The sequence below is a fragment of the Stenotrophomonas sp. GL_111 genome, from assembly GCF_057835245.1.
The window spans coordinates 699,599-756,271 of sequence record NZ_CM174421.1; the positions used below are offsets into that span (position 1 = coordinate 699,599).

At 67.4% G+C, this 56,673-nt stretch carries 50 protein-coding genes, 1 other RNA gene, 1 pseudogene and 1 riboswitch (2 of these 53 only partly in view); of the genes and pseudogenes, 36 read left to right on the forward strand and 16 right to left on the reverse strand.

What is annotated here, in order from left to right:
* The 9 genes in view from AC3IPM_RS03085 to AC3IPM_RS03125 are tightly spaced (at most 26 nt apart) and all read left to right on the forward strand, a layout consistent with a single transcriptional unit that may run on beyond the window.
* Positions 1-1,553: the 3' portion of a glycosyl transferase family protein gene (locus tag AC3IPM_RS03085; protein ID WP_489302476.1), read on the forward strand. Its footprint begins 592 nt before the window's first position; only the last 1,553 of its 2,145 coding nucleotides appear in the window; its start codon lies beyond the left edge, outside the window; the stop codon is at positions 1,551-1,553.
* The gene (locus tag AC3IPM_RS03090) at positions 1,550-4,381 is read left to right on the forward strand and encodes an NfrA family protein (protein WP_489302477.1); all 2,832 of its coding nucleotides are present in this window, start codon (positions 1,550-1,552) and stop codon (positions 4,379-4,381) included. Before AC3IPM_RS03085 ends, AC3IPM_RS03090 begins: the two co-directional genes overlap by 4 nt.
* A gap of 19 nt (positions 4,382-4,400) precedes the next feature.
* Complete coding sequence (locus tag AC3IPM_RS03095; RefSeq protein ID WP_489302478.1) at positions 4,401-5,426, forward strand: alginate O-acetyltransferase AlgX-related protein; 1,026 nt, start codon at positions 4,401-4,403, stop codon at positions 5,424-5,426.
* A 4-nt stretch (positions 5,427-5,430) separates the two neighbouring features.
* Complete coding sequence (locus tag AC3IPM_RS03100) at positions 5,431-6,555, forward strand: alginate O-acetyltransferase AlgX-related protein (RefSeq protein ID WP_489302479.1); 1,125 nt, start codon at positions 5,431-5,433, stop codon at positions 6,553-6,555.
* 13 nt (positions 6,556-6,568) lie between these two features.
* Positions 6,569-8,149: an MBOAT family O-acyltransferase gene (locus tag AC3IPM_RS03105; protein ID WP_489302480.1), complete on the forward strand. Its 1,581-nt coding sequence runs from the start codon at positions 6,569-6,571 to the stop codon at positions 8,147-8,149.
* 14 nt (positions 8,150-8,163) lie between these two features.
* A complete protein-coding gene (locus AC3IPM_RS03110; RefSeq protein WP_489302481.1) occupies positions 8,164-8,394 on the forward strand; it encodes an acyl carrier protein in 231 nt (76 codons plus the stop codon).
* Between the two features lie 26 nt (positions 8,395-8,420).
* Positions 8,421-9,896, forward strand: a complete 1,476-nt coding sequence (locus AC3IPM_RS03115; RefSeq protein ID WP_489302482.1) for an AMP-binding protein — start codon at positions 8,421-8,423, stop codon at positions 9,894-9,896.
* The gene (locus AC3IPM_RS03120) at positions 9,893-10,579 is read left to right on the forward strand and encodes an alginate O-acetyltransferase AlgF (RefSeq protein WP_489302483.1); all 687 of its coding nucleotides are present in this window, start codon (positions 9,893-9,895) and stop codon (positions 10,577-10,579) included. Before AC3IPM_RS03115 ends, AC3IPM_RS03120 begins: the two co-directional genes overlap by 4 nt.
* Positions 10,580-10,582: 3 nt before the next feature.
* A complete protein-coding gene (locus tag AC3IPM_RS03125) occupies positions 10,583-11,716 on the forward strand; it encodes an acyl-CoA dehydrogenase family protein (protein WP_489302484.1) in 1,134 nt (377 codons plus the stop codon).
* A 12-nt stretch (positions 11,717-11,728) separates the two neighbouring features.
* Here AC3IPM_RS03125 and AC3IPM_RS03130 read toward each other — a convergent pair whose 3' ends face one another.
* The 3 genes from AC3IPM_RS03130 to ettA form a co-directional block, all read right to left on the reverse strand.
* On the reverse strand, positions 11,729-12,727 hold the full coding sequence (locus tag AC3IPM_RS03130) for a DUF4434 domain-containing protein (protein ID WP_489302485.1): 999 nt from the start codon (positions 12,725-12,727) through the stop codon (positions 11,729-11,731).
* 55 nt (positions 12,728-12,782) lie between these two features.
* The gene (locus AC3IPM_RS03135) at positions 12,783-14,099 is read right to left on the reverse strand and encodes an NCS2 family permease (protein ID WP_489302486.1); all 1,317 of its coding nucleotides are present in this window, start codon (positions 14,097-14,099) and stop codon (positions 12,783-12,785) included.
* A 421-nt stretch (positions 14,100-14,520) separates the two neighbouring features.
* A complete protein-coding gene (ettA, locus tag AC3IPM_RS03140; RefSeq protein ID WP_489302487.1) occupies positions 14,521-16,185 on the reverse strand; it encodes an energy-dependent translational throttle protein EttA in 1,665 nt (554 codons plus the stop codon).
* 237 nt (positions 16,186-16,422) lie between these two features.
* Between ettA and AC3IPM_RS03145 the strand changes: the two genes are divergently transcribed.
* The 7 genes from AC3IPM_RS03145 (at position 16,423) to ribD (ending at position 21,527) form a co-directional block, all read left to right on the forward strand.
* Positions 16,423-16,881 carry an RcnB family protein gene (locus AC3IPM_RS03145; protein ID WP_489302488.1) on the forward strand — a complete coding sequence of 153 codons (459 nt, stop codon included), beginning with the start codon at positions 16,423-16,425 and terminating at the stop codon, positions 16,879-16,881.
* Positions 16,882-17,054: 173 nt separating this feature from the next.
* Positions 17,055-18,308: a serine hydroxymethyltransferase gene (glyA, locus tag AC3IPM_RS03150; protein ID WP_489302489.1), complete on the forward strand. Its 1,254-nt coding sequence runs from the start codon at positions 17,055-17,057 to the stop codon at positions 18,306-18,308.
* A gap of 1 nt (position 18,309) precedes the next feature.
* Positions 18,310-18,768: a hypothetical protein gene (locus tag AC3IPM_RS03155; RefSeq protein ID WP_489302490.1), complete on the forward strand. Its 459-nt coding sequence runs from the start codon at positions 18,310-18,312 to the stop codon at positions 18,766-18,768.
* A 20-nt stretch (positions 18,769-18,788) separates the two neighbouring features.
* The gene (locus tag AC3IPM_RS03160; protein ID WP_489302492.1) at positions 18,789-19,220 is read left to right on the forward strand and encodes a hypothetical protein; all 432 of its coding nucleotides are present in this window, start codon (positions 18,789-18,791) and stop codon (positions 19,218-19,220) included.
* 111 nt (positions 19,221-19,331) lie between these two features.
* Entirely contained in the window at positions 19,332-19,808 is a 477-nt protein-coding gene (locus AC3IPM_RS03165; RefSeq protein ID WP_489302493.1) for a hypothetical protein, read from the forward strand.
* Positions 19,809-19,899: 91 nt separating this feature from the next.
* Positions 19,900-20,421 (forward strand): transcriptional regulator NrdR, encoded by a 522-nt coding sequence (nrdR, locus tag AC3IPM_RS03170; RefSeq protein WP_489302495.1) that lies wholly within the window; start codon positions 19,900-19,902, stop codon positions 20,419-20,421.
* Between the two features lie 23 nt (positions 20,422-20,444).
* Positions 20,445-21,527 (forward strand): bifunctional diaminohydroxyphosphoribosylaminopyrimidine deaminase/5-amino-6-(5-phosphoribosylamino)uracil reductase RibD, encoded by a 1,083-nt coding sequence (gene ribD, locus AC3IPM_RS03175; RefSeq protein ID WP_489302496.1) that lies wholly within the window; start codon positions 20,445-20,447, stop codon positions 21,525-21,527.
* Positions 21,528-21,563: 36 nt separating this feature from the next.
* Here the strand turns inward: ribD and AC3IPM_RS03180 are convergent, their stop codons facing one another.
* From AC3IPM_RS03180 to AC3IPM_RS03195, 4 genes are all read right to left on the reverse strand, one after another.
* The gene (locus tag AC3IPM_RS03180; protein WP_489302497.1) at positions 21,564-22,490 is read right to left on the reverse strand and encodes a hypothetical protein; all 927 of its coding nucleotides are present in this window, start codon (positions 22,488-22,490) and stop codon (positions 21,564-21,566) included.
* Between the two features lie 109 nt (positions 22,491-22,599).
* Positions 22,600-23,655 (reverse strand): hypothetical protein, encoded by a 1,056-nt coding sequence (locus tag AC3IPM_RS03185; protein ID WP_489302498.1) that lies wholly within the window; start codon positions 23,653-23,655, stop codon positions 22,600-22,602.
* Positions 23,642-24,529 carry a hypothetical protein gene (locus tag AC3IPM_RS03190; RefSeq protein ID WP_489302499.1) on the reverse strand — a complete coding sequence of 296 codons (888 nt, stop codon included), beginning with the start codon at positions 24,527-24,529 and terminating at the stop codon, positions 23,642-23,644. Before AC3IPM_RS03190 ends, AC3IPM_RS03185 begins: the two co-directional genes overlap by 14 nt.
* A gap of 458 nt (positions 24,530-24,987) precedes the next feature.
* Positions 24,988-25,626, reverse strand: a complete 639-nt coding sequence (locus tag AC3IPM_RS03195; RefSeq protein ID WP_489302500.1) for an outer membrane beta-barrel protein — start codon at positions 25,624-25,626, stop codon at positions 24,988-24,990.
* 157 nt (positions 25,627-25,783) lie between these two features.
* Positions 25,784-25,928: riboswitch (FMN riboswitch) on the forward strand.
* Between the two features lie 77 nt (positions 25,929-26,005).
* On the opposite strand from AC3IPM_RS03195, the gene AC3IPM_RS03200 reads away from it, so the two are divergent.
* The 5 genes from AC3IPM_RS03200 to thiL all read left to right on the forward strand — a co-directional run bounded on the left by AC3IPM_RS03200 (position 26,006) and on the right by thiL (position 29,855).
* Positions 26,006-26,641, forward strand: a complete 636-nt coding sequence (locus tag AC3IPM_RS03200; RefSeq protein WP_489302502.1) for a riboflavin synthase — start codon at positions 26,006-26,008, stop codon at positions 26,639-26,641.
* Complete coding sequence (gene ribB, locus AC3IPM_RS03205) at positions 26,638-27,735, forward strand: 3,4-dihydroxy-2-butanone-4-phosphate synthase (RefSeq protein WP_489302503.1); 1,098 nt, start codon at positions 26,638-26,640, stop codon at positions 27,733-27,735. Before AC3IPM_RS03200 ends, ribB begins: the two co-directional genes overlap by 4 nt.
* Positions 27,736-27,872: 137 nt before the next feature.
* Positions 27,873-28,340, forward strand: a complete 468-nt coding sequence (gene ribH / locus AC3IPM_RS03210) for a 6,7-dimethyl-8-ribityllumazine synthase (RefSeq protein ID WP_489302504.1) — start codon at positions 27,873-27,875, stop codon at positions 28,338-28,340.
* Positions 28,337-28,816, forward strand: a complete 480-nt coding sequence (gene nusB / locus AC3IPM_RS03215; protein ID WP_489302505.1) for a transcription antitermination factor NusB — start codon at positions 28,337-28,339, stop codon at positions 28,814-28,816. Before ribH ends, nusB begins: the two co-directional genes overlap by 4 nt.
* A gap of 73 nt (positions 28,817-28,889) precedes the next feature.
* A complete protein-coding gene (gene thiL, locus AC3IPM_RS03220; protein WP_489302506.1) occupies positions 28,890-29,855 on the forward strand; it encodes a thiamine-phosphate kinase in 966 nt (321 codons plus the stop codon).
* A gap of 159 nt (positions 29,856-30,014) precedes the next feature.
* Here thiL and AC3IPM_RS03225 read toward each other — a convergent pair whose 3' ends face one another.
* The 7 genes from AC3IPM_RS03225 to AC3IPM_RS03255 all read right to left on the reverse strand — a co-directional run bounded on the left by AC3IPM_RS03225 (position 30,015) and on the right by AC3IPM_RS03255 (position 39,411).
* Positions 30,015-31,763, reverse strand: a complete 1,749-nt coding sequence (locus AC3IPM_RS03225; protein WP_489302507.1) for an autotransporter family protein — start codon at positions 31,761-31,763, stop codon at positions 30,015-30,017.
* 245 nt (positions 31,764-32,008) lie between these two features.
* Positions 32,009-32,425 (reverse strand): hypothetical protein, encoded by a 417-nt coding sequence (locus AC3IPM_RS03230; RefSeq protein ID WP_489302508.1) that lies wholly within the window; start codon positions 32,423-32,425, stop codon positions 32,009-32,011.
* Positions 32,426-32,707: 282 nt separating this feature from the next.
* The gene (locus tag AC3IPM_RS03235) at positions 32,708-35,119 is read right to left on the reverse strand and encodes an autotransporter family protein (protein WP_489302509.1); all 2,412 of its coding nucleotides are present in this window, start codon (positions 35,117-35,119) and stop codon (positions 32,708-32,710) included.
* Positions 35,120-35,394: 275 nt separating this feature from the next.
* Positions 35,395-36,780, reverse strand: a complete 1,386-nt coding sequence (locus AC3IPM_RS03240) for an FAD-binding oxidoreductase (protein ID WP_489302510.1) — start codon at positions 36,778-36,780, stop codon at positions 35,395-35,397.
* Positions 36,780-37,319: a metal-dependent hydrolase gene (locus AC3IPM_RS03245; RefSeq protein ID WP_489302511.1), complete on the reverse strand. Its 540-nt coding sequence runs from the start codon at positions 37,317-37,319 to the stop codon at positions 36,780-36,782. The genes AC3IPM_RS03240 and AC3IPM_RS03245 overlap by 1 nt, the downstream gene beginning before the upstream one ends.
* Complete coding sequence (locus AC3IPM_RS03250; RefSeq protein ID WP_489302512.1) at positions 37,319-37,687, reverse strand: YraN family protein; 369 nt, start codon at positions 37,685-37,687, stop codon at positions 37,319-37,321. Before AC3IPM_RS03250 ends, AC3IPM_RS03245 begins: the two co-directional genes overlap by 1 nt.
* 2 nt (positions 37,688-37,689) lie before the next feature.
* On the reverse strand, positions 37,690-39,411 hold the full coding sequence (locus AC3IPM_RS03255; protein ID WP_489302513.1) for a penicillin-binding protein activator: 1,722 nt from the start codon (positions 39,409-39,411) through the stop codon (positions 37,690-37,692).
* A gap of 80 nt (positions 39,412-39,491) precedes the next feature.
* Between AC3IPM_RS03255 and rsmI the strand changes: the two genes are divergently transcribed.
* Together rsmI and rnpB are read left to right on the forward strand one after the other, a co-directional pair.
* Positions 39,492-40,313, forward strand: a complete 822-nt coding sequence (gene rsmI, locus AC3IPM_RS03260) for a 16S rRNA (cytidine(1402)-2'-O)-methyltransferase (RefSeq protein WP_489302514.1) — start codon at positions 39,492-39,494, stop codon at positions 40,311-40,313.
* 106 nt (positions 40,314-40,419) lie between these two features.
* Positions 40,420-40,770, forward strand: an RNA gene (rnpB, locus tag AC3IPM_RS03265) — RNase P RNA component class A.
* Positions 40,771-40,952: 182 nt separating this feature from the next.
* On the opposite strand, the gene AC3IPM_RS03270 is transcribed toward rnpB, so the two are convergent.
* On the reverse strand, positions 40,953-41,456 hold the full coding sequence (locus tag AC3IPM_RS03270) for a DM13 domain-containing protein (RefSeq protein WP_489302515.1): 504 nt from the start codon (positions 41,454-41,456) through the stop codon (positions 40,953-40,955).
* A 132-nt stretch (positions 41,457-41,588) separates the two neighbouring features.
* Positions 41,589-42,356, reverse strand: a complete 768-nt coding sequence (locus AC3IPM_RS03275) for an NRDE family protein (protein WP_489302517.1) — start codon at positions 42,354-42,356, stop codon at positions 41,589-41,591.
* 324 nt (positions 42,357-42,680) lie between these two features.
* Here AC3IPM_RS03275 and AC3IPM_RS03280 point away from each other — a divergent pair, with 324 nt between their 5' ends.
* From AC3IPM_RS03280 to ftsA, 13 genes and pseudogenes are all read left to right on the forward strand, one after another.
* Positions 42,681-43,127: a division/cell wall cluster transcriptional repressor MraZ gene (locus tag AC3IPM_RS03280; protein ID WP_489302518.1), complete on the forward strand. Its 447-nt coding sequence runs from the start codon at positions 42,681-42,683 to the stop codon at positions 43,125-43,127.
* 14 nt (positions 43,128-43,141) lie between these two features.
* Positions 43,142-44,107 (forward strand): 16S rRNA (cytosine(1402)-N(4))-methyltransferase RsmH, encoded by a 966-nt coding sequence (gene rsmH, locus AC3IPM_RS03285; RefSeq protein WP_489302519.1) that lies wholly within the window; start codon positions 43,142-43,144, stop codon positions 44,105-44,107.
* Entirely contained in the window at positions 44,107-44,370 is a 264-nt protein-coding gene (gene ftsL, locus AC3IPM_RS03290) for a cell division protein FtsL (protein ID WP_489302520.1), read from the forward strand. Before rsmH ends, ftsL begins: the two co-directional genes overlap by 1 nt.
* Positions 44,367-46,214, forward strand: coding sequence for a peptidoglycan D,D-transpeptidase FtsI family protein (locus AC3IPM_RS03295; RefSeq protein WP_489302521.1), 1,848 nt, complete (start codon positions 44,367-44,369; stop codon positions 46,212-46,214). Before ftsL ends, AC3IPM_RS03295 begins: the two co-directional genes overlap by 4 nt.
* Complete coding sequence (locus AC3IPM_RS03300) at positions 46,211-47,698, forward strand: UDP-N-acetylmuramoyl-L-alanyl-D-glutamate--2,6-diaminopimelate ligase (RefSeq protein ID WP_489302522.1); 1,488 nt, start codon at positions 46,211-46,213, stop codon at positions 47,696-47,698. Before AC3IPM_RS03295 ends, AC3IPM_RS03300 begins: the two co-directional genes overlap by 4 nt.
* Positions 47,695-49,089, forward strand: coding sequence for a UDP-N-acetylmuramoyl-tripeptide--D-alanyl-D-alanine ligase (locus AC3IPM_RS03305; RefSeq protein ID WP_489302523.1), 1,395 nt, complete (start codon positions 47,695-47,697; stop codon positions 49,087-49,089). The genes AC3IPM_RS03300 and AC3IPM_RS03305 overlap by 4 nt, the downstream gene beginning before the upstream one ends.
* Positions 49,079-50,164 (forward strand): phospho-N-acetylmuramoyl-pentapeptide-transferase, encoded by a 1,086-nt coding sequence (mraY, locus tag AC3IPM_RS03310; protein ID WP_489302524.1) that lies wholly within the window; start codon positions 49,079-49,081, stop codon positions 50,162-50,164. Before AC3IPM_RS03305 ends, mraY begins: the two co-directional genes overlap by 11 nt.
* Positions 50,164-51,495 carry a putative lipid II flippase FtsW gene (gene ftsW, locus AC3IPM_RS03315; RefSeq protein WP_489302525.1) on the forward strand — a complete coding sequence of 444 codons (1,332 nt, stop codon included), beginning with the start codon at positions 50,164-50,166 and terminating at the stop codon, positions 51,493-51,495. The genes mraY and ftsW overlap by 1 nt, the downstream gene beginning before the upstream one ends.
* Positions 51,492-52,583, forward strand: a complete 1,092-nt coding sequence (murG, locus tag AC3IPM_RS03320) for an undecaprenyldiphospho-muramoylpentapeptide beta-N-acetylglucosaminyltransferase (RefSeq protein WP_489302527.1) — start codon at positions 51,492-51,494, stop codon at positions 52,581-52,583. Before ftsW ends, murG begins: the two co-directional genes overlap by 4 nt.
* 31 nt (positions 52,584-52,614) lie before the next feature.
* Complete coding sequence (gene murC, locus AC3IPM_RS03325) at positions 52,615-54,051, forward strand: UDP-N-acetylmuramate--L-alanine ligase (protein ID WP_489302528.1); 1,437 nt, start codon at positions 52,615-52,617, stop codon at positions 54,049-54,051.
* Complete coding sequence (locus tag AC3IPM_RS03330) at positions 54,048-55,025, forward strand: D-alanine--D-alanine ligase (RefSeq protein ID WP_489302529.1); 978 nt, start codon at positions 54,048-54,050, stop codon at positions 55,023-55,025. Before murC ends, AC3IPM_RS03330 begins: the two co-directional genes overlap by 4 nt.
* Positions 55,022-55,699: pseudogene (locus AC3IPM_RS03335) on the forward strand (cell division protein FtsQ/DivIB); the annotation flags it as partial. The gene AC3IPM_RS03330 and the pseudogene AC3IPM_RS03335, both read left to right, overlap by 4 nt.
* A 62-nt stretch (positions 55,700-55,761) precedes the next feature.
* Positions 55,762-56,673: the 5' portion of a cell division protein FtsA gene (gene ftsA / locus AC3IPM_RS03340; protein WP_017355446.1), read on the forward strand. Its footprint extends 324 nt past the window's final position; 912 of the gene's 1,236 nt are visible here — the first part of the coding sequence; the start codon lies at positions 55,762-55,764; its stop codon lies off the right edge, out of view.

Genomic DNA, 56,673 nt, shown 5'->3' on the forward strand with positions numbered 1-56,673 from the left:
TGCCGGTGACCTCGCTGGACCGCGAGTGGTACGAGTTGATCGCCGGCGTGTACATGGACGAATTTGCCGAATGGCATGCCAAGGATCTAGTGGTGCGCGAGAGCGTGTCCGGCATGGTGCCTTCGGCCGGCGTGGGCACCTGTTTCTCGCGCAAGGCGCTGCTGGCGTTGAGCGAAGCCACCGCCAACCAACCATTCAACACCGACAGCCTCACCGAAGACTACGACGTGGGCGCGCGCCTGGCGGCGATGGGCATGCATTCGATCTTCGCGCGCTTCCCGGTGCAGTTCCGTGTGCGCCGGCCGTCGTGGTTCGGCTGGGGGCCGGTACGCGAAAGCACCCAGTCGATGGCGTTGTGCGTGCGCGAGTACTTCCCCGACAACTTCCGGGCGTCCTACCGGCAGAAGGCGCGCTGGGTGCTGGGCATCGGCCTGCAGAGCTGGGAAACGCTGGGCTGGCGTGGCTCGTTGGCCACCAAGTACCTGCTGGCGCGTGACCGCAAGGGCATCGTCACCTCGTTCATCAGCATCATCGCCTACCTGATCTTCGTGCAGCTGCTGCTGTTCTGGCTGCTCAAGGTCACCGGGGTGTGGACTACCCAGTTCCCGACCATCTTCCAGGCCGGTACCTGGCAGATGAACGTCGCCCTGATCACCACCGCCGCACTGGCCACGCGCGTGGTGCAGCGCTTCTATTTCGTCAACCGCCTGTACGGCTGGGAACACGCGTTGATGTCGATCCCGCGCATGGTGGTCGGCAACATGATCAACTTCATGGCCACCGCCCGCGCGTGGCGTATGTTCCTGCTGTACCTGCTGTTCGGCCAGCGCATGGTGTGGGACAAGACCATGCACGACTTCCCCACGACCTCGCAGCTGGTGCAGACCCGCAAGCGCCTGGGCGAACTGCTGACCACCTGGCAGGCGGTCGAACCGGAGCGGCTGAAAGAAGCGCTGCAGCAACAACAGGGCGGCCGCCAGCAACCGCTCGGTCGGATCCTGGTCGCGCAGGGGTGGCTGGATGATGAAACCCTGGCCGAGGCCATCGCCTTCCAGGGCGACCTGCCGCGCGCGGTGATCGATGTGGACTACCTGCAGGCCGGGCAGTTCCCGCTGTCGGTGGAAGCCTGTGTGCAGTGGCGCCTGTTGCCGCTGCCGTCGAGCACGCCCAGCGAGTTGTCGGTGGCTGTGTCCAACCCGCTGTCCGACGCCGAACAGGCGCAGCTGCTGCACGACGTCCATGCCACCACGCTGACCCAGTTCATCGCCCGCGAAAGTGAAATCAATGCGGGCCTGCGCCTGATCAGCGGCGAGACCTACCGCATCGATGCGGTGCCGCTGCTGGGCGACCTGCTGGTGGAAATGCGCTTGATTGCACGCGACCAGTTCGAACGCGTGCTCGATGACTACAAGCCGCAGCGCGACGGCCGCATCGGCGATTACCTGGTCAAACACGGCGTGGCCACCGAAGCGGCCATCGCCGAAGCCGTGCGCGAGCAGCATCGGCGTTCCGGCCAACCCCAATACAGCGACAGTGGAGAGCTGAAGGCATGAGAACCACATTGCTTTCCAGCATGATCGCGCTGGGCCTGCTCGGGTTGGGCAGCGCCACGGTGCACGCCCAACCGGCACCGTTGCCGCTCTCCGGCAATGCGTATCGCATCGCCGAGCAGGCCTTTGCCGCCTACGACCGCGCCGACTACGCGCAGGCCTACCGGCAGGCGAGCGAAGCGGCACGGCTGCGCCCGGACGTGGCGCGTCTGCGCCTGTTGCAGATCTACGCATTGCAGAAGCTGGGCCGCCAGGATGAAGCGCGTGCGCAGGCGCGTCGGGCGATCGCCGACGGCGTGCAGGATCCGGCGTTGGCCGGGCTCGCCGCCGCCGCGCCGGCTACCGCCGCCGGTGGCGCACCCACTCCGCGTGGCAGTGCGCGCCCGGCGGCTCGCCCGAGCGCGGCCGAACTGGCCTATCAGCGCGCCTTCCCGCTGGCCACCGACGCGTACGCGGCCTACAACGCCGACCGCATGGACGAGGCCGCCAGCAAGGCCGAGCAGGCCTTCCGCCAGCAGCCCCAGCAGGGCGCATGGGCAATCCTGTGGGTGGCGGCGCTGGAAGCGCGCGGCGACCTCGACGGTGCCTTGCAGGCGGCCACCACCGCACTGGATCTGGGCGCCCCGAACCGCGCCGACCTGATGGCCCGACAGCTGCGCATCAAGCGCGAACAGGCGGTACTGCCCGCGCAGGCCGGCTACCAGGCGCTGATCGCGTTGCGCCCGGAAGATGCCATTGCACCGGCGCGCCAGGCCGTTGCGCTGGCGCCGGAAGTGGCCAGCCATCGGCTGCTGCTGATGAGCGCGCTGATGCTGGCCGAGCGCCTGCCCGAAGCGGTGGACGCCGCCTCCGAGGCGATTGCCCAGGACAGCGAAGACACCAATGCACTGGTCATGCGCGGCTACCTGCGCCAGCGCCTGGGCCGCACCGCCGAGGCCAATGCCGATTTCGACAGCGTGCTCGCCCAGGATTGGCTGGACGCCCAACAGCAGCGCAACGTGCGGCTGCTGGCGGTGGACGCGGCGCTGGCCAGTGGTGACCGCACCCGTGCCGAGCATCTGCTCGCACCGCTGCAGAGCGCATCGCTGGCCGACGAGGATGCCGACACGCGCAAGGCGATCACCGATGCGGTGGCCTTGCGCAGCCGCGCGCTGCGCAGTGCCAAGCCGGGCCAGCTGCTGACCCAGACCTCGTATCCCGCGCCGATCCAGCAGTGCCGCGACACCCCGTACGGCACCCAGTGCGAGATGACCCCGTCGGACCTGCAGGGCGAAGGCGGCGCGGCGCAACGCGCGTATGCCGCCTACGGCCGCATGGATTACCCGCAGGCGATCAGCGAAGCGCGCCAGGCCGTGCAGGCCGCACCGGACAGCGTGCCGCTGCAGCGGCTGTTGACCACTGCGCTGGCCGCCGGTGACCGCAGCCAGCAGGCCGAAGCGCGCCAGCGCCTGGACACCGCGTTGGCCGCCACGCCCAACGATGCCGGCCTGCTGATGCAGCGCGGCTACCTCAACCAGCGCGTCGGCGCGCCGGATCGGGCGCTGACCGATTTCCAGGCCGCCGAAGCCACCGGCCAGGCACCGCCGACCGTGGTGCTCGACCAGGCCTATGCCCATGCCGCGCAGGGCCAGCATCCCGAAGCGGTGACCCTGCTGCGCGGCGCCATCGACAGCGCCGATCTGGGCAAGCTGCCGCTGGACACCGCGCAGCGTTACAACACGCGCAGTTCGATCGCCAATTTCTCGCGCGAGTGGGGCGTCACCCTCTCGGCCGGTTACCGCGGTGCTCGCCAGGCCGCCACCAACCTGGGCGGTGCGGCGATCAGCACCCCCGGCGATTCGGTGTTCGGCACGCTCGAAGCCTTCTGGCGCCCGCAGGCGCTCAACAACCAGCACGGCACGCTGGAAGCATATGCGCGCCTGGCTAACACCCTGTACGACGAAGGCGGCACCTTCGAGTCGCTGCTCGCCGTGGACCCCTGCACCGGCGAAGCCACCCAGGATGCGCGCGACCGTGCCGAACGCCTGAGCCGTTCGCGCTCGGTGGCGGGTTGGCCGTCCACGGTCGGTTCGTTCGGCGTGCGCTATGCGTTCGGCCAGACCGGCCTGAGTGCCGGCATCGAGCGTCGCCAGTTCCTCGGCACCGCCACCCGCCGCGGCGGCGTGTATCCGGATTCGGCGGCGACCCGCTGCCGCATCCAGACCGAGTCCGACCGCCCGCAGCAGGTCAACACGCTGGCGCGCTATCGGCTCGACAGCAGTGCTGGCGGCTGGATGACCTACCTCACCTACGGCTTCTACCACGGCACCGGCGTGCGCACCGACGTCAACCAGTGGTGGACGCTGAGCGGCTACGCCCAGGCCGGTTACAGCTGGGACGACAACCGCGCGCACTTCACCGTGGACGCGCTCGATGCCAACGGCGATCCGAACCGGCGCCTGGCCGATTCCGATGGCCGCCTGCGTCGCCAGCAGGCCTTCGCCGCTGCCGAACTGCGCGCCGGCCGCAGCTACCGGTTCGGCGCCGACCAGACCCGCTGGATGCTAACGCCCTACCTGGTGCTGGGCGCGGACTGGATCGACCAGCGCTCGCGGGTGAGCGGCATCGACTATCCGCTGATTGGCACGCAGTCCTTCGCCCTGTCCGACACCGACCGCAGCTGGTCGCTCGGTGCCGGCCCGGGCATCGGCGTGCGCTACTGGTTCCGCGAGGATCACTACAACGCGGCACGCTCCTATGTGGATCTGGCCGTGCAGTACCGCTTCGCCATCGGCGGCGGGGACACCCAGCGCGCCAAGGGCCTGTTCGCCACCGCCACCGTGTACTACTGACATTGGAAAGGAACCCCGGATGATCCACGCACACCGCCCGCGCCGTCTGTCGCGCTTCCGCCTGCCGCTGCTGGCCGCACTCGCTGCCGTGGCCTGCAGTGCGCCTGCACTGGCTCAGGTACCGGCCGCCGCCGCGGCCCGCCAGGACGACTCGGCCATCGTGCTGGTCGGCAAGGACGGCTGGCTGTTTCCCGCCTGGGGCAGCCTCAGTGCGGTGGACACCAAGGCCGTGGATGCGTCCTCGCAGTTGATCGCCGACGCCAAGGCCAAGCTCGCCGCACGCGGGGTCAAGCTGGAACTGCTGGTGCTGCCCGACAAGGTGATCTTCTATGAAGACCGCCTGCCGGAAGGCAAGGTGGTGAGCGCCTCGGTGGAAAAACGCTACGACACCATCCTCGGTTCGCTGCGTACCACCGGGGTGGAGGCATTGGATGCACGCAAGGTGCTGGCCGACCTGCGCGCGACCGGTGCCGACGTGTTCTACCGCAGCGATCAGCACTGGACCCAGGTGGCGGCCGATGCCACCGCCGATGCGCTGGCCGCGCGGATCAAGCGCGAGGTGCCAAACCTGGCGGGTGAGCCGGGCAGTGGCATGCCGCTGGGCAAGGAAACACGCGAGCGCCGCTACGGTGACCTGGCCGAGCTGTTCCTTCCGCCGGAGCAGCGCGCCAGCATCGGCCGCGAAACCTTCGTGGTCCGCCGCGCCGCGGAAAACCAGTCCCTGCTCGACACCGGCAAGGCGCCGGTGCACGTCACCGGGCACAGCATGGTGCAGGCGTACTTCGGCTTCCCGCAGAAACTCTCCAACGCCATCGACCGCCCGGTCACGGTGAACTGGAAGGCCGGCAACGTCGGCCCGTGGATCGTGCTGCTGGAATACCTGGAATCGGCCGACTTCCGCGACAACCCGCCGCAGGTGCTGGTCTGGCAGATGTTCGAGCCGGTCTACGGCTTCGGCCCGCAGGCACAGGGCCAGTGGGACAACGCCTCGATCATGACCCCGCAGCAATGGCAGGCACGCCTGGCCAAGGCGCTGGGGCAGTAACCCGATGAGTGCACGTCCTGGCGCACCCGCGCCCCTGCCACCGGCTGCGCCGGCCCGTGCGCATGTGCCCACCACCGTGGCCGTGCTGCTGTTGCTGGTGATCGGGCTGGTATCCGGTGGCTGGATGCTGTGGCGTGCCGAACTGCCGGCCGCCGCGCTGGCGCCGGCGCGTTGGGCCGACGGCGAAGCCGGCCGCGCGATCAACGCCGCCCTGAAACTGCCGGTGCAGGCGCAGGCCGACACGGTCAGCGCGGCGCTGCGCTATCGCCTGTTCGGCGACACCGGTGCGCAGGTTGCGCTGGGCTGCCCGGACTGGTTGTTCTACCGCGATGGCCTGCGTCCCCCGCCCGGTGCCGGTGAGGCGGTGTTCGGCCAGCGCGCGCGTCTGATGCAGCACTGGTCGGCGCAGTTGAAGGCGCAGGGCGTGCAGCTGCTGGTGGTGGTGGTGCCGGACAAATCGCGGATCGAGCAGGCACACACCTGCGACCTGCGTCATTCGGCCGCGATGCGCGCGCGCCTGGGCCAATGGCAGCAGGCACTGGCGGCGGCCGGCGTGGCCTCCACCGATCTGTTGCCGGTGCTGCGTGACCAACCCGCGCCGATGTTCTTCCGCACCGATGTACACATGAATCGACTCGGTGCGCAGCGTGCCGCCGATGCGGTGGCCGCCTCGGCGCTGCCGTTGCTGGGCGGGCGCGGAACGCAAGACTTCGAGGTGGGCCCGCTTGGCGCGCCCAAGCCGCGCATGGGCGATCTGATCATCCTGGCCGGGCTGGAACATGCACCGCCGGCGTGGCGGCCGGCGCTGGACCGTGAGCCGGAGCAGGTGATCGCGCCGCTGCGCAGCGGTGGCCTGCTTGACGAGACCCCGCCGGTGGAAGTGCTGCTGCTGGGCAGCTCCAATGGCCGCCGCAGCCTGTTCGCCGAACGCCTGGGTGATGCACTCGGGCGCGAGGTCTGGAACCAGAGCCTGGATGGCGGCCAGTTCTCCGGTGCGCTGCTCGCCACCTGGCCGCAACGCACGCAATGGCCACCCAGCCTGAAACTCGTGGTCTGGGAGTTTTCCGAGATGGCCCTGTCGCTGCCGTTGACCGACGGCGAACAGGCCACGCTGGCCGAGATCGACTGAGCACCTACCGACGATGCTTTTCAATTCCTTCCTGTTCCTGCTGATCTTCCTGCCCATCGCACTCGGCGTGCATTACGCGCTGGGCGCGCTGCAACCGCGGCTGGCCGCGCTGTGGCTGTGCGTGGCCTCCATCGTGTTCTACGGCTGGTGGAACCCGCAGTTCGTGGTGCTGCTGGCCGGCTCCATCGTGTTCAACTACCTGGTCAGCCTGGTCATCCTGTCGCTGGCCAAACGGCCCAAGCTGCAGCTGCTGGCCACCGCGTTGGGTGTGGCGGCGGACCTGTTGCTGCTGGTGCACTACAAGTACTTCGCGGCGATGGTGAATTTCGTCGGTGAGATGGGCTTCAACGTCGGCCCGATGGATGCGCTGATCCTGCCGCTGGGCATCTCCTTCTTCACCTTCACCCAGATCGGCTACCTGCTCGATTGCCGCGCCGGGGTGGTCAATGACCGCAGCCCGCTCAGTTACGTGCTGTTCGTGACCTTCTTCCCGCACCTGATTGCCGGCCCGATCCTCCACCACAAGGAGATGATGCCGCAGTTCAGCAAGCGCGAAACCTACCGTTTCCACGCCGACAACCTGTCCATCGGCGGCATGCTGTTCGTGATCGGCCTGGCCAAGAAAGTGCTGCTGGCCGACACCATTGCGCCGTACGCCGACGCCGGTTTCGCCGAGACCGGCCAGGTCCAGTTCTGGGGCGCGTGGGCCACCGCGCTGAGCTACGCGCTGCAGTTGTACTTCGATTTCTCCGGGTACTCGGACATGGCGCTGGGCCTGGCGCGCATGTTCGGCATCCGCTTCCCGCTCAACTTCAACTCGCCCTACAAGGCGACCAGCGTGATCGACTTCTGGGCGCGCTGGCACATGACGCTCACCCGCTACATCACCGCCTACCTGTACTACCCGGTGGCGATGGCGGTCACCCGCTGGCGCACCCGCCATGGCCGCGCGACCGGGCCGGCCGCGGTGGGCTCGGCCGGTGGCTTCCTATCGATGATCGTGCTGCCCACGGTGTGGGCGATGGGCTTGGCCGGGATCTGGCACGGTGCCGGCCTGCAGTTCCTGATCTTCGGCCTGCTGCATGCCGGCTACCTCGCGATCAACCATGCGTGGCGCGTGTTCGTCGGCGGGCGCAAGCCGGTGGCGCTGCGCAAGGTCAACCGGCTGCAGCATGTCGGCTACCTGCTGTTGACCTTCGTGGCGGTGCTGTTCGCCCAGGCCTTCTTCCGCGCCGATGGCGTGGCCGATGCCTGGCAGCTGGTGCAGGGCATGGCCGGCGTGCGGGGCTGGGAAAGCCTGGAGAGCCTGGGCCATGTCGCCGGCTTGGGGCTGGCCGATGGCTGGCGCCTGCTGGTGGGGCACCACATCCAGCTGGCCTATATCCTCGTGCTGCTGGCCATCGTCTGGCTGGCCCCCAACGCGCACCAGATCATGGGCGTGTACTCGCCCGCGCTGTCCAAGCCGAGCCCGGCGCCGCGCGCGTGGATGCGCTGGCAGCCGAACTGGCAGTGGCTGCTGGTGATGCTGCTGATGCTGGGGCTGAGCCTGCTGAGCCTGCACAAAGAATCGCGTTTCCTCTACTTCCAGTTCTGAACAAGGTGACAAGCATGGATACCCAAGCGCTGCAGACCCAGTTGATCGATATCGTCGAAGCGGTGATCGGCACCCGCGTACAGGCCGACGAATACCTGGAGTCGTTGTTCGACTCGATGTCCAAGGTGCAGTTGATGGTGGAGGTCAAGGATCGCCTCGGCGTGACCCTGCCGGTCGATGAGATCGATGCCCTGGTCGAATCGGTGCAGGTGCTGGCCGAGTACGTCGCCGCGCACCAGCGCTGACCCACCCCCGCCGCGGAGCCGAGCACATGCGATTCGATTTTGACCACTGCCGTTTCATCGAGCTGGAGCAGGCCGCGCACGCGCCTGCCCTGCACGATGCCGACGGCGTGCTGGACTGGGCCGGCCTGCACCGCGCGACCCAGGCGTGGATCGCGCGTGCGCAGGCCGCCGGCGTGCAGCCGGGGCATGCGCTGGTGATCTCCGGGCACAAACAGGCCGCCTTCGTGGTGGCCATGCTCGGCTGCCTGCAGCTGGGCGTGACCTATGTGCCGGTGGATACCATCAACCCACCGGCCCGGCTGCAGCGCATCACCACCCTGGTGCATGCCAGCGCGGTGTATGACGCGGCGGCGGATGGCTTCAGCGCCGGTGCCGAGGCGCCGCGAGCGCTGACGGTGCCGGGGCTGGCCTACATCATGTTCACTTCGGGCAGCACCGGCGATCCGAAGGGCGTGCAGATCGGGCGCGACAGCGTCGCGCTGTTCACCGGCTGGATCCGCGAGTGCCTGGCGTTGGGCGAGGCCCCGGCGTTCCTCAACCAGATGCTTTTCAGTTTCGACTTCTCGCTGTTCGACCTGTGCGGCGCGCTCGGCCTGGGCGGCTGCTGCGTGCTGTGCCCGCGCGAGGTGATCGCCGACAGCAACCGCTTCGTCGAACACCTGCGCCAGTCCGATGTGGCGGTATGGGCCTCCACGCCTTCGTTCGTGCGCCAGCAGATGCTCAACCCGCGCTTCAACGCCGAGCACCTGCCGAGCCTGCGTGTGTTCGTGTTCGGCGCCGAGTCGTTGACCCCGCGCGTAGCCGAAGAGCTCTGGGCGCGCTTCCCGCAGGCGCGCATCATCAATTCCTACGGCCCGACCGAAGCAACCTGTTCCACCACCTGGGTGGAAATCGATGCGGAGCTGCGCGCCGCAGCGCCGAACCCGTTCCCGATCGGCGTGGCCAAGCCCTATGCCGAGGTGTTCCTCGACGACGGTGAAATCTGCATGGCCGGCGACCACGTCATGCGTGGTTACCTGGACCGTCCCGACCTCGATGTGGGCGTGCTGTTCGAGCATCACGGCAAGCGTGCGTATCGCAGTGGTGACCTGGGCGATCTCGACGCACAGGGCCGGGTCTATTTCCGCGGCCGCAAGGACGACCAGATCAAGCTCAACGGCTACCGCATCGAACTGGCCGAAGTGGATGCGTCGCTGTCCACCCTGGACGGCGTGGTCGCCGGTGCGGCGGTGGTGCTGCGCAGGCCCGATGGCAGCCTGGTGCGGATGATCGGCTTCGTCGAACTGTCGCAGCCGGGGCAGGGCAGCGTGCAACCGTTGCCGGCGTCGCTGCAGGACTGGAAAGAACAACTCGGCCGGCGCGTGCCGCCGTACATGATCCCCTCCGAACTGATCGCCGTGGATGCGTTGCCCACCGGCACCAGCAACAAGGTCGATCGCAAACAACTGGAGCAGCGCTATGCCTTGGCGCGCACGCTCCGCAGCCAGGAAACCCCGCGATGAAAACTCCTTTGATTCCCGTGGCCGCGCTGCTGCTGGCGCTCTCGCCGCTGGCCGCGAGCGCCCAGCAGGCTGCACCGGAAGGCCGCCTGGCGCAGCTGTACGCGGCCCGCCCGCCGGCCGGCTCGGCCTTCGTGCGCGTGCTCAATCCCGGCGCCAAGGCGCTCAAGGTTGCCGTTGCCAACGGCAGCGAGCAGAGCATCGGCCCGGCGGCGCGCGCCACCCGCTATGCGATCGTGGAAGGCGGCAAGCCGTTCGCGGTGCGCGTGGCCGGCACGCCGCGCAACCAGGCGCAGGTAGCGGCCGGCAGCTTCACCACCCTGGTGCTGGACCCGGCAGCACCGACCAAGCCGCTGGCCGTGCTCGCCGATGGCGGTGGCAGCAGCGATGCGTTGAAGGCCGAGATCCGTTTCTACAACCTGGCCGGCAGCTGTGCCCAGGGCCGCCTGGCCATGGCCGATAAGGGCCCGGTGGTGTTCCCGGCCGTGGCCGCCGGCAGCAGCAGCGCGCGCGCGATCAACCCGGTCAAGGCGCGCCTGGTCGCCGATTGCGGGGGCAAGGCCAGCGCGCTGCTGGCGCTGCCCACGCTGCAGCCCGGCGACCACTACAGCCTGTTCCTGACCGGCAGCGCCGCTGCACCGGTGCTGCAGGGCCAGCTCAGCAGCACCGACCCGGTGGGTCGCTGAGACATGCTGGAGCGCACCGTCTTCCGCGATGACCACCACCTGTTCCGCGAACAGGTGCGGCGTTTCATCGACAGCCAGATCGCACCGCACTACGCACAGTGGGAGCGCGATGGCATCACCCCGCGGTCGCTGTGGCGCGCCGCCGGCGCGGCCGGCCTGCTCAACTGCCAGCTGCCCGAGCCCTACGGTCTGGGTGGCGACTACGGGCACGCCGCCTGCGTGATCGAAGAGCTGGCGCGGGCCAACTACCTGGGTATCGGTTTCTCGATCCACTCGGACATGGTCGCGCCGTACCTGATGCAGTACGGCAGCCCGGCGCTGCGTGATGCGTGGCTGCCGGCGATGGCGCGTGGCGAGGCCATTGGTGCCATCGCCATGACCGAGCCCGGCGCCGGCAGTGACCTCAAGGCGATCCGCACCCGCGCCGAGCGCCAGGGCGATCACTACGTACTGAACGGCCAGAAGACCTGGATCACCAACGGCAGCAATGCCGACGTGGTGGTAGTGGTGGCCACCGTCGCGCCGGAACTGGGGGCGCGCGGGCTGAGCCTGTTCTGCGTGGACACCGCGTTGCCCGGGGTCACCTGCGGTGCGCCGATGGCCAAGATCGGCCAGCATGCACAGGACACCAGCGAGCTGTTCTTCGACAACGTGCAGGTGCCGGTATCGCACCTGCTCGGCGAAGAGCAGCGCGGGTTTGACTACCTGGGCGAACAACTGGCCGCCGAACGCCTGGCCATCGCCCTGCGCGCGGCGGCGTCGGCCGAGGGCATGCTGCAGGAAACGGTGGCCTACGTGCGCCAGCGCAAGGCCTTCGGCCGGTTCCTGATCGACCACCAGAACACCCGCTTCGTCCTGGCCAGTGCCGCCTCGCAGCTGGCGATGCTGCGCAGTTTCCTGGACCAGTGCCTGGATCAGCAGATGCAGGGCAGGTTGCAGCCCAACCACGCGGCGATGGCCAAGCTCAACGCCACCGAGATCCAGGGCCAGGTACTGGATGCCCTGCTGCAGTTGTACGGCGGCTACGGTTACAGCAGCGAATACGGCATCGGCCGCGCCTGGGCCGATGCGCGTGCCTTGCGCATCTTCGGTGGCACCAGCGAGATCCTGCGCGACATCATCGGCCGCGCGCTGTAGGCGCAGGCGCGGTTACAGGCCCCACTGCCGCCGCAGCGCCTTGGCCTGCGGCGTATCCTGCGACAGCCACGGGTCCAGCGCGTACACCAGCACGTTGTCGGCGCCGCTGTCGTGGGCCCATTGCAGCTGGGTGCGGATCCGCGCGACGTCGGCGGTCTCGCCTTCGAAGCGCGTGCCATCGCTGGCTGAGCCGGGCAGCTCGCGGAACAGTTCCACGATCGCATCGAAGGCCACGCCGCGCTGCTGCAGCAGCGCCAGCAGCGGCTGCAGGTGCTGCACGTTGCCTGCGCCTGCCACCCCCACGCCGTCCTGCACCATCGGCCGCAGCGTCACCTTGTCCAGCAGGGTGGACCACAGCGTATCGAGCCGGCCCTCGGTGGACAGGCGGCTGAAATAGGTCGAAATCGCACTGTCGCCACCGCGCGCCTGCGCGGCCTGCTGCAGGCCGTGCAGCCACTGCGCCAGCCATTGCTGGCGAGCCGGATCGGCCCAGTGGTACTGCTCGATTTCATACGGCAGGTACCAACCGGCGAAGCCCTGCAGGCGCGGCCACGGGGCCTGCGCCAGCCAGGCCTGGGCACGCGTGAGGCTGTCGGCGAAGAATGCCTGCAGCGCCGCATCGTCGCCACTGATCGCCTTCCACCACGACTGCTCGAAGGGCAGCCCGACGCGCACGCGGACGCCGGCTTCACCGGCCGCGGTGAACAGCATGCGTAGGCTGTTCTCAGACAGTTCCCAGTCGCCGTCCGGTGCACCGTGGATGCCGCTCCACTGCAGCACCAACTGTCGGCAACCCAGGCGTTGGGCCAGTTTCAGCGAGCGCTGCCAATCGGCCATGCCCCAGTCCAGATGGCTGCGCCAGGGCTGCAGGAACGTGCCGTCGATCTTCTCCGGCACCGAACACCCGGGCAGGGCGACCAGGGCGCCCACCGCGGGTGCCAGCAGCGCGGCACGCAGCAGTTGGCGGCGCAGGGGCGAGGGCAGCGGGGCGGGCGGGGAGGTGTGGGTCATGCCCCATCATCCCAGAGCCGCGTGGCCGACAGGTGAACCACGCGGCCGCGGCGGATCACTCCAACGCGTAACGCAGCACGAACAACCCGGCCACCAGCCACACCGCCGGGTGCACTTCGCGCCAGCGCCCGGTACCGGCCTTGAGCACTGCATAGGCGATGAAGCCGAACGCCAGGCCATTGGCGATGGAGTAGGTGAACGGCATCGCCAGTGCGCACAGCGCGGCGGGCACCGATTCGGTCAGGTCGCTCCAGTCCACGTCGACCAGCTCGCGCAGCATCAGCCCGGCCACGAACAGCAGCGCCGGGGCGGTGGCATAGCCGGGCACCATCTTGGCCAGTGGCGAGAACAACAACGCGGCCAGGAACAGGGCGGCCACCACCAGCGCGGTCAGCCCGGTGCGGCCACCGGCCTGCACGCCGGAGGCGCTTTCAGCAAAGGCGGTGGTGCTGCTGGTACCCAGCAGCGAGCCGGCCACGATCGCGGTGCTGTCGGCCAGCAGTGCCCGGCCGAAGCGCTTCTGTGCGCCCGGCAGTTTCAACAGCCCGGCACGCCCGACCACGCCATACAACGTGCCGGTGGCATCGAACACTTCCACCAGTACGAACACCAGCACCACCTGCAGCAGCACGGCGATGGGCGCGCCACCGTCGTGGTGCAGCAGGCCGGGCAGATCCAGCTGCAGGAAGGTGGGGGCCAGCGTGGGTGGCAGCGAAATGATGCCGTGGAACTGCACGTCGCCGAGCAGCCAGGCCGCAGCGGTGACGGCCAGGATGCCGATCAGGATCGCCCCACGCACGCGGCGTGCTTCCAGGATCGCGATCAGCAGGAACCCGGACAGCGCCAGCAACGGCGGCGCGGTATTGAGCGGGCCGAGCGCGACGAGGGTGTCGGTGTTGGCGACGATCACTTCGGATTTCTGCAGCGCGATGATCGCCAGGAACAAGCCGATGCCGGCCACGATCGAGGCGCGCAGCGACGGCGGAATACCCGCCACCAGCCAGGCGCGTACGCCGGTCAGCGACAGCACCAGGAATACCAGGCCGGAGATGAACACGGCGGCCAATGCCTGCTGCCACGGCAGCCCGGCGGCACCGACCACGGTGAAGGCGAAGAACGCGTTCAAGCCCATGCCCGGGGCCATGCCGACCGGGAAGTTGGCGGCGAACGCCATCACCAGCGAGCCCAGTGCCGCGGCCAGGCAGGTGGCCACGAACACGGCGCCCGGGTCCATGCCGGTGGTGGCCAGGATGTCCGGGTTGACGAACACGATGTAGGACATCGTCAGGAAGGTGGTCAGCCCGGCCAGCAGTTCGGTACGCACGGACGTGCCGTGCTGTTGCAACTGGAACAGGCGTTCAAACAGGGTCATGGCAAGCGTCCGATCATGGCTGTTCATTTCTTGCGCTGAACAGCGGCGTTTCAGTTTTTACGTGCTGGGGAGGCCGGCGGGCAGCCCCGCTCCGGGACACGCCGCAAGTACATCCTTGTAGGCTGCTCCAAAACATCCCTGTTTTGGAGCGTCCCTCCGGGGGCTGCCCGCCGGCCTCCCCCGAAGGGATCGTCTGATCCGGCGACAAAGAGCATGGTGCCGCGCGGTGCTCCGGGGAAATTCCACCCGCTCACGTAATGTGTGGGGGGAGGGGGCCAGGTGCCCTCCCCACCCCGCAGCAATGACGCGTTGCCGTTGACCCAAATGCAAAACGGCCGCGCAGCGAGCGCATCGTGTCACCACCAACGGTGGCGACCTACAAAAGGCGAAAGGCCGCGCGAGCGCGGCCTTTCTGGGTTCCTTACTTCAGCGCCTTGAAGCGCAGGCGCTTCGGCGCGGCGTCGTCGCCCATGCGGCGGCGCTTGTCTTCTTCGTACTCGCGGTAGTTGCCCTGGAAGAACTCCACGTGCGAGTTGCCTTCGAAGGCCAGGATGTGGGTCGCGATGCGATCCAGGAACCAGCGGTCATGCGAAATCACGAACGTGTTGCCTGGGAACTCCAGCAGCGCATCTTCCAGCGCACGCAGGGTTTCGATGTCCAGATCGTTGGACGGTTCATCGAGCAGCAGCACGTTGCCACCCTGCAGCAGGGTCTTGGCCATGTGCAGGCGGCCACGCTCACCACCGGACAGCGAGCCCACCAGCTTCTGCTGGTCCTGGCCCTTGAAGTTGAAGCGGCCGATGTAGGCGCGCGACTGGATCTCCACACCGTTGATGTTGAGGATGTCCAGGCCGCCGGCGATTTCCTGGAAGACGTTGTGGTTGCCTTCCAGCGCGTCGCGGCTCTGGTCCACGTAGGACAGCTGCACGGTCGGGCCCACCACGATCTCGCCGGTGTCGGGCTTTTCCTGGCCGGTGATCATCTTGAACAGGGTCGACTTACCGGCACCGTTGGGGCCGATGATGCCCACGATCGCGCCGCCGGGCACCAGGAAGTTCAGGTCGTCGAACAGCAGACGGTCGCCGAACTTCTTGGAGACGTTCTTGAACTCCATCACCGCATTGCCCAGGCGCTCGCCCGGCGGGATGAAGATTTCGTTGGTCTCGTTGCGCTTCTGGTAATCCACCGACTGCAGTTCTTCCAGGCGGGCCAGACGGGCCTTGCCCTTGGTACGGCCGCCCTTGGCATTCTGGCGCGACCATTCCAGTTCCTTCTGGATCGCCTTCTGGCGCGACTTTTCCTGGTTGTCTTCCTGACGCAGGCGGTCGTCCTTCTGGGTCAGCCAGTCGGTGTAGTTGCCCTTCCACGGAATGCCGCGGCCGCGATCCAGTTCCAGGATCCACTCGGCGGCGTTGTCCAGGAAGTAGCGGTCATGGGTAACGGCCACCACGGTGCCGGTGTAGCGCGCCAGGAACTGTTCCAGCCATTCCACCGACTCGGCGTCGAGATGGTTGGTCGGTTCGTCGAGCAGCAGCATGTCCGGCTTCTGCAGCAGCAGGCGGCACAGCGCGACACGGCGCTTTTCACCACCGGACAGGGTGCCGACCACGGCATCCCACGGCGGCAGGCGCAGCGCATCGGCGGCCACGTCCAGCTGGTTTTCCAGGGTGTGCGCATCGCCGGCGGCCAGGATCGCCTCCAGGCGCTCCTGTTCCTTGGCCAGCTTGTCGAAATCGGCGCCTTCCTCGGCATAGGCCAGGTACACCGCGTCCAGCTGGGCCTGGGCCTGCAGCACTTCGCCCACGCCTTCCTCGACCGCTTCACGTACGGTCTTGGCCGGGTCCAGCTCCGGTTCCTGGGCCAGGTAGCCGACCTTGATGCCGGCCTGCGGGCGGGCTTCGCCCTCGAAGTCGGTGTCCACGCCGGCCATGATCTTCAGCACCGTCGACTTGCCCGAGCCGTTCAGGCCCAGCAGGCCGATCTTGGCACCCGGGAAGAACGACAGCGAGATGTCCTTGATGATCTGCCGCTTGGGCGGGACCACCTTGCTGACGCGGTTCATGGTGTAGATGTATTGCGAGGACATGAGGTCTCCGAAAGGCGCAAGCCTGCGCCCGTTCCGCTGGGAACAGGAACAGATGAATAAGGAATACCCCTGATTATAGCCGGAAGCGATGACAACCGCCCGCAGGCCCCAAGGGGCGGGGCTTGCCGGGGCCTGAACGGGCCGTCAAGGCCCTTGAATTGGAAACCGTTTCCAGCCGGAGACCGTTCAGATGCACTGCGCATGATGGAGCCATCAATCCACCAGGCGAGGCCAATCATGCGTATGAATCGATTTGTGGTCGGGACCGTGGCCTCGCTGCTCGCCCTGGGCATGGTGGCACCGGCCTTCGCCGATGACGACCATCGGGGGCGCGGGCATGACAAGCATGACCGCCGCGATGACCGCCGCGACTATCGGCATGACCGCCGCGATTGGCGGGACGACCGCCGCGAGGTCCGTCACGACCGCCGCTACTACGACAACCGCGGCTACTACCGCCCCGGCCCACCGCCGCCGCGTGTGGTCTATCGGCCGGCGCACGGCTACGGTTGGGCGCGTGGCCATCGCTATCGCGAGTACTACGGCGGTCCGGTCTATGTGGTCAACGACTACAGCCGCTATGAAGTGCGCCGCCCGCCCTACGGCCACCACTGGATCCGCGATGACCGCGGCAACCTGCTGCTGGTCGCCATCGCCACCGGAATCATTGCCGACTACGTGATCAATAACCGCTAAGGCGGTGCACGGGTCTGGCCCCATGAGCGGCGCCCTCCGGGGCGCCGTTCCGCGTTGGCGGCTCCGTTCTGCCACGTATGGCGTGGCACACCCCCCGCAATTGGTCAGCCCCGCCTGCGGGGACTACAATCCAGAGCTCGCGCTGTACCCCCTCTGCCTGCCTGGAGTAACCGATGTTCCCGCGTGACGTCCGCATCGAAACCTACGATCCCGAACTGGCCAAGGCCATCGCCGCCGAAGCCCAGCGCCAGGAAGACCACGTCGAGCTGATCGCCAGCGAGAACTACGCCAGCCCGGCCGTGATGGAGGCCCAGGGCAGCCAGCTGACCAACAAGTACGCCGAAGGCTATCCGGGCAAGCGCTACTACGGTGGCTGCGAATACGTGGACATCGCCGAGCAGCTGGCGATCGACCGCCTCAAGCAGCTGTTCGATGCCGACTACGCCAACGTGCAGCCGCACAGCGGTTCGCAGGCCAACCAGGCGGTTTACTTCGCGCTGCTGCAGCCGGGCGACACCATCCTGGGCATGTCGCTGGCACACGGCGGCCACCTCACCCACGGGGCCAAGGTCAACGCGTCGGGCAAGCTGTTCAACGCCGTGCAGTACGGCGTCAACGAAGCCGGCCTGATCGACTATGACGAAGTCGAGCGCCTGGCCCTCGAGCACAAGCCGAAGATGGTCGTTGCCGGTTTCTCGGCCTATTCGCAGGTGGTGGACTGGGCGCGCTTCCGCGCCATCGCCGACAAGGTCGGTGCCTACCTGTTCGTGGACATGGCCCACGTGGCCGGCCTGGTCGCCGCCGGTGTCTACCCGAGCCCGCTGCCGCACGCCCACGTGGTCACCTCGACCACCCACAAGACCCTGCGCGGTCCGCGCGGCGGCATCATCGTTGCCAAGGGTGCCGCAGAGGACCTGGTCAAGAAGCTGCAGTCGATCGTGTTCCCGGGCATCCAGGGCGGTCCGCTGATGCACGTCATCGCGGCCAAGGCCGTGGCCTTCAAGGAAGCGCTGGAGCCGGCCTACACCGTCTACCAGCAGCAGGTGGTCAAGAACGCCCAGGCGATGGCCAACACGCTGATCGCGCGTGGCTACAAGATCGTCTCCGGTGGCACCCAGAACCACCTGATGCTGGTCGACATGATCGGCAAGGATGTCTCGGGCAAGGATGCGGAAGCGGCGCTCGGCAAGGCCCACATCACCGTCAACAAGAACGCGGTGCCCAACGATCCGCGCTCGCCGTTCGTGACCTCGGGCCTGCGCCTGGGCACCCCGGCCGTCACCACCCGTGGTTATGTCGAACAGGACTGTGTGGACCTGGCCAACTGGATCGCCGACGTGCTCGACGCGCCGGCCGACGAGGCCGTGATCGCACGCGTGCGTGATGCGGTCAGCGCCCAGTGCGCGAAGTACCCGGTTTACGGGTGATATGAACGAGGGCCGCGCGCAGCGATGCTACGCGGTCCTGGCCCTCGTGTTCGGCGTCCCCGGCCTGGTCGGGGGCGGCGGGTTGGCCCTGTTCGGCATCGCCATGACGGTGATCGGGCCCGGCTATATGGATCTTGCGCAACGGCTGTGGCTGCTCGGCTTCGGCCTGACCGGCGGTGCCGCCCCGGTGGCCTTCGTGTGGCTGAGCTGGGTATATCTGCGGCGTGGCCGGCCGGCCCTGCTGCAGACCGGCGCGCTGGTCTGGAGCGGTTACGTGCTGGGGCTGCTGACGGGCCTGTTCGTCCTGGGGCACCTGCTGTGGTTCTGGCAGGATGGCGGGCGGCAGACGGTGGCGCTGGTGTTGGCCGGCCTGCTGCTGGTGATCCCCGGCGCGGCCCTGGCTTACCTGCGCTGGCCGCAACGCTGGCGGCAGCCGCCCGGGTTTGCGCAGACGGATTGATGTCCCACAGGGGAACACGCATGGAAGGCCGCACCCAACGTCGCATCTATCTCACGCTTGCTCTGCTGTTCGGACTGCCCGCGCTGGTCGCCGGCGGTGGCCTGGCCGGCATGGCGGTGTGGACCTATTTCACCCGTGGCAACTACATGGGCACCGGCGAAGGTTTCTTCCTGCTGTGCTGGAGCCTGGCCGGCCTTTGCGGCGTGCTGGGCTGGCTGTGGTTGAGCGTGGTCTACGTGCGTGGCGGCCGCGTGGCCCTGCGCCGCAGTTCGCCATGGGCCTGGGCCGGTTTGGCGCTGGGCGTGATCGCCGCGCTCGGCGTACTGGGTCTGGTGTTGTCCAGCTTCCTCATGGCCGGCAGTGGCGTGGGCGTGCTCGGCTATCTGGTGTTTGGACCGCCGCTGCTGGTTCCCACTGCGCATCTGCTGGGGTTGCGCAGGGCGCAACGTTAGACGCGAGTGCATCGGGGCAGCGTCTGTTTCGTACTTGTTGCATGGCTACGTCGAAGTATCCACCCCAGTCTGTGCAGGTCGGCCTGCAAAGGCGCACCAAGACCGTTTCCGATGCGCCGCAGCGCCAACGCAAGGCATGTCCCGCCGCAGGTTGTTGATCCGCATCGCGAGCATCAACGTGCCGGCCGATGGCTCTTCCTCCACTTCTTCCTGGTGACCTTGCCCTGCGTGGTTGCAGGCGGCATTGGCGCGCTCATCCTGTTGTTTGCCGTGGGGCACGGCGGTTCGCTCCCCGCAATCTTTGTGTTGGGGTTGGCAGTGTGGGGCCTTGCTTCGGCCATCGCGCCGTTCATTGTCGGGCGATTGGCCAGCATCCGGCAGCGGCAGGGCGCTGCCGGGCTGGCTGCGGTGGTCGGGACCTGGTGGGCCGGTCTGTGGTGGATATTGGCGGCCCAGGCGGTCACGGCCGTGGTGATGGTGCGGATCGCGTTCCCCGGCGACGGTCTGTTCACGCTCCTGCCGTGCCTGGCTGCAGGAGCGCCTTGGCTCAGCCTGGCATGGCACCTCCGCCATCTACGTGACGCCTAGGCGCTGGTGATTTGCTGGTTTGCCCCTTCTCAGGTACCGTTGCGACGCTGCCGTAACCACGGCATGACGTTTTCCTGATGCAAGGCGTTCCATGTACTGTCCGTTCTGCCAGCATGCCGATACCCGTGTGATCGACTCGCGCGTCTCTGAAGACGGTGCGACGATTCGGCGTCGGCGCGAGTGTGAGGCCTGCAACGAACGCTTCAGTACGCTGGAAACCATTGAGTTGAAGCTGCCGGCGATCGTCAAGAGCGACGGTAGCCGCGAGGCCTTCGATTCACGCAAGGTCCGCGCCGGCTTCGACCGCGCGCTGCAGAAGCGCCCGGTGCCCGAAGACAAGATTGAACTGGCGGTGCGCGCGGTGATGCAGCAGCTGCGCATCTGCGGCGAGCGCGAAGTGCCCTCCATCAAGGTCGGCGAGTTCGTCATGAACGAACTGCGCAAGCTCGACCATGTCGGCTACGTACGGTTCGCCTCGGTGTACCGCAGCTTCGAGGATGTCGCCGATTTCCGCGAGGAGATTGAAAAGCTCGAACGCGAGCTGCCCTCCAGCACCGAACAACTGCAACTGCTGGGTGATGCGATCGCGTTGGCCAAGAAGAAAAAAGGCTGACCTGGCGCCTTCCGGTTTCCACCATGACCGACTTCAGCCCTCTCGATCATCTGCACATGGCGCACGCGCTGCGCCTGGCCGAACGCGCCGCTTACACGGCGCGACCCAACCCGATGGTCGGCTGCGTGATCGCACAGGGTGCAGAGGTGGTCGGGCAGGGCTGGCACCAGCGTACCGGTGGCCCGCATGCGGAAGTGTTCGCATTGCGCGAAGCCGGTGAACGCGCACGCGGTGCCACTGCCTACGTCACCCTGGAGCCGTGCGCGCACTACGGTCGCACACCGCCCTGTGCGTTGGCGCTGATCGAGGCCGGCATCACCCGCGTGGTCGCTGCAATGCGCGATCCGTTCCCCAAGGTCGACGGCGGCGGTTTCGTGCTGCTGCGTGAGGCGGGCATCGAGGTTGCCGAAGGCTTGATGGCCGCGCAGGCGCGTGAACTCAACCACGGTTTCCTCTCGCGCATCGAGCGCGGCCGGCCGTGGCTGCGGGTCAAGCTGGCAGCCAGCCTGGACGGGCGCACCGCGATGGCCGATGGCACGTCCAAATGGATCACCGGCGCGGCGGCACGCGAGGATGTGCAGCACTGGCGCGCGCGTGCTGGTGCGATCCTCACTGGCGCGGGTACCGTGCTGGCCGACGACCCGATGCTGACCGTGCGCCTGGCCGATACCGAGGTGCTGCCGCCACTGCGCGTGGTGCTCGATGCCCGGCTGCGTTCGCTGGAATGCGCGCGCGTGCGTGAGGGCGGCGCGCCCACGCTGTACCTGCACGATGCGGCGATCAGCCCGCCGGATGCGGCGGACGCCGAGTTCGCCAGCGTGCCCAGCCACAACGGGCGGCTGGACCTGGGCGCGGTGCTGGCGCTGCTGGCCGAGCGCGGCATCAACGAAGTACATACCGAAGCCGGCGCCACGCTGGGCGGCGCACTGCTGGCCGGCGGCTGGGTCGATGAGCTGCTGCTCTACCAGGCCCCCACCTTGTTGGGTGAGCAGGGCCTGCCGTTGTTGTCCGGGCTGGGCATCACCGGGATGGCGCAGCAGCGTCGGATGCGGGTGGTGGATCAGCGCCAGGTAGGTGAGGATCTGCGGCTGCTGCTGCGGCCCTGACCGCGAAAGCGGGATGTCGCAGGGCTACCGGCGTGATCAGTCACTGGCCGCCGACGGCGCGCCCTCCCACAGCGCCCTGTTCTGATCGTGGAAGGCGCGGCAATGGGCTGCCGCCAGTGCCGGTCCCAGTCGGGTCACGTTGGATTCCACTTCGCTGCGCAGCAACAGGCCTTCGTGGTCGGGATGCGACTTCTGGAGGAAGCCAATCTGGGCGTCCAGCATCACGTCGCAGGGTGCTATGCCGGTCACCGTGGGGACGGACTCGGCCTCGATGCGTTCGTCCCACTGCGCGAACGGCACCATGGACAGGGTCATTTTCCTGGCCAGATCGAGCATGTCCAGGCTCATCCAAGGGCCACCTGTTCCCTGCCTGCGGAACTCCGCCGTTCCTTCCTGTGCGCTGCTTGGTGCGTTCCGAATGCTCTCGACATAGGCAGCCAGCATCGTGCTTTCCCTTGCCGCATCCTTGCCCTCCGTCAAAAGCAGCTTGCGTTCCGCGCGGTACGTATCGAAGAAACCGGAAAGATCGGGAAACTGACATTGATAATGGACTTCAGCGCTTTCCGAGGCCGCCGATTCGGTGACCTTCATGCTGGTGACGTTGCAACTGACTTCCCGCTGCCGCGCATACACGGCCGATGCGGTGGCCTGCAGTTCCGGTGCGTCGGATATGTCTCGAGCAGTGCCGATGGAGGACATGTCATCGATGATATCCACGAGGGTGTCGGGGTCTTTCGCGCGCGCTGCGTCGGCTTTCAGTTTTGCGGCGGCGTCGGTATCGCCGCGGGTGACGAGATCCACATACGCGTGGAACGTCTCCTCCAGTGTCAGCGGGGAGGGCGTGGCTGCCGAAGTCACGAACGGCAGGCACACAAGCAGCATGAGGGACATCTTCAGCGTCGTCATTGCATTCACCGGATGGGCAAACCCATGAAGTTGGAGCGCGACGGCCTGCGTTTCCATGCAACTACTCTCAAAGTGGCGGCGGTACGGTGTATCGATGTGAGATCTACGTGTGGTGGCCGGTGCTGCACCGTCAGTTATGCAGCTGAACTGCCAAGGTGCTTCTGCTCTAGTCGGTGCCCATATCGCCAGGATGGCAAAGCGCATCCGGGTCAGCGTTGGCGTCTTCCAACGCGCCAGCACAAAGCTGCGCAGCCATGACACGCGCGTAGGGTTCCTCCGCGTCATCGTCTGCACGGGCAAGGCTGGTCAACAGTGAATCTCGCAGCCATTTATTGGGGGCAGGGCACTGGTCCAGCAGCTTGATGGCGATGTCACAAACGGGGATTCCTGTTTCCTGCGCGGTGCCTTCGGCCTCGATTCGGAGGTCCCACTCAGCGAAAGGCAGGAGGCCAAGCAGGACGGTCTGACGAATCTTGAGTGCCCGATCCTGGTGCACCTTTGCATGCTGGGACGAGGACCAGCCGGTAAACGAAGAACGATATGCAACATTCGGCGCATTGCGGATGCGGTCGGCATAGAGCGAAATGAACGTCGCGCTGGGGAATGGCGAATCGCCGTCTGCCAGGCGCAGTGCACGGTACTTGACGAACAGTGATTCGATATCCGGAACCTGACAGTTCATCATGAACTGGCCGATCTCCGGTCCTCCCAGTGGCAGGAACGCTTCCGCTATGCACGATATCCGTTGCAAGCGTGCGCGCAGGGCGCTCTCCAGCGTGAGCATCACCTCCGCATCGGAAACTTCCAGCCCTTGCCTGTTAAGCCACGAAGGAAGATCGTCGATTACATCATCCCAGTTGATCTGCTGGGGCGGAACGGCATCTGCATCAACTGCCGTCAGCGCAGTTCGCGCTGTGGCGTCACCCTGCAGAAGGACGCGTGCTTGAAGCGTGTACTCCGCTTCGGGCGACAACGATGCTGCAGCACAGGTACCGGCAACACTGCACAGCAGTGGGAGGGCAAATCGACGCAAGGTGTTCAACCGGAACTGGAACTGTTGAACGATTCTAGACGGGCTTGAGGAGAGCAGTAATGCAACAAGTTGCATTGCTGCCGCGCTGTCGTGCGGCTTCCGCCAACCCTGGTCCGGTAAGGGCAGACGTCGCCGGGTGTACTGCAACTGTGTAGCTGGATTGAGTCGTATCGCCTCAACCGCAGTCATCACTCCACATCGCCTCAGCCATCGAACGCAGTGCCTTGCATTCCTGCGTCATCGCCTCGGGCGTCATGACCTTGGCTTTGGCCTTCAATTCCTCGGCCATTGCGTCCACGCCGGGCAACTGTTCCGGGGCGATCTTCGCCAGGCACTGGCGATGCTGGTCCAGCAGCAGGTCGCAGCCGGGCACGCCGGTCACCTTGGGCGCAGCACGCGCGGCCGCCTCCTGCATCCACGTTGCAAACGGCAGCAGTGCGTCCACCAACGGTGAGATGAGGCCGTCCAGGTTGCCGATGTACCAGTAGCCGTTGTCCTTGGCCGGATACAGATCCAGGCTGCCGTTCAACGCATGCCGGGGTGCGTCGCGCAGCGCGGCCAGGTAGGCATCGATGAAGCGTTTGAAGTTCTCCGCCGAGTCGTCCTGCATGCCGGCATCGGCCAGGGGGCGCAGGCCGTCCAGCGTGCTGACCTGGCACTCGAAGGTGATGCCGGCGATCTTCGTGCCTTCCACATGTGCGTTGTCCCGGACCTGCGCACGCTCGGCGCGGCACCGGTTCTGGCGCAGGTTGGCGCTGATCAGCGCCGGCACGGCGGCGATGTCCTGGGCGCTGGCGCCCTGCTTGGTCAGCAGTGCCTGCAGCGGGGCGGCCATCGCGCCTGCCAGTCCGCCGGGGGTCAGGGTGACCGCATCATTGCCCTCGAAGGCCGGGCGTAACGCATCATTGAGCGTGCGTGCCGCCGCGGCATCGTCCTCCAGCAGCACCCGCGCGTACAGATCGAAGGTCTGTTCCGGGGTGAGCGCGGCAGGCGCGGCCGCCCAGCCGAGCAGGGGTGTGCACAGCAGCAGCGGAACGGCCAGCAACCGAATCGTCATCTTCATGATCAGCGTCCAAGGCGAAGGCGCGGAAGCCTAGCGTACTTTCAGGGAGCGGCTTGTGCTGGGCGCCACACTCAGCGCAGCGCCGCAAGATGCTTCACCGTCTGCGGGTACTGCTGCATCACCCCACACCTGCCACCGCCGGTGGCGTGACGCTACCGTTGTAGAAGAGGTTCTTTTCCTCTCAGTGGGGAAAGCCTGCCGCTTTCTTTTCCCGTGTAAGGCCCCGCGGTGCAGCTGGCTGGGGCGCGGGCCCCGATGCCCTTGCCGGCGCCGGGGGACATTTGCCAAGGCGCCTGCCAGCTACCAAGGGGGCCCCAACGCTCGCCTCACACCCAGAACGAATCCGCTGCCGTTGATCTGGGAGTGAGACACCCGTCCAATGGAAGAAGAGCCCATAAAAAAACGGGCCCCTTTCGGGACCCGTTCGATCATGGCGCGGCAGTGATGCCGCAGCCCGATCAGAAACTTGCGCGCACGCCCAGCGAGAACTGGGTGACTTCGTCGTAAGCCTGCACTTCGCCAACCAGACCCCAGGTGCGGGTGAAGTTGACCTGGCCGCCCAGCGTGCCGGACCAGGTGCCGTCCATGTCACTGCCGTCGATGTAGCCGGCCTTCAACCAGGCTTCGGTGCGGCGGGAAGGCTTGCCACGCACGCCCACGGTGGCACGGGCAGCGTTGGTGTGTTCCTTGAAACGATCCACTTCGCGGCCGGCATAGGAAAGCTTGTATTCGTTTTCGATGCGCAGCCACGCGATGTCGGTGGTGAAGTCCACGCGGTCGCTCATCGGCATGTGGTAACCAATGCCGAGTTCCGGCTGGTTCAGTTCCTGCTTGGCGCTGCCGGCAATGTCGTAGAAATCCCAATGGTAGGTCTTGGACACCATGCTGTAGCCACCGAACACGTGTACCTGCTCGGCGATGGCGAACGAACCCCGGACGTAACCGCCATCCAGCTTCGGCTTGGACGCGGCGCCGTTGCGGTCCAGCTGCAGCTGGGTCCAGCCACCTTCCACATAGGTGTAGCTCATGCTTTCGGCAGCAACGGCGGAAAGCGGGGCGGCGGCCAGCAGGGCGGCGGCCAGGAAAATCTTGCGCATGCAGGTTCCTTGTTGGGTGAGATCCATTTCAGCCGACCCGTCTTGGGCGGCAGCGGTGGCGATCGGTGCCACGCGCGGCGGATATTAACAAATATTTCACGGAAAGCGTGCGGTCAGGTCCCGCTGTTACAATGGCCGCGCCGGTTCGCCGGTACACAAACGTCTTCAGGGCGGGGTGCGATTCCCCACCGGCGGTAGGTGCGCAAGCACGAGCCCGCGAGCGCTTCCGGTCCTGCCGGAAGGTCAGCAGATCCGGTCCGATGCCGGAGCCGACGGTATAGTCCGGATGAAAGAAGACGGTGTCTGCCGGGCCTTTGTGCCTGGCGTGCACCACTATGCCTTGCGGCGTTTTTCGCTCACTTTTCGCGGAGAACGTTTCTTGTTTACTGGAATCATCGAAGGCGTCGGCCGTCTGGCCGCACGCGACACCATCGGCGGCGATGTCCGCTTTACCTTCAACGTCGGCAGCCTGCCGTTTGACGCCGTCCAGCTCGGCGAGAGCATCGCCATCAACGGCGTGTGCCTGACCGTGATCGCGTTCGACGCGACCAGCTTCCAGGCCGATGCCTCCACCGAGACCCTGGGCCTGACCACGCTGGGCCAGCTGGCCGACGGCGCGGTGATCAACCTTGAGCGCGCCATGCGCCCGACCGACCGCCTCGGCGGCCATCTGGTCAGCGGCCATGTCGATGGGCTGGGCCAGGTGCTGTCCATCCACGAGGATGCCCGCGCCCAGCGCTGGCGTTTCGCGGCCCCGGCGGCGCTGCTGCGCTATATCGCCAAGAAGGGCTCGATCTGCGTGGACGGGGTCAGCCTGACCGTGAATGAAGTGGACGACGCCGGTTTCGAGGTCGCGCTGATCCCGCATACCGTCGCCAACACCGCCTTCGCCGCCACCGGCGTGGGCAGTGCGGTCAATCTGGAAATCGATCTGGTCGCCCGTTATGTGGAAAAACTGATCGGTCTGCCGACGGATGGTCGGCCGCCACAGGGCAATGAAGGAGTCGTGGCATGAATTTCGCCCCCATCCCCGAGATCCTCGAAGACATCCGCCTCGGCCGCATGGTGGTCATCGTCGATGACGAAGACCGCGAGAACGAAGGCGACCTGATCATGGCCGCCGAGCTGGTCAAGCCGTCGGACATCAATTTCATGGTCACCCACGGCCGCGGCCTGGTGTGCCTGCCGCTGACCCGCGAGCGTGCCGCCGACCTGGGCCTGGCGCCGATGGTGCAGGCTAATACCGCCCAGTTCCAGACCAACTTCACGGTCAGCATCGAGGCTGCCGAGGGCGTCACCACCGGCATCTCCGCCTACGACCGCGCCCATACCATCCGGACCGCGGTGAAGCCGGACGCCAAACCGGCCGACCTGCACCAGCCGGGCCACATCTTCCCGCTGATCGCCCAGCCGGGCGGTGTGCTGACCCGCGCCGGCCACACCGAGGCGGGCGTGGACCTGGCCATGCTGGCGGGGCTGGAACCGGCCGGCGTGCTGGTGGAGATCCTCAACCCGGACGGCAGCATGGCGCGCCGCCCGGAGCTGGAGGTGTTCGCGCGCGAGCACGGCCTGAAGATAGGCTCGATCGCCGACCTGATCGCCTACCGCCTGGCCACCGAAAAGACCGTCGAGCGCGTGGACGAGCGTGAAATCGACACCGAGTTCGGCCCGTTCAAGCTGGTGACCTACCGCGACCGGATCGCCCACGACCTGCATTTCGCCCTGGTCCGCGGCACTCCGGACACCGAGCCGACCCTGGTCCGGGTGCAGGTGGAAAACCCGCTGGCCGACCTGCTGCACTGGCGCCGTGATGACTTCGGCGTGGCCTCCACCGATGCCCTGCGTGCCATCGCCGCCGCCGAACGCGGCGTGATGGTGGTGCTGTCGGCCCCGCGCGACACCAACAGCCTGCTGGCCCGCCTGCGCCAGCAGCCGCTGCCGGTGACCCCGGGCAAGGACAAGGATGTGAGCCAGTGGCGCCGCAACGGTGCCGGTGCGCAGATCCTGTCCGACCTGGGCCTGGGCAAGCTGCGCGTGCTGGGCACCCCGCGCCGCCAGATCGGCCTGGCCGGCTACGGCCTGGAAGTAGTCGAAACGGTCACCCCATAAGGTAGTGCCGGCCGCCGGCCGGCTCCCCGCGCCAATGGGTCCAAACCGTGCCGGCCAGCAGCCGGCACGGCTGCCCCCGGCAACGGTCGGGGGCCATCCACGTTAGAATTACCCCTTATCAATCCCCCAAGCCGACCATGAGCCACTACGAAGGCGACCTCCGTACTCCGGAGAAGGCCCGTTTCGCCATCCTCGCCAGCCGCTGGAATGCCCGTATCACCGACGTGCTGGTGGCCGGTGCGCGGCAGAGCCTGGCCGGCAACGGCATCGCCGAAGCGGCCATCGACGTGATCCGCGTGCCGGGCGCGTGGGAGCTGCCGCTGGTTGCCGCCCGCCTGGCCGCCGCGCATGAACATGCCGCGATCATCGCGCTGGGCTGTGTGATCCGCGGCGATACCCGCCACTACGAACACGTGGCCGATGGCTGCGCCGAAGGCCTGATGCGCGTGCAGCTGGATTTCGGCGTGCCGGTGCTCAATGGCGTGCTGGCGGTGGAACGCGCCGAGGATGCCGAGGCCCGTGCCGGTGGCAGCCACGGCAACAAGGGTGAGGAAGCCGCACTGACGGCGTTGGAAATGGTCAATCTTCTGGAGCAGTTGCCTTGAACAAGTCAAACCCGGGCAAGCCCTCCGGCAAGCCGGTCCGCCGCGATGGCGTCGACCCCGTGCTGCGCTCGCGCGCGCGTCGTCGTGCCCTGCAGGCCATCTACGCCTGGCAGATTTCGGGTGGCAACACGCAGACCGTGGTGGCGCAGTTCGCCCACGAGCAGGCCCGCGAAATTGCCGACCTGGCCTATTTCGAGGCGCTGGTGCATGGCGTGCTCGATCACCGCAAGGACCTGGACGAGGCGCTGGCCCCGTACCTGGACCGCGGCATCGAGGAAGTGGATGCCATCGAGCGTGCCGCGCTGCGCGTGGCCGCTTTTGAAATGCGCTACCGCCTGGACGTGCCGTACCGCGTGGTGATCAACGAAGCCATCGAGTCGGCCAAGCGTTTCGGCTCCGAGCACGGCCACACCTACGTCAATGGCGTGCTGGACCGTGCCGCCGTGGAATGGCGCAAGGTCGAATCGGGTCACTGACCCACGTGTGGTTGCCGGCCAACGGCCGGCACTACCGCCCACCGCGCGGCACGCATAGCTGCGGGAGCACCCCATGTCCCTTGCCGAATTCGCCCTGATCGACCGTATCCGCGCGCGCACCCGCGAGCGCGACGATGTGCTGCTTGGCATCGGCGATGATGCCGCGCTGCTGCAGCCGCGCGCGGGCGAGCAGCTGGTGGTCACCGCCGACACGCTCAACAGCGGCGTGCACTTTCCGGTGGAAACCGCTGCGTTCGACATCGGCTGGAAGACGCTGGCGGTCAATCTCTCCGACCTGGCCGCGATGGGCGCACGCCCGTCCTGGTGCACCCTGGCGCTGTCGTTGCCAGATGCAAGCGAAGACTGGATCGACGCGTTCGCCGATGGCTTCTTCGCCCTGGCCGACCAGCACGACATCGTCCTGATCGGCGGCGACACCACACGTGGCCCGCTGTCGTTGTCGGTGACGGCGATGGGGCAGGTCGGGCGCGGCCAGGCATTGCGTCGCGATGCGGCGCGGATCGGGGATGACATCTGGGTCAGTGGCACGCTCGGCGATGCCGCCGGTGCGCTGCGCCTGTGGCAACAGGGTCAGCTGGATGTCACTGCCATCGCGCCCACCATGGATCACGAAGCGCTGCGGCATCGTTTGCTGCGCCCGGCACCGCGGGTCACGCTGGGATTGCGTCTGCGTGCATTCGCCCATGCGGCCGTGGATATCTCCGACGGCCTGTTGGCCGACCTCGGGCATATCACCACGCGCAGCGATGTGGGTGCGCAGCTGGAGGTGAACGCGTTGCCGTTGTCCACGGCACTGCGCAACGTGCTCGGCGACGACGCGGCGCGCGACTGCGCGCTGCGTGGCGGCGATGACTACGAACTGTGCTTCACCGCCGCCGCCGACCAGTGCGAGGCGTTGCAGGCGTTGTCCGAGTCGCTCGGGCTGCCGCTCACCCGCATCGGCAGCATCATCGCCGGCAGTGGCGTGCAGTGTGCCGGTGCTGAAGGCCCTGGCGGTTACCAGCACTTCGCTGGCTGAAAGGCGTGCCGACCAACGGTCGGCACCCACCGCCAAGTCATTGCCCCGCGCATACCGGGTAGTGCCGGCCGCTGGCCGGCTCCCGATACATCATCAGCCGCGGGTGCCGAGCATCACCCACGGTGGGTGCCGACCGTTGGTCGGCACGCTCTCCGGCCATCACCACCGATACGACATTCCCAGGTTCGCGGTCGCCTCGCGATACCCATGGTCGCCACGCATCACCCCCAGCCCACCCCAGCCACTCAGCCCCGAGCGGAAGTCCACCCGGCCACCGGCATTCACTTCATAGCGGTTGCGCGGTACGTCCGCACGCAGGGTTTCGTCATCGAAACTCATCCCGTTGCTGGCCGCATCGCGGTACCAGTTCACCGCCAGATACGGGCTCACCGATGCACCTGAGGTAGCGCGTGATTCCCCCTGCAGGCGCAGGCCCACACGGCCGGACAATCCATCATCCCCCAGGCTGCGCACGATGGTGCCATTGCTTTCGGTGTGCACATCGGTGCTGGCATCGGTGTACACCAGCTGCAGCTCCGGCTGCAGGCTCAGCGCGGTGTTGCCGACCTGGCCCAGCGCGATGCGATAGCCCGCTTCCAGCGAGGACTGCCAGATGTCCGAGTCATAGCGCTCTTCGGCCAGACCCTCGCCCTGCACACGGTTGCGGAACTGACCACGCTGCACGCTGGCATCCACATACAGCGCGTCATTGTTCCAGTTGCCGTACGCGCCGATTGCACCACCTTCGAGCTTGCCGCGCGCACTGTAGCCGGTGATCACCGAGCGCGACTGCGCCTGGGACTGCGCGGCGGTAGCCATCAGACCAACCCGGCCGCGGCCTTGATCAAACACACCGATATCGGCGCCCAACTGCAGACGCGAGCGCTGCACGCGCAGGTCGAGCTGGTCATCCACCGCGCCCAGCTTGCTCTGGGTGGAATCCACCCGCGCCCAGCCACGCACGCCGTCGGCCGCTGCAGTGTCGCCGCCCTGGCGATCACGCCACTGGTGGCGCAGCAGCTGGTTCAACGCGAACTGATTGGCCAGGTACGCGCCGGTTTCCGGGCGCAGAATCGGGTCGATCGGCGGATCCACCGGCGGGTCGATCGTGCCGCACTCGGGCAGCGTCGGGTCGATCACGCACGGGTCAGGCGCGGTGGCCAGTTCCGAGCGCAGGTACCAGTTGCCGTTGGCGTCCTTGACCAGAAAGTACTCGTACTGCCCACCCACGGCGCGGCCGATCAGATCGAACTGCGCGTTGGACGCACCGCCGATGTCGATCAGCTCGATACCGCGGTTGGTCTTGGCACCGGCACCGCCGGCATTGAAAACACGCACGTTGGCCTGGCCGTTGGCATCGCCGGCGATGACCAGCTTGTCGGTGGCCGAAGTGTCATCGCCAAGCTGGGTATTGAAGGCCAGCGTGCCGCCGTTGCCGACGAACTCATCCACGCTCAGCGTGTTGAAGCTGCTGCCATTGCCCAGCGCCACGGTGCCGGTGGCATCGAGCTGCAGGTGGCCGACGTTGCTGTCGCCGGTCATCACCCAGGTGCTGTCGGTGCCGACCGTTGCCGAGGTGACATTGCTGAAGCGGCCGTCGATGCGTGCCTTGTTGCGCAGGGTGACGTCGAGGGTGCCGTTGAGCGTGGTGATCGGGTCGAAGGTGACGTTACCGATCAGACGAGAGTCGTCGACGGTGAAGTTCACGTCGGTGCGAGCACTTGCAGCGCCCAACTCGGACTTCACCAACAGCACATTGCCATCGCCGCCCACAAGTCGCGCACCGTTGGCCACGGTGATGTCGTATTGATTATCCTCAAGCCCCATTACCTGGATCGCCGCGCCGCGGCCAGACTCCAGGGTGGAGCCATCGATTCCCAGGCGCAGGCCGCCAGCCGGATTACTCACGCCCCAGAGCATGGCGCCCACATTTGCCGCAACAACGCGTGAGCCATTGACGATGTCCATCTGACCGAACTGAAGGCGCACGCCGAGTCCGCTGTTGTAGGGGCGTAGAGAAGAGGGGGCATCTTCAACCTGGATGAGAGTGGAGTCGATCCGTGCGTAAGAACTGCGTGCACCTGTCCCGCTTGGAGAGGTCAACAGATCCACACCCACTGCCTTGCCTTCGGTCGGTTTCAATCCTGCTGTGGTCACGATGATCGAGCTGCCCGTGAGCTGCCCGTGAGCTGCACCGAGGTGGTACCACCATTCAGCGCAATCCCGCCTCCACGGAAATGGCTGTTTGTTGCATTCAATGAGGCTGCTTCGTCGAGTGATACTGCGTTCTGGGCGCTGCTCCCAACCCGGGTAATCAGAGCGCCATCCAGTACGACAGTTGAGGTGTCGGTGGCGCTGATTTCATTGGCTTCGGCGCCGGTTACACGCAGCTGTGAGCCATTGATGAGCTTCCATGCTTCGACCGGATCTCCGGCGACAACGTCCGCTGTCTGGTTGTCCAGGTCGCCCGCAAAGGCCGCGCCGACTGGCATGGCGGCCAAGGCCAGTAGCAGGCCGCGCGCGAGCGGGCGCAGCGAAGGAGTGATGCAGGTGCGAGTGCGATGGTTCATGGTCTTGTCCCTGGCTATGGAAATGGCTGGGCACCCGCGTATTGCTGATCGCAACCTGCATTGGCGTAGATCGCGTATAGGCTAAGGTCGCGTGATGCCATTGTGATGACGGCGAAAAGGTGCGGGTGTCCTGTTCGGCTCCCAGTCTCGCGCTGTCGCCTTTGCCATCCCATGCAACAAGTTGCAAACAACGGCGCGCTCAATCGCAAGCAAGTGATTGATTCAGGAAAGCGATACGCTCAAGCAGCATGCCGACCGTTGGTCGGCACGCTCTCCGCCCCATCACCACCGATACGACATTCCCAGGTTCGCGGTCGCCTCGCGATACCCATGGTCGCCACGCATCACGCCCAGCCCACCCCAGCCACTCAGCCCCGAGCGGAACTCCACCCGGCCACCGGCATTCACTTCATAGCGGTTGCGCGGCACATCCGCACGCAGGGTTTCGTCATCGAAACTCATCCCATTGCTGGCCGCATCGCGGTACCAGTTCACCGCCAGATACGGGCTCACCGATGCACCTGAGGTAGCGCGTGATTCCCCCTGCAGGCGCAGGCCCACACGGCCGGACAATCCATCATCCCCCAGGCTGCGCACGATGGTGCCATTGCTTTCGGTGTGCACATCGGTGCTGGCATCGGTGTACACCAGCTGCAGCTCCGGCTGCAGGCTCAGCGCGGTGTTGCCGACCTGGCCCAGCGCGATGCGATAGCCCGCTTCCAGCGAGGACTGCCAGATGTCCGAGTCATAGCGCTCTTCGCCCAGACCCTCGCCCTGCACGCGGTTGCGGAACTGGCCGCGCTGCACGCTGGCATCCACATACAGCGCGTCATTGTTCCAGTTGCCGTACGCGCCAATCGCACCACCTTCCAGCTTGCCGCGCGCACTGTAGCCGGTGATCACCGAGCGCGACTGCGCCTGGGACTGCGCGGCGGTAGCCATCAGACCAACCCGGCCGCGGCCTTCATCAAACACACCGACATCGGCGCCCAACTGCAGGCGCGAGCGCTGCACGCGCAGGTCGAGCTGGTCATCCACCGCGCCCAGCTTGCTCTGGGTGGAGTCCACCCGTGCCCAGCCACGCATGCCGTCGGCCGCAGCGGTGTCGCCGCCCTGGCGGTCGCGCCACTGGTGGCGCAGCAGCTGGTTCAGCGCGAACTGGTTGGCCAGGTAGGCGCCGGTCTCCGGGCGCAGGATCGGCAGCGGCGGGTCGATCGGCGGATCTACCGGCGGGTCGATCGTGCCGCACTCGGGCAGCGTCGGGTCGATCACGCACGGGTCAGGCGCGGTGGCCAGTTCCGAGCGCAGGTACCAGTTGCCGTTGGCGTCCTTGACCAGAAAGTACTCGTACTGCCCACCCACGGCGCGGCCGATCAGATCGAACTGCGCGTTGGACGCACCGCCGATGTCGATCAGCTCGATACCGCGGTTGGTCTTGGCACCGGCACCGCCGGCATTGAAAACACGCACGTTGGCCTGGCCGTTGGCATCGCCGGCGATGACCAGCTTGTCGGTGGCCGAAGTGTCATCGCCAAGCTGGGTATTGAAGGCCAGCGTGCCGCCGTTGCCGACGAACTCATCCACGCTCAGCGTGTTGAAGCTGCTGCCATTGCCCAGCGCCACGGTGCCGGTGGCATCAAGCTGCAGGCGGCCGACGTTGCTGTCGCCGGTCATCACCCAGGTGCTGTCGGTTCCCACGACGGCCCGGGTGACGTCGATGAACTGGCCGAACAGCTGGCTGCGGTTCTGCAGTAGCACGCTCAGACTGCCATTGGTGACGGTGGTCGGGTCGAAGGTGACGTTGCCCTGTTGCTGGGCATTGTCCACGGTGAAGTTGACATCGGTGCGGGCGTTACTGGCAAAGTTGATGTTCTTCACCAGCAACAGATTGCCATCGCCCGCGAACAGCTGCGACCCATTGGCCACGGTGATGTCGTAGGTGTTGTCGAACAGGGGCATCACCTGGATTGCTGCGCCACGACCCGTCTGGATGGCGGAATCGTCAATGCGCAGGCGAATGGGCGCGATGGCATCGCGTTCCCCCCACAGCAGCACGCCAATGTTGGCCGCATCGATGTTCGAACCGTTGATGATGTCGGCCTGCCCGAATTGCATGCGCACGCCAATACCGCTGGCGGAATCGGGTGAACCGGCGATGTCATCCACACCAATGAACGTGGAATCCAGTGTGGCAATTGGTGAATAGGGGCCTGTGATCGTGGCCGGCATGACCAGGTCGACACCGACGGACTTGCGCGCATCCGGGTGCATTCTCGCGGTGTCGACGATGATGCTGCTGCCCACAAGATGGGCGGTGGAGCGGGTGCCGGAGAGCGCGATGCCGCCGCCCAGAAACCGGGTTGCGGCTGCCTGCAGCGAGGCCGAGCCAGTCAGCACCACCGCATTGTGGCCAGCGGTCACGTTCGGATCCAGCGTCACGCTGCCACCGTTCATGACGATTGTAGAGGTGTCGCCGGCGGTGATCTGATGGGTCTGGGCATTGTTCACGGTCAGTCGCGAACCGTTGATCAGGCTCCAGGTTTCCGCCGGGTCAAATCGTGTCACCACCGCAGTCTGATTGTCCAGGTCACCTGCCATGGCGGCGCTCATCGGCAGCGCGGTCAGCACAATCAAAAGGCTGCGCGCGAGGGGGCGCAGCGCCTGGAGCATGCAGGTGCGAGTGCGATGGTTCATGGTCTTGTCCCTGGCTATGGAAATGGCTGGACACCCGCGTACTACGGATCGCAACCTGCATTCACGACCATCGCGTATAGGCTGAGGCCGCGTGATGCTCTAGTGATGGTTGCGCAAAGGTGCGGGTGCTCAGATCAGCCGCCAGTCTCCCGCTGTCGCCTTTGCCATCCCATGCAACAAATTGCAAACGCAGTCATCCTCAATCGTTTGCGCGAGGACGATTCATGAAGGTGATGTAGTGGGGGCGGCGCTCCATCACCGGCCACGCCACGACCTCAGCCCGGCGGCAGCACCTTGCCCGGGTTGAGAATCCCTTCTGGATCCAGCGCTCCCTTGATCGCGCGCATCGCGGCCAGCGTGGCCGGGGTGAACGCCTGCACCATGAAATCGCGTTTGGCCAGGCCGATACCGTGCTCGCCGGACAGCGTGCCGCCCAGCGCCAACGTCAGCTCGAAGATCTTCGGCAACGCGGCCTGCGCGCGTGCGCTCTCGTCGGCATCATCGGGGTGGTAGAGGATGTTGACGTGCAGGTTGCCGTTGCCGGCATGGCCGAAGGTGACGATGGTGAGCGTGTAGTCGCGGGCCAGGGCCTGCACCCCGGCGACCAGTTCGGGAATGCGCGAGACCGGCACCACTACGTCTTCGTTGATCTTGCCCGGGGCGATGCTGCGCAGTGCCGGTGACAACGCCTTGCGTGCGGCCCACAGTTTCTCGCGCGCGGCGCCTTCCATCGCCACGTCGAGGGCGAGCATGCCGTCGCCTTCGGCGGCATTGGCCAGTGCCTGCAGCAGGTAGGGCAGGGTGTCGTGGTCGCCGTCGGCTTCGACCAGCAGCATCGCGCCGGCCGCAGGCACGTCGGCGCCGTTGCGACGCAGCAGCTCCAGGCTGCGTGCGTCCATGAATTCCAGACGTGTGGGTACTACTGGCTGGGCCATCAACCGCGACACCGCCGCAGCGGCGGCATCGGCACCTTCATACAGCACGCGCAGGCCGGCCTGCGCGACCGGCAACGGGGTCAGCTTCAAGGTGGCTTCCACAATCAGCGCCAGCGTGCCTTCGCTGCCCACCAGCAGGTGGGTCAGGTCGTAGCCGGTGGCGTCCTTGGTGTAGGCGCCGCCGCATTGGATCAGTTCGCCGGCGCCGGTCACCGCGACCAGGCCGAGCACGTTGTCGCGGCTGGTGCCGTACTTCACCGCGCGCGGGCCGCCGGCATTGCAGGCGAGGTTGCCGCCGATGCTGCAGATGTCCGCACTGGACGGGTCCGGCGCCCAGAACAGGCCGTGCGCTGCCAGCGCGTGCTGAAGGTCGCCGTTGAGCACGCCCGGTTCGACCACCGCGCAGCGGTTACCCGGCTGGATCTCCAGGATGCGGTTCATGCGCGCGAACGAGAGCACGATGCTGCCGGCCAGCGGCACCGCCGCGCCGGTGGTGCCGGTACCGGCGCCGCGGGCGACCACCGCGATGCGGTGTGCGCGGCACGCCCGCACCACGGCCACCACCTGCTCGCGATCACGCGGGAAGGCGACGCCGAGGGGAAGCTGGTGCCGCCAGGAGTTGTCTTGCGCATGCGCGGCCAGCGCGCTGTCATCGGTGCGCCACCCGTCCTCGCCGAGCAAGGCGGCGACGGTGGCGACAAAGGCAGCAGGCAGTGCGGTGGTCATCAGGGTGTCCGGGGTTCGACAGGCGCGGGTTGGATCAGCTTCCAGCCGATCACGGCGGCGGTTAGTGGCAGCCACACCCAACGCAATTCAGACAAGACGGTGGCCAGCCCGCGCGCGCTGAAGAACTGGCCGGCGAAGGGCGATACGCGGATCGGCCGCCACGGCGCGAACAAACGCTCGCCGCTCCACGGCCACCACAGTGCAACCCCCAGGCCGCCAGAGGTGAGCGCATCCAGCAGCGGATGTGACAGCGCGCTGATGCCGACGAACGCGGCCGCCTGCAACGCGCCTGCGCGGAGCCGGCGGTGCAGCAGCGCGGCCAGCGCCGCGAGCGCGCTGGCGAACAGCAGCGAGTGACTGGCGCCGCGATGGCCGAAGCTGTCGGCATAGGGAATGTGCAACGCGAATGCCAGCACATCGGCATCGGGCAGCATCGCCGCGACCACACCGGCGGCCAGCAACGGCGTGGAAATACGGCCACGGTCGGCCGCACACCACAGCGCCAGCGGAATCGCGGCGTGGGTGAAAATGCTGGGCATCAGCAATCCTCCAGGCGGAAGGCATCGCGCAGCCAGTTCAACTGCGGCGGCTCGCCCCAGGCATCGACCACATCGAAGCGGCACGGCTGGTTGGCCAGTGCCGGGTGCGACTGCAGGAACAACTGCGCGGCCAGCACCAGCTTGCGTCGCTTGCGCAGGTCCACCGAGGCCGCGCCGCCGCCGAAAGCGCCCGTGGCGCGGTAGCGCACTTCCACGAACACCACGATGTCGCCATCGCGCATCACCAGGTCCAGTTCACCGCCGCGATAGCGTGCGTTGCTGGCCACCGGACGCAGCCCGGCCTGGCGCAGGTGCTCGAGCGCGGCGGCTTCCACCGCCGTGCCGCGCTGGGCCCGCGCGGTGGGCACGGTCAGTTGCTGGTGGCGATCGGCATCGGCCGGCCGCCGCTGAAGGTCGACCAGGCCGGCACGCGCAGCACGTTGCCGTTGCTGTCCAGGAACAAGGTGCCGGTGGCGCCGGCCAGGCCGCCTTCGGTGGCGACCTTGTCCAGGTACGCGCTGATCTTCCACGCGTCGAAACCGAATGCGAACAGGCGCCCGGACGCACCGCGCGCGGACGGCAGGATCTGCCCGGCGGTGGTGGCCGAGGGCAGGCCGGGGACGCCGCGCACGTTCCAGGCCTCGTTCGGATACACGATGCCGTCCAGTGCCATGTCTTCTTCCGCCTTGCCGGCACCCACGGTGAGCTGCGAGGTGCCCACGCGGGTGGCACCGCCGGCACCGGCCAGGGCCAGCTGCGGGGCCAGCGCACGCGCCTGCGGGGCCTTCACTGCCAGCAGCACGCCATCGACGCTGCCGGCAGCGCGGATCTGCGCGCCGATGTCGCCGACGGTCTCGCCGACGCCGATCGTGGCCAGCACCTGGCCGCCACGCTGGGCGAAGCGCTCGCGGAAGGCGGCGGCGGCGCGGCGACCGTTTTCATCGTTGCTGTGCACGACCAGCACCTTGCTGCGCTCGCGGCTGCGCAGGTATTCGGCGGCGATGATGCCGTCGTCTTCCGGGGCCAGCGAGAACCCGGCGCTGCCGGCCGGCGGGCTGCTCTTGCCACGGTTCAACGCCAGCACCGGCACCGGCAGCTGCGCGCGGCCGAACACCGCATCCACTTCATCGCGGCCGAGCGGGCCGACGATGAAATCCACGCCCGCACCCACGGCCTTGTCGTAGGCGGCCACCGCACCGGCGGCGGTGCCGGCGGTGTCGATGAACTGGATGTCCGGGCGGCGACGGGTTTCGCCGTAGTAGCCGGAGAGCAGACCATCGCGGACCGGCTGCGCGGCGGTGGCCAGGCGGCCGCTGAGCGGCAGCAGCACGGCCATCTTCACCGGCGGGCGGTAGCCATCGCTCATCGCGGCGGGGCGCTTGCTGGTATCGAACTGCGACGCACCTTCGCGATCGAACGGACGCGGCAGCGGCAGGCCGCGGGCGATCAGCGCGCGGCCGGCGAAGTTGTACAGCGGCTCGTTGGCCGGCAGTGCGGCAGCGCGCGCGCGCAGGGTGGCATCGTCCAGCGTGCCCAGCAGGCCGGCGATGGCCTGCTGGTTGTCGGTGCGCGCCTTGCCGGTCAGCGCGGCGTGGGCACGGGCGCGCTCGGTGGCCGCCCCGATGTTGTCGCCACTGGCCTGCAGTGCATTGGCGCGGGCCAGCTGCCAGCGCGTGCGCAGCTGCGGGATCACCGTGTCGGAGGATTCCTTCAGAGACGCCAGGGCCTGCGCGGGCTGCTTGTCGGCCAGCGCCAGTTCGGCAGTGGTCAGGTGGAAGCGCTGCAGGCTGGCACCGCTGAGCTGGCGCGCGGTGATCTGGCTGAGCAGGCTGCGTGCGCGGGCGGTGTCGCCGGCTTCGTGCCAGGCAAAGGCCGCATCGGCCAGCGCACTGCTGCGGGCATTGCCGCGCAGGGTGTTGGCGAGGGCTTCCAGCTGGACCGCGGCATCACGTGGTTTGCCCTGCTCGATCAGCGCCAGCGCCTGGCTCTGGGCCGGCGATTCGGGGGCGCTGGTGAGGCTGGTCGTGGCGCAGCCGGCAAGCAGCAGCAGCGACAACGAGAGGGCAGAGATCCGTGCGACGGGCTTGTTCATGATCAGGTCCATGCGATGGGGGCAGCGGCCGTGGCCGGGGAACGGTACGATTCTACCCTTGACCCATGAGTGCCGTTGCGATGAGTGCTGTGCCCACGTTGTATGTCGTTGCCACCCCGATCGGCAATCTGGCCGACCTGACGCCGCGCGCGCAGGAGGTGCTGCGGTCGGTGGCGGCGATCTGCGCCGAGGACACCCGTCGCACCGGGCAGCTGCTGGCCCATTTCGGCATCCAGCAGCCGCTGGTGGCGCTGCACGACCACAATGAAGAGGCCTTGGCGCAGCGTATCGTCGCCCGCCTGCAGGCCGGCGAGTCGCTGGCACTGGTCAGTGATGCGGGCACGCCGCTGGTCAGTGACCCCGGCTATCGCCTGGTACGCGCCGCACGCGAGGCCGGCATCCGGGTCAGCCCGATACCGGGCGCCTGCGCGGCGATCGCGGCATTGAGCGTCGCCGGTCTGCCCAGCGACCGCTTCACCTTTGAAGGCTTCCTGCCGGCCAAGGGCTCCGGGCGTCGCGAGCGCCTGCAGGGGCTGGCCGGGGAAACCCGGACGCTGGTGTTCTATGAGTCCTCGCACCGCATCGCCGAATCGCTGGCCGACATGGTGGCCGCGTTCGGGGCCGAGCGCCCGGCGGTGCTGGCGCGCGAACTGACCAAGCTGTTCGAGACCGTGCTCGATGGCGACCTTGCGTCGCTGCTGCGCCAGGTGGAGGCTGACGACAACCAGCGCAAGGGCGAGTTCGTGGTGATGGTGCAGGGCGCGGCCGACGATGAACAAGCGCAGCTGGCCGCCGGCCGCCGCATGTACGCCAAGCTCAGCGAGCATCTGCCGCCGTCCACTGCGGCCAAGCTGGCGGCAGAATTGACCGGCGCCCCGAGAAAAGCCCTGTACGGCAGTTGAGGGGCGCCCCCAATGGGGGCCTGCGCAATCGCAACGGTAGAGCCACCCCATGGGTGGCCGCACGGCATGCCGGTTGGCCTGTGATTTGTGGGACAATGCGCGCGGCGGAGTCGGCCAGACAGTCGCGTCATCCCTTGCGGATGCCGAGGAAAGTCCGGGCTCCATAGGGCAAGGTGCCAGGTAACGCCTGGGCGGCGCGAGCCGACGGAAAGTGCAACAGAAAGATACCGCCTACGTTCCCTTCGGGGAGCCGGTAAGGGTGAAATGGTGCGGTAAGAGCGCACCGCGAGTCTGGCAACAGACCGGCACGGCAAACCCCACCTGGAGCAAGACCAAATAGGGACCTAATGGCGTGGCCCGCGTCGGGTCCGGGTAGGTTGCTTGAGCGCTGCGGTGACGTAGCGCCTAGAGGAATGACTGTCCACGACAAAACCCGGCTTATCGGCCGGCTCCGCCGCTTTTTTCGCGATGACGCGAAAAAAGCCCCAGGGTTTGCGCAGCAAACCTTGGGCCCCAGGCCATCAGCGCCCAATTCCCCGCGGCTGTCGCCGCGCCCCCTTTACTAAAGGGGGCTGTGCCACCCGATGGCATCGCGTGCCCTTCCGGTGGCGCCATGCCATGCATGGCTGCCCTTCCCGCTCATTCGTCAGCAAAGCTGCCTTCCAGGCCGCTGCGGTATTGCGCGGCGGAGATGAACTGGCCGAAGGCCTCGCACCAGATCACCACGGTGGTGTAGTCGTCGATGTCGAGGTTGTCGGGGACCTCGAGCAGGAAGCGGTCGAACGAGGTGATGTCGCCGATCAGGCGGGCGTCGTCCTTGATGCGCAGGAAGTCGGCGCGGGTGTCGACGAATTCGCGGGCCAGGTACAGCTTGTAGTCGGGGCCGGGGCCGATCTTGCCGCGGAACGCGATGCGGTCGTGGCTGACGCTCACTTTGCCTTCGGCCCAGTGCACCGCGTCGCTGCCTTTGAGGTCGCGCAGGAATCGGCTTTCGTAGGTGGCGCTGTCCATCGCGGCGGTGACGCTGGCGTTGGACGGGCCGTCGGGGGCGGTCAGGATCGGCAGCAGGTAAATGCCCAGGCCGAAGCCCAGGGCCAGGGTGAACAGGTGGGTGGTCAGCAGCAGCAACAGGCGTTTGGTCATCTCAGGTCCGGTAAGCGCGGGCGCACAGGGCGTCGTTGGTACCAGACAAGAGGGCGCTGACGGGGGAATCGATGCGCTTGCGCGCTGCAACGCTTCATTTCCGGAACCGCGTTCACGCGGCAACCGGGGTACTCATCCCGTTGGGCCGACCAATACGGCGGTCTCGCCGATGCACTGGCCGTCGGCGTCGAAGCACCGCTCGCGGATGAAGCCGTGGCCTTCCGCGTCCAGTGCGATCAGGGTGCTGGCGCGGGTGCCGTAGTCGGGGCTGCGGATGAACGCCGAAGACAGCCAGCGCTCGCGCTCCAGGCCGATGCCGGTGTCGGGCAGGGTGGCATCGCTGGCCCGGGTTTCGTCGGCCAGAGCCTGCCAGAGCGGGTCGAGGTCGTCGCTGTCGCGGTCGATCCAGGCACGCAGCGCGGCGTTCAACATCACGGTTTTGGGCCAGGGCGCGTCGAGTGGGCCGTTGGACATGCCGTGGATGCCCGAGGCCAGCGCCTGCCGATGCTGGGGGTGGTTGCCGAGGAACTGGCAGCTGTCGCGGTCGGCCAGCAACAGATTGAACGGGGCGAAGGCGGGGGCGTCCACGGCCAGGGTGTCGGCGAAGGCCGCCGCCGGGGTGCGGTCGCGCAGGAAATCGGCCACCAGTGCGCCGCGTGAGGGCCCGGTCTGGCGGGCCTGCGGGTCACGCACGTTGGTCACCACCGCCATCCGGCCGTCCGGGCCGAGCCCGGCCCAGGTGCCGCCCGAGCGCAGGTCGCGGCCGGCGATCAGCCCCGCATCCGGGGCCGCCCAGGCCGCCAGGGGCGCGGTGGGGCGCTGGTGGAACTCGTCACGGTTGCCGGCCATCAGCAACTGCCAGCGGGGGTGGGTTTTCCAGGCGAGGGTCAGCAGGCACATGGGCGGCATTGTGCCGGGTTTGCGCAAGGCGGGGTCAATGGCGACGGGGCCTGGGATGAATGCGCGTCAATGTTTCACGCCCTCTGCACAGGCCTGAACTTCTGCCCAATCTCAAAAATTGAGACGAAACAGCAACTTGTGGATAAGCCTTGAACAAGTCTCTAAACATTGCTGCAAGCCGTTGATGTGCAAAGTGATTTCCCGTCCGCAAAGTTGTTGACAACCTAATCGGCACTGCTAAGGTGGGCAACAGAGGCAAAACCGGGTTTTTTGTGGTTTTTCGTGGTTCAATGTTTCACCGGGCGAAGGAAAGGTGCACGCGTCGTGTTTCAGGGCGAGACGGCCATCACGGTTGACGATAAAGGACGCATGGCGGTTCCCACCGCGCATCGCGACCTCGTTGCGCGTGTGAGCAACAACCGCCTGGTCCTGACCTACAACCCGTTCGAGTCCGGCTGCCTGTGGCTGTATGCCGAGGCGGAGTGGGAGCGGGTCCGCGACGACGTCATGTCCAAGCCCAACACACAGCGCGTCGTGCGTCTGCTGCAACAGAAGCTGGTCGGTTCGGCCGCGCATCTGGAGCTGGACGCCAACGGCCGCATCAGTATTCCCGCCAGCCACCGTGGTGCCGTTGGCATTGAAAAGAAGGCGGTTCTGCTCGGCATGGGCGACAAATTTGAATTGTGGAGCGAGCAGGCACATCGCGCGTTGATCCAGCAGACGTTGTCTGACGGGGATCTCGGCGATGGGTTGCTCGACCTGAAGTTGTGAGCCGGGGTGCCCGGATGCGCGGAGCAGCGCAGACCGGTCACCTTCCGGTGTCGCAGTCGCCGGCAGGGCATCTGCCGGTGCTGTACACGCAGGTCCTGGATGGCCTGAAGGTGATCGAAAACGGAACGTATCTCGATGGCACGTTTGGTCGTGGCGGTCACGCCCGCGGCGTGCTCGAGCAACTCGGTCCTGGAGGCCGGCTGCTGGTCATGGACAAGGATCCCGAAGCGATTGCGGTAGCCGAGCGCGATTTCGCGCCGGACCCGCGCGTGTCGATCTTCCGGGGTAGCTTCGCCGACCTGCTGCATTGGGATGCCACCGCCGATGGCCTGGACGGGGTGCTGTTCGATCTGGGCGTGTCCTCGCCACAGCTGGATGTCGCCGAGCGCGGTTTCAGCTTCGGCAAGGACGGCCCGCTGGACATGCGCATGGACCCGGACAGCGGTGAAAGCGCGGCGCAGTGGCTCAACCGTGTTGAAGAGCGCGACCTGATGGACGTGCTGTGGACCTACGGCGAAGAGCGCCAGGGCCGCCGCATCGCCAAGGCCATCGTGGCCCGTCGCGACAAGCAGCCCTTCACCCGCACCGCCGAACTGGCCGAGCTGATCGCCTCGGTGATGCCGCGTGGCAAGGACAAGATCCACCCGGCCACGCGCAGCTTCCAGGCCATCCGCATCCACATCAACCGCGAACTGGCTGACCTTGAGGCGGGCCTGGACGCGGCGATGGCGCGGCTCAAGCCCGGTGGCCGGCTGGCGGTGATCAGCTTCCATTCGCTGGAAGACCGCATCGTCAAGCAGTTCATGAACCGCCACGCCAAGGCCCCGCCGAGCAATCGCCGGCTGCCCGAGCTGGCCGCCTTCGTGCCGCTGCTGGACCTGCATGGCGGCGCGATCAAGGCCGAGAACGACGAGCTGGCGGTCAATCCGCGCTCGCGCAGCGCGGTGTTGCGCGTGGCTGAAAAACGCGAGGTGGCCTGATGAGCCGTCTGCTGTTGATCGTGCTGCTGGCCTGCACCATCGCCTCGGCGATCGGTGTGGTGTTCATGCGCCACCGTCACCGGCAGACCTTCATCGAGCTGTCCAAGGTCGAACGCGCGCGCGATGAGATCAATATCGAATTCGGTCGTCTGCAGCTGGAACAGGCCACGTTGGCCGAAGCCACCCGGGTCGACCGTGTCGCCCGTGAAAAGCTCGGCATGAAGTTCCCCGAGGCCGCCGACGTGGTGGTGATCCGGCCATGAGCAAATCCGGTCGCAACCGCGCGCGCAACAGCTTCAACCTCCGCCAGCGTCTGAAATGGGTGGGGCTGGCGCTTGGGCTGTGCTCGGTGTCGCTGGTGGGCCGCGCGGCGTACGTGCAGATCATCAACAGCGATTTCTATCAGCGCCAGGGCGAGGCCCGCTACCTGCGCGAACTGCCGATCAACACCTCGCGCGGCATGATCACCGACCGCAACGGCGAGCCGGTGGCGGTGTCCACCCCGGTCGCCTCGATCTGGGTCAACCCGCAGGAACTGCTGCGCGCGCCGGACCGCATCCCGGAGCTGGCCACCGCGCTGGGCATGCCGCTGGACGAGCTGAGCACCAAGCTGTCGCAGAAGGCCGACAAGGAATTCATGTACCTGCGCCGCCGGATCAATCCGGACGAGGCAGAGAAGGTGGTGGCGCTGAAGATTCCGGGCGTGGCCTCGCAGCGCGAGTTCCGCCGCTTCTACCCGCAGGGTGAGGCGATGGCGCACGTGCTGGGCTTCACCAATATCGACGACCGCGGCCAGGAAGGGCTGGAGCTGGCCTTCGACGAATGGCTGCGCGGCAAGGCCGGCGCCAAGCGGGTGATCCGCAACCGCAAGGGCGACACGGTCGAAAGCGATCTGCTGCGTGCCGCCGAGCCGGGCAAGGACCTCACCCTCAGCATCGACCGCCGCATCCAGTTCCTGGCGTTCAAGGAGCTGCGCAACGCGCTGATCGCCAACAAGGCGGCCGGCGGCTCGATGGTGATCATGGACGTGGCCACCGGCGAGATCCTGGCCATGGTCAACCTGCCCACCTACAACCCCAATGCGGTCGGCGCCGCCGCCCCGGACACCCGTCGCAACCGCGCGGTGACGGATCTGGTCGAGCCCGGCTCGACCATGAAGCCGTTGACCATCGCCTCGGCGCTGCAGTCCGGCGTGGTGACCAAAGACACCATCATCGACACCAACCCGGGCTATATGGCCGTGGGTCGCTTCACCATCAAGGACGTGCCGCGCAACAACGGCGTGCTCAACGTCACCGGCGTGATCACCCGCAGCTCGAACATCGGCGCGGCCAAGATCGCGGCCAAGATGCCGGACCAGACCTTCTACGATTCGGTCCATAACTTCGGCTACGGCGTGTCGCCGCACAGCGGTTTCCCCGGTGAATCGGCCGGCGTGCTGCCGCGCCCGGCGCGCTGGAGCGGTTCGTCCAAGACCACCATGTCTTACGGCTACGGCCTGTCGGTGACCCCGTTGCAGATCGCCACGGCGTACGCGGCGCTGGGCAACGGCGGCAAGCTGATCGCGCCGACCTTCGTCAAGGGCCAGCGCAGCGAAAGCCGCCAGGTCGTCGACGAAAACATCGCCAAACAAGTGGTGGCGATGATGGAAACCGTGGTCACCCAGGGCGGCGCCAAGCAGGCGGCAGTGCTGGGCTACCACGTGGCCGGCAAGACCGGTACCGCACGCAAGGCCGGCCCGGGCGGCTACGAGCGCGGGCATTACAACGCGCTGTTTGCCGGCGTGGTGCCGGCGACCAACCCGCGCTTCGCCACGGTGATCGTGATCAACGACCCGCAGGGCGGCAAGTACTACGGCGGCCTGGTGTCCGCGCCGGTGTTCCACAACGTGATGGAAGGCGCGCTGCGCCTGATGGACGTGCCGCCGGATGATATCGAGTCGTGGCTGGCCGCCCAGCAGTCCGGAAAGATGGGGCACTCGGCCTCGGTCCTGCCGACGCCGCCGCCGGAAACGGTGATCGCCCCCGACGCCGCCGCCGAATTCGATGCCGCGCTGCCCAGCGCGCACGCCCCGGTGCCCCCCGCGCAGGGAGGCACGCAGCAATGAGCCAGATGATGTTGCTTTCGCAGTTGCTTCCCGACGTGGTGCTGAGCCACGACCCCTCCATCACCGGCCTGGTGCTGGACAGCCGCGCGGTGCGCCCGGGTTCGGCCTTCGTGGCGATCGCCGGTTTCGGCGCGCACGGGCTGGGCTTTGTCGCGCAGGCGCGCGCCGCCGGTGCCGCCGCCATCCTGTTCGAACCGCCGGCTCCGGCCGAGCTGCCGGCCCCGGCCGATGCGATCGCGGTGCCGGGCCTGCGCACGCGCATGGGCGCGATGGCCGACCAGTTCCACGGCCGCCCGTCGCGTGCGATGACGATGGTCGGGGTGACCGGCACCAACGGCAAAACCTCCACCGTGCAGCTGCTGGCCCAGGCCTGGCACCTGCTCGGCACCCGCAGTGGCAGTATCGGCACGTTGGGTGTGGGTCTTTACGGCAATGTGGTGCCGACCGGCTTCACCACCCCGCTGGTGCTGCAGATGCATGACGTGCTCGCGCAGCTGCGCGACGCGGGTGCGCAGGCGGTGGCGATGGAAGTCAGCTCGCATGCGCTGGACCAGGGCCGCGTGGACGCGGTGCACTATGACGTGGCGGTGTTCACCAACCTCACCCGCGATCACCTCGACTACCACGGCGACATGGCCCAGTACGGCGCGGCCAAGGCCAAGCTGTTCCACCGTGAGGGCCTGAAGGCCGCGGTGGTCAACCTGGACGACAGTTTCGGCAGTGAACTGCTGCGTACCGTGGATGCCGGCGTTCGCCAGATCGGGCTCAGCTCGCGCGGCGCCCAGCAGGCCGCGCTGCGTGCCGATTCGCTCAAGCTCGATGGGCGCGGCATTGCCTTCGACCTGGTCGTCGGCGGTGCGCGCCATCCGGTGCAGTCGCCGCTGCTGGGCCGTTTCAATGTCGACAACCTGCTCGCGGTGGCCGGTGCGCTGTACGCGCTGGACCACGCGCCGGCGGCGATCGCCACGCTGCTGTCGCAGTTGCAGCCGATTGCCGGGCGCATGAACCGCCTGGGCGGCGAGGGTGGCCAGCCGACCGTGGTGGTCGACTACGCACACACCCCCGACGCGCTGGAACAGGCGCTGGCCAGCCTGCGCGACCACCTCGCCGGGCGCCTGGTCTGCGTGTTCGGCTGCGGCGGCGAGCGCGACACCGGCAAGCGCCCGCAGATGGCGGCCATTGCCGAGAAATACGCCGACGTGGTGATCGTCACCGACGACAACCCGCGCGGTGAAGACGGTGATGTGATCGTGGCCGACATCCTGGCCGGTTTCGCCGCACCCGATGCCGTGACCGTGCAGCGCGACCGCGCCGCCGCCATCGCTGCCGCCATCGGCCAGGCCGGTGCGGGTGACATCGTGTTGATCGCCGGCAAGGGCCATGAGCCCTACCAGGAGATCCACGGCGTCCAGCATGCGTTCGATGACACCCAGGTGGCCGGCCAGGTGCTCGGTGTGCGCGTGAATGCGGAGGACGCATCATGAAGCGCACCCCGCTGTCGCTGATCGCGCACTGGGCCGGTGGCGAGATCCATGGCGAAGACACCGCCATCGATGCCATCAGCAACGACACCCGTTCGCTCGCCCCGGGCAGCCTGTACGTGGCCCTGCGTGGCGAACGCTTCGACGGGCATGACTTCGCCGCCGATGCCGTCGCGCGCGGTGCTTCGGCGCTGCTGGTCGAACGCCTGCTCGATGTGGCCCTGCCGCAGATCGTGGTCGGCAACAGCGAACATGCGCTGGGCCGCATTGCCCATGGCATGCAGCGCGACCGCAACACCGCGGTGTTCGCCATCACCGGCAGCAACGGCAAGACCAGCGTCAAGAGCCTGCTGCTGGCCATCCTGCAGCAGGTGGCGCGCGCGGACAACGCGGTCGTCTACGCCAACCCGGGCAACCGCAACAATGAAATCGGCCTGCCGCTGGCCGTGATCGATGCCCCGGAAGATGCCGACTTCGCCATCTACGAGATGGGCGCCGGCAAGCCGGGCGACATCGCCTACCTGACCGACATCGTGCGCCCGCAGTACGCGCTGGTGAACAACATCGCCCCGGCCCATCTGGAGCGGATGGGCAGCCTGCAGGGCGTGGCCACCACCAAGGGCGCGATCTACGCCGCGCTGCCGGCCGATGGCGTGGCGGTGATCAATGCCGATGACGCGTTCGGCATCTGGTTTGAACAGCACATCGTCGGCCAGCCGCCGCGCAGCCGCCTGCTGCGCTATGGCCTGGACCACAGCGCCGATGTCAGCGCCCAGGCCATCCGCCTCAGTGCGGCGGGCAGCCAGTTCGTGCTGACCACGCCGCAGGGCAGCGCCGAGATCACGCTGGGCCTGCCGGGCCGGCACAACATCAGCAATGCGCTGGCGGCCGCGTCGCTGGCGCTCGCCGCCGGCATCAGCCTGGGCCACATCGCTGCCGGGCTGGCCGTCGCCGAACCGGTACCGGGCCGCCAGGTCGCGCACCTGCTGCCCAATGGCGCGGTGCTGGTGGACGACAGTTACAACGCCAACCCCGGCTCGCTGGCCGCGGCGATCGACGCGCTGGCCGCGTCGCGTCAGGAAGGCTGGCTGGTGCTGGGCGACATGCGCGAACTCGGCCCGGACGGCGAAGCGCTGCATGCCCAGGCCGGGCGTCGCGCCCGTGATGCCGGGCTCAAGCGCCTGTACACGCTGGGCCCGCTCAGTGCCGCTGCCTCGGCCGCGTTCGGCGAGGGTGGGCAGCACTTCCAGAGCCACGACGCACTGGCGCAGGCCCTGGACGAACAACTGCATGCTGGCGTGCGCTGCCTGGTCAAAGGCTCGCGCGGCAGTGCCATGGAAAAAATTGTGAAAGCGCTGCTGGCGCGAGGAGAGGAAACCCCCAATGTTGCTTGAACTGGCCCGATGGTTGCAGCAGTTGGAGAGCCTGTTCGGGCTGTTCGGCTATTTGACGCTGCGCGGCATTCTCGCCGCGCTGACCGCGCTGTTCCTGTCGCTGTGGCTGGGCCCGGCGATGATCCGCAAGCTGGCCCAGTTCAAGGGTGGCCAGCCGATCCGTACCGATGGCCCGCAGACCCACTTCGCCAAGGCCGGCACGCCGACCATGGGCGGCTCGCTGATCCTGCTTACCATCACCTTGTCGGTGCTGCTGTGGGCCGACCTGCGCAACCGCTATGTGTGGGTGGTGCTGGCGGTGATGCTGTGCTTCGGCGCGATCGGCTGGTACGACGACTGGATCAAGATCGTGCGCCGCGACCCGAACGGCCTGAAGTCGCGCTGGAAGTACCTGCTGCAGTCGATCTTCGGGCTGGCCGCCGGTCTATTCCTGTTCTACACCGCCGACGTACCGGCGGCGTTGACTTTCTATATCCCGATGTTCAAGTCGATCGCGCTGCCGTTGGCCGGGATCAGCTTCGTGGCGATTGCCTACTTCTGGATTGTCGGCTTCTCCAACGCGGTCAACCTGACCGACGGCCTGGATGGCCTGGCGATCATGCCGACCGTGCTGGTCGCCTGCGCGCTGGGCGTGTTCGCCTACGCCTCGGGCAACGTGGTGTTCTCCAGCTATCTGCAGATTCCGCAGATTCCCGGCGCCGGTGAACTGGTGATCATCTGCGCGGCGATCGCCGGCGCGGGCCTCGGCTTCCTGTGGTTCAACACCTACCCGGCCATGGTGTTCATGGGCGACATCGGCGCGCTGGCGCTGGGCGCGGTGCTGGGCACGATCGCGGTCATCACCCGCCAGGAGCTGGTGCTGGTGATCATGGGCGGCGTGTTCGTCATCGAAACGCTGTCGGTGATGATCCAGGTCGCCTCGTTCAAGCTGACCGGCAAGCGCGTGTTCCGGATGGCACCGATCCATCACCACTTTGAACTGAAGGGCTGGCCGGAACCGCGCGTGATCGTGCGCTTCTGGATCATCTCGGTGGTGCTGGTGCTGATCGGCCTGGCCACGTTGAAGGTCCGCTGATGAACGACCTGTCGCGCCAGGCAACCCGCCTTGAAGCCATCGGAGGCCACTTCGACAAGTGGCTGCTGGGCGCGATCATCGCGCTCACCGGGCTGGGCGTGGTGATGGTCGCGTCGAGTTCGATCGCGTTGATGAGCAGTCCGTTCTATTACCTCAACCGCCACCTGATCTTCCTGGCGATCGGCATCGGCCTGGCCATCGTGGCCATGCGCACCGAGCTCAAGACCATCGAGCAGTACAACCAGATGCTGCTGCTGGGCTGCTTCGCGCTGCTGGTGGTGGTGTTCGTGCCGGGGCTGGGCAGCAGCGTCAACGGCGCCCGGCGCTGGATCAACCTGGGCGTGTCCAAGTTCCAGACCGTGGAAGCGGTCAAGGTGCTCTATATCGTGTGGCTGTCCAGCTACCTGGTGCGCTTCCGCGATGAGGTCAATGCCACCTGGCCGGCCATGCTCAAGCCGCTCGGCGTGGCCGGTGCGCTGGTGCTGCTGCTGTTGCTGCAGCCGGACTTCGGTTCGTCGACCCTGCTGCTGGCGATCACCGCCGGCATGCTGGTGCTGGGCGGGGTGAACCTGCCGCGGATGTCGATGCCGGTGCTGATCGGGCTGGTCGGCATGAGCGCGCTGGCGATCATCGAGCCCTACCGCATGCGCCGCATCACCTCCTTCATGGACCCGTGGGCCGACCAGCAGGGCGACGGCTACCAGCTGTCCAACGCGCTGATGGCGGTGGGCCGTGGCGAGTGGACCGGCGTGGGCCTGGGCAATTCGGTGCAGAAGCTGTACTACCTGCCCGAAGCGCATACCGACTTCATCTTCTCGGTCACCGCCGAAGAGCTGGGCTTCCTCGGTACCTGCCTGATCATCGCGCTGTATGCGCTGCTGGTGGGCCGCACGTTCTGGATCGGCATGCGCTGCGTGGAGATGAAGCGTCACTTCTCCGGCTACATCGCCTTCGGCATCGGCCTGTGGATCAGCATGCAGAGCTTCGTCTCGATCGGGGTCAACCTCGGCATCCTGCCGACCAAGGGCCTGACCCTGCCGCTGATTTCCTCCGGCGGTTCCAGCGTGCTGATGACCTGCGTGGCGATGGGCCTGCTGCTGCGGGTGTCTTACGAACTGGACCGCGCCGAGCGCCGCCAGGCCGTGCGCATGGGCGCACCGGACAGTGACGACGGCAGCGACAACGCCGCCGCGCCGGCCGGCGCGAGCGCGGTGGCCGCGGCGATGCAGGACAGCACTGCGCGCGAGACCGCGCCACCGCGTGACAGTTCGCCGCGCGGCACCAGCCGCATGCAGCAGCGGATTGAACCGACGCTGGGGAGGATGGGATGAGCACGAAGCCCCCCCCCTCCGCACGCCCGGTGATGATCATGGCCGGCGGTACCGGCGGCCACATCTTCCCCGGCCTGGCCGTGGCCAAGGTGCTGCGCGAACGCGGCGTTCCGGTCACCTGGCTGGGCGCCGACGGTGCGATGGAAACCCGCCTGGTGCCGCAGCACGCCATCCACATCGACACGCTGGCGATCAGCGGCCTGCGCGGCAAGGGCAAACTGGCCCTGCTCGGCGCGCCGTGGCGCCTGCTGCGTGCGGTGCGCGCGGCCGGCTATCTGATCCGCGACCGCCAACCGCGCGCGGTGATCGCCTTTGGCGGCTTCGCCTCCGGCCCCGGTGGCCTGGCTGCGCGCCTGCACGGCCTGCCGCTGCTGGTGCACGAACAGAACCGTGCGCCGGGCCTGACCAACCGCGTGCTGTCGCGGTTCGCCCGCCGCGTGCTGACCGGTTTCCCGGGCAGCTTCGCGCAGCGCGAAGAAGCCGTGGGCAACCCGGTGCGCGCCGAGATCGCCGCGATCACCCCGCCCGAGCTGCGCCTGGCCAACCGCCAGGGGCCGCTGCGGCTGCTGGTGCTCGGTGGCAGCCAGGGCGCACGCGCATTGAACAACGCGGTGCCGCAGGCACTGGCCGCGCTGGGCAGCAGCATCGCGGTCGAGGTGCGCCACCAGAGCGGCGAAAAACTGCATGACGAAGCGTTGAAGGCCTACCAGGATGCGGGCGTCAGCGCGCGCGTGGAGCCCTTCATCGCCGACATGGCCGAGGCGTTCGCCTGGGCCGACCTGGTGGTGTGCCGCGCCGGCGCCTCGACCCTGGCCGAGCTGTGCGCGGTCGGTGTCGGCAGCGTGCTGGTGCCGTTCGCCGCCGCCGTGGACGACCACCAGACCCGCAATGCGGAGTACCTGGTGGATCGTGGCGCGGCCGTGTTGCTGAAGCAGGATGAAACGCTGGCCACGCACCTGCAGGGTGTGTTGCGCGAATTGTCCGAAAATTCCGCCCGTCGCATGCAGATGGCAAATGCCGCGCGTGCCCTGGCCAAGGTCGATGCCGCTGAGCGCATCGCCGACATCATCCTCGAGGAATCCAAATGAACACCGCTACGCGACTGCCGCGAGGCCGCGCATGATCCGCCGCCTGCATGACACCAACGACCTGGTGCGCGCCTTCCCGCGCGTGCACTTCGTGGGCATCGGCGGCACCGGCATGAGCGGCATCGCCGAAGTGATGCTGACCCTGGGCTACGAAGTGTCCGGTTCGGACAACGCCGACAACGCGGCTACCCGCCGCCTGGCCAGCCTCGGTGCGCGCGTGATGCGCGGCCATTCGGCCGCCAACGTGCTGGGCACCGACTGCGTGGTGGTCTCCAGCGCGATCCGCGACGACAACCCCGAGCTGATGGAAGCGCGCAGCCAGCGCATTCCGATCATGCCGCGGGCGGCGATGCTGGCCGAACTGATGCGTTTCCGCCGGGGCATCGCCGTGGCCGGTACCCACGGCAAGACCACCACCACCAGCCTCACCGCGGCGGTGCTGAGCGAAGGCGGGCTGGACCCGACCTTCGTGATCGGTGGCCAGCTGCTGGCCGCCGGTGCCAACGCCAAGCTCGGCGGTGGCCAGTGGCTGGTGGCCGAGGCCGATGAAAGCGATGGCAGCTTCCTGCGCCTGAACCCGCTGGTGTCGGTGATCACCAATATCGATTCGGATCACCTGGAAAACTACGGCAACGATTTCGCCCGGGTCCAGGCCGCCTTCGCCGAATTCCTGCAGCGCCTGCCGTTCTACGGCCTGGCCGTGCTGTGCATCGATGACCCGGAAGTGGCCGCGCTGGCCGCGCAGACCCCGCGTCACGTGATGAGCTACGGCATGAGCAGCCATGCCGACGTGCGCGCCGAGGACGTGGTCCAGGACGGCCCGCGCATGCGCTTCACCCTGCGCCTGCCCGAAGGCAGCAGCCATCCGGTGACGCTGGCCCTGCCGGGCGCACACAACGTACTCAATGCACTGGCCGCCGCAGCGGTGGGCTGGCAGCTGGGCGTGACGCCGGACGCCATCGCCCGCGCGCTGGAAAGCTTCGCCGGCATCGGCCGCCGCTTCAATGACCTGGGCATCGTCACCACCCCGAACGGCGCCAAGGTGCGGGTGATCGACGACTACGGCCATCACCCGCGCGAACTGGCGGCCGTGTTCGCCGCCGCTCGTGGCGGCTGGCCGGACCAGCGCCTGGTGGTGGCCTTCCAGCCGCACCGCTACAGCCGTACCCGTGACCAGTTCGACGCGTTCGCCGCGGTGTTGTCCGAAGTGGACGCGCTGGTGCTGAGCGAGGTCTACCCGGCCGGTGAAGCCCCGATCCCGGGCGCTGATTCGCGCTCGCTGGCCCGCGCCATCCGCGCCCGTGGCCGCAGCGAACCGGTGGTGGTCGGCCAGACCGCCGAGCTCTCGCACGTGCTGCCGGACGTGCTGCAGGACGGCGACCTGTTGCTGATGATGGGCGCGGGCGATATCGGCCACGTCGCCCAGCTGATTGCCACCGAAGGCTTCACGGAGACCCCGGCGGCATGAGCACCATCACTTTCCCGCCGCTGCGCAGCACCGACCCGGCCGTTTTCGGTCGCGTCGCGGTGCTGCTCGGGGGCAGCTCCAGCGAGCGTGAGGTGTCGCTGGATTCCGGCCGCAACGTGATCGAGGCCCTGCGCGCGCGCGGCGTCGATGCGACCGCGGTGGATGGCATTCCGGCGCTGGCGCAGGCGCTGGTCGAACAGCGTTTCGACCGCGTGTTCAACATCCTGCACGGCCACAACGGCGGGGGCGAGGACGGCATCGTGCAGGGGCTGATGGAAGCCTTCGGCGTGCCCTACACCGGCTCCAATGTGCTGGGCTCGGCGCTGAGCATGGACAAGATCCGCACCAAGCAGGTGTGGCTGTCGCTCGGCCTGCCGACCCCGCAGTACCGCAAAGTCACCGCCGCCGACGTGCACGCGCACGCCGCCGAACTGGGCCTGCCGGTGGTGGTCAAGCCGGCCAATGAAGGTTCCAGCGTGGGCATCAGCCGGGTCACCGACGATGCCGGGCTGGACGAAGCGGTGGCCCTGGCCGCGCGCTACGACGGCCAGCTGCTGATGGAGCAGATGGTGGTGGGCGATGAGCTGACCGTGGCGGTGCTGGGCGACCAGGCGCTGCCGTCGATCCGCATCGTGCCCAAGGGCCAGTGGTACGACTACAACGCCAAGTACATCGCCGAAGACACCCAGTACCTGTGCCCGGGCCTGGACGGCGACGACGAGATCGAGATCCGGCGCATCGCGCTGGCCGCGTTCCGTGCTGCCGGTTGCCGGGGCTGGGGCCGGGTGGACGTGATGCGTGATCGCAGCAGCGGGCGCTTCTACCTGCTGGAAGTGAACACCGCGCCGGGCATGACCAGCCATTCGCTGGTGCCCAAGTCGGCGGCACAGGCCGGGATCGGGTTCGAGGAGCTGGTCTGGCGAGTGCTGGAACAGACCCTGGCCGACAACACACAGGAGCGCGCCGACGCATGAACGCGGTGCTGCGCATCTTCGTCTGGTTGCTGGCCCTGTCGGTCGTAGCGCTGCCCGTAGTGGCGGTGCTCAACGGCTGGGTCGGTGCCGAACGCTGGCCGCTGGCCAAGCTGCGCGTGCACGCCGAGTTCAAGCGGGTGCCGGCCGAACAGCTGCAGCAGGTGGTGCTGCCGTATGCCAAGGCCGGGTTCTTCGCGGTCAAGCTGCAGGACGCCCAGGACGCCATCGAAAAGCTGCCGTGGGTGGAAAGCGCGCAGGTGCGCAAGCAGTGGCCCGACGTGCTGGAAATCAGCCTGGTCGAGCACACACCGTTCGCGCGCTGGGGCAACGACCGCCTGCTGTCCGAGCAGGGCAAGCTGTTTGCCACCCCGAAGAAACTGCAGGACCTGCAGCTGCCCGACCTGGATGGCCCGGACAGCCAGACCGAAGAAGTCGTGGCGCTCTACAACGATGCCCGCGCGCTGTTCGCGCCGGCCGGCGTGGACGTCAAGCGGGTCAGCATGGACGCGCGTGGCAGCTGGTCGCTGCTGCTCAGCAACGGCACCGAAGTGGTGGTGGGCCGCGACGACGCACGTTCGCGCCTGCAGCGCTTCGTCCGCGTGCTGCCACAACTGACCAGCCAACAGGTGCCGATTGAACGCGCCGACCTCCGATACACCAATGGTTTCACGCTGAGCTGGGGTACCCCGGCCGCGGCCGCGCCGGCCAATGTGGCGAGAAGGACGCAGGACAGGACATGAATCGCAAGGGTGATAAATCACTGATCGTCGGCTTGGACATCGGCACCTCCAAAGTGGTGGCGCTGGTCGGCGAGTATTCGCCGGGCAATCCGATCGAGGTCATCGGCATCGGCTCGCACGAATCGCGCGGGCTCAAGCGCGGCGTGGTGGTGGATATCGAATCCACCGTGCAGTCGATCCAGCGCGCGGTCGAGGAGGCCGAGCTGATGGCCGGCTGCGAGATCCGCTCGGTGTATGCCTCGATCTCCGGCAACCACGTGCAATGCAAGAACTCGCCCGGGATCGTGCCGATCCGCGATGGCGAAGTGACCTGGGGCGACCTGGACCGGGTGCTCGACGCTGCCAAGGCAGTGGCGATCCCGGCCGACCAGAAGATCCTGCATGCCATCCCGCGCGAGTACGTGCTGGACGATTCGCAGGAAGGCATCCGCAACCCCGTCGGCATGACCGGCGTGCGCCTGGAGGTGCATGCGCACCTGGTGGTGTGCGCGCAGTCGGCCGCGGCCAACATCTCCAAGTGCGTGCAGCGCTGCGGCCTGCAGGTGGACGACCTGGTGCTGTCCTCGCTGGCCTCCAGCGTGGCGGTGCTGACCGCCGATGAGCGCGAGCTGGGCGTGGTGCTGGTCGACATGGGCGCCGGCACCACCGACCTGGCCGTGTTCGTGCAGGGCGCGATCTGCCACACCGCCTCGCTGCCGATCGCCGGTGACCACGTCACCAACGACATCGCGCACATGCTGCGCACCCCGACCCCGGAAGCCGAGCAGATCAAGGTGCGCTATGCCTGCGCCCTGGCCCAGCTGGCCACCGCCGAGGAAAGCATCCAGGTGCCCAGCGTCGGCGATCGTCCGCCGCGCCGGATGCCGCGCCACGCACTCGCCCAGGCGGTGCAGGGCCGTTACGAGGAA

Coding starts and splice junctions, on each gene's coding strand:
- AC3IPM_RS03090 (WP_489302477.1), top strand. CDS start 1,550: ATGAGAACCACATTGCTTTCCAGCATGATCGCGCTGGGCCTGCTCGGG.
- AC3IPM_RS03130 (WP_489302485.1), bottom strand. CDS start 12,727: ATGACCCACACCTCCCCGCCCGCCCCGCTGCCCTCGCCCCTGCGCCGC.
- AC3IPM_RS03120 (WP_489302483.1), top strand. CDS start 9,893: ATGAAAACTCCTTTGATTCCCGTGGCCGCGCTGCTGCTGGCGCTCTCG.
- ribB (WP_489302503.1), top strand. CDS start 26,638: ATGAATTTCGCCCCCATCCCCGAGATCCTCGAAGACATCCGCCTCGGC.
- AC3IPM_RS03180 (WP_489302497.1), bottom strand. CDS start 22,490: ATGGAAACGCAGGCCGTCGCGCTCCAACTTCATGGGTTTGCCCATCCG.
- AC3IPM_RS03115 (WP_489302482.1), top strand. CDS start 8,421: ATGCGATTCGATTTTGACCACTGCCGTTTCATCGAGCTGGAGCAGGCC.
- AC3IPM_RS03105 (WP_489302480.1), top strand. CDS start 6,569: ATGCTTTTCAATTCCTTCCTGTTCCTGCTGATCTTCCTGCCCATCGCA.
- AC3IPM_RS03165 (WP_489302493.1), top strand. CDS start 19,332: ATGCGCCGCAGCGCCAACGCAAGGCATGTCCCGCCGCAGGTTGTTGAT.
- AC3IPM_RS03135 (WP_489302486.1), bottom strand. CDS start 14,099: ATGACCCTGTTTGAACGCCTGTTCCAGTTGCAACAGCACGGCACGTCC.
- AC3IPM_RS03195 (WP_489302500.1), bottom strand. CDS start 25,626: ATGCGCAAGATTTTCCTGGCCGCCGCCCTGCTGGCCGCCGCCCCGCTT.
- AC3IPM_RS03095 (WP_489302478.1), top strand. CDS start 4,401: ATGATCCACGCACACCGCCCGCGCCGTCTGTCGCGCTTCCGCCTGCCG.
- ettA (WP_489302487.1), bottom strand. CDS start 16,185: ATGTCCTCGCAATACATCTACACCATGAACCGCGTCAGCAAGGTGGTC.
- AC3IPM_RS03185 (WP_489302498.1), bottom strand. CDS start 23,655: ATGACTGCGGTTGAGGCGATACGACTCAATCCAGCTACACAGTTGCAG.
- thiL (WP_489302506.1), top strand. CDS start 28,890: ATGTCCCTTGCCGAATTCGCCCTGATCGACCGTATCCGCGCGCGCACC.
- nrdR (WP_489302495.1), top strand. CDS start 19,900: ATGTACTGTCCGTTCTGCCAGCATGCCGATACCCGTGTGATCGACTCG.
- AC3IPM_RS03160 (WP_489302492.1), top strand. CDS start 18,789: ATGGAAGGCCGCACCCAACGTCGCATCTATCTCACGCTTGCTCTGCTG.
- murG (WP_489302527.1), top strand. CDS start 51,492: ATGAGCACGAAGCCCCCCCCCTCCGCACGCCCGGTGATGATCATGGCC.
- AC3IPM_RS03190 (WP_489302499.1), bottom strand. CDS start 24,529: ATGAAGATGACGATTCGGTTGCTGGCCGTTCCGCTGCTGCTGTGCACA.
- AC3IPM_RS03230 (WP_489302508.1), bottom strand. CDS start 32,425: ATGAACCATCGCACTCGCACCTGCATCACTCCTTCGCTGCGCCCGCTC.
- AC3IPM_RS03155 (WP_489302490.1), top strand. CDS start 18,310: ATGAACGAGGGCCGCGCGCAGCGATGCTACGCGGTCCTGGCCCTCGTG.
- AC3IPM_RS03295 (WP_489302521.1), top strand. CDS start 44,367: ATGAGCAAATCCGGTCGCAACCGCGCGCGCAACAGCTTCAACCTCCGC.
- ribH (WP_489302504.1), top strand. CDS start 27,873: ATGAGCCACTACGAAGGCGACCTCCGTACTCCGGAGAAGGCCCGTTTC.
- murC (WP_489302528.1), top strand. CDS start 52,615: ATGATCCGCCGCCTGCATGACACCAACGACCTGGTGCGCGCCTTCCCG.
- AC3IPM_RS03125 (WP_489302484.1), top strand. CDS start 10,583: ATGCTGGAGCGCACCGTCTTCCGCGATGACCACCACCTGTTCCGCGAA.
- mraY (WP_489302524.1), top strand. CDS start 49,079: ATGTTGCTTGAACTGGCCCGATGGTTGCAGCAGTTGGAGAGCCTGTTC.
- ftsL (WP_489302520.1), top strand. CDS start 44,107: ATGAGCCGTCTGCTGTTGATCGTGCTGCTGGCCTGCACCATCGCCTCG.
- AC3IPM_RS03270 (WP_489302515.1), bottom strand. CDS start 41,456: ATGACCAAACGCCTGTTGCTGCTGCTGACCACCCACCTGTTCACCCTG.
- AC3IPM_RS03255 (WP_489302513.1), bottom strand. CDS start 39,411: ATGAACAAGCCCGTCGCACGGATCTCTGCCCTCTCGTTGTCGCTGCTG.
- AC3IPM_RS03240 (WP_489302510.1), bottom strand. CDS start 36,780: ATGACCACCGCACTGCCTGCTGCCTTTGTCGCCACCGTCGCCGCCTTG.
- AC3IPM_RS03300 (WP_489302522.1), top strand. CDS start 46,211: ATGAGCCAGATGATGTTGCTTTCGCAGTTGCTTCCCGACGTGGTGCTG.
- rsmH (WP_489302519.1), top strand. CDS start 43,142: ATGCGCGGAGCAGCGCAGACCGGTCACCTTCCGGTGTCGCAGTCGCCG.
- AC3IPM_RS03305 (WP_489302523.1), top strand. CDS start 47,695: ATGAAGCGCACCCCGCTGTCGCTGATCGCGCACTGGGCCGGTGGCGAG.
- glyA (WP_489302489.1), top strand. CDS start 17,055: ATGTTCCCGCGTGACGTCCGCATCGAAACCTACGATCCCGAACTGGCC.
- ftsW (WP_489302525.1), top strand. CDS start 50,164: ATGAACGACCTGTCGCGCCAGGCAACCCGCCTTGAAGCCATCGGAGGC.
- AC3IPM_RS03245 (WP_489302511.1), bottom strand. CDS start 37,319: ATGCCCAGCATTTTCACCCACGCCGCGATTCCGCTGGCGCTGTGGTGT.
- ribD (WP_489302496.1), top strand. CDS start 20,445: ATGACCGACTTCAGCCCTCTCGATCATCTGCACATGGCGCACGCGCTG.
- AC3IPM_RS03100 (WP_489302479.1), top strand. CDS start 5,431: ATGAGTGCACGTCCTGGCGCACCCGCGCCCCTGCCACCGGCTGCGCCG.
- AC3IPM_RS03275 (WP_489302517.1), bottom strand. CDS start 42,356: ATGTGCCTGCTGACCCTCGCCTGGAAAACCCACCCCCGCTGGCAGTTG.
- rsmI (WP_489302514.1), top strand. CDS start 39,492: ATGAGTGCTGTGCCCACGTTGTATGTCGTTGCCACCCCGATCGGCAAT.
- AC3IPM_RS03330 (WP_489302529.1), top strand. CDS start 54,048: ATGAGCACCATCACTTTCCCGCCGCTGCGCAGCACCGACCCGGCCGTT.
- AC3IPM_RS03110 (WP_489302481.1), top strand. CDS start 8,164: ATGGATACCCAAGCGCTGCAGACCCAGTTGATCGATATCGTCGAAGCG.
- AC3IPM_RS03235 (WP_489302509.1), bottom strand. CDS start 35,119: ATGAACCATCGCACTCGCACCTGCATGCTCCAGGCGCTGCGCCCCCTC.
- AC3IPM_RS03145 (WP_489302488.1), top strand. CDS start 16,423: ATGCGTATGAATCGATTTGTGGTCGGGACCGTGGCCTCGCTGCTCGCC.